General features: G+C 67.8%; 54 protein-coding genes (2 of these 54 running past the window's edge). 30 read left to right on the forward strand and 24 right to left on the reverse strand.

Annotation, left to right across the window (positions count from 1 at the left end; translation table 11 throughout):
- The 5 genes from K7W41_RS08995 to K7W41_RS09015 form a co-directional block, all read left to right on the forward strand.
- Positions 1-4,572: the 3' portion of a hypothetical protein gene (locus tag K7W41_RS08995; RefSeq protein WP_224607107.1), read on the forward strand. Its footprint begins 273 nt before the window's first position; only the last 4,572 of its 4,845 coding nucleotides appear in the window; its start codon lies beyond the left edge, outside the window; its stop codon occupies positions 4,570-4,572.
- Positions 4,572-7,232, forward strand: coding sequence for a DUF11 domain-containing protein (locus K7W41_RS09000; RefSeq protein WP_224607110.1), 2,661 nt, complete (start codon positions 4,572-4,574; stop codon positions 7,230-7,232). The genes K7W41_RS08995 and K7W41_RS09000 overlap by 1 nt, the downstream gene beginning before the upstream one ends.
- A 116-nt stretch (positions 7,233-7,348) precedes the next feature.
- Positions 7,349-9,634 (forward strand): uracil-DNA glycosylase, encoded by a 2,286-nt coding sequence (gene ung, locus K7W41_RS09005; protein ID WP_224607112.1) that lies wholly within the window; start codon positions 7,349-7,351, stop codon positions 9,632-9,634.
- Positions 9,631-10,680, forward strand: a complete 1,050-nt coding sequence (locus tag K7W41_RS09010) for a DNA topoisomerase IB (protein ID WP_224607115.1) — start codon at positions 9,631-9,633, stop codon at positions 10,678-10,680. The genes ung and K7W41_RS09010 overlap by 4 nt, the downstream gene beginning before the upstream one ends.
- A complete protein-coding gene (locus tag K7W41_RS09015; protein WP_224607118.1) occupies positions 10,677-11,090 on the forward strand; it encodes a DoxX family protein in 414 nt (137 codons plus the stop codon). Before K7W41_RS09010 ends, K7W41_RS09015 begins: the two co-directional genes overlap by 4 nt.
- Before the next feature lie 74 nt (positions 11,091-11,164).
- On the opposite strand, the gene K7W41_RS09020 is transcribed toward K7W41_RS09015, so the two are convergent.
- The 5 genes from K7W41_RS09020 to K7W41_RS09040 form a co-directional block, all read right to left on the reverse strand.
- Positions 11,165-11,377, reverse strand: coding sequence for a hypothetical protein (locus K7W41_RS09020; RefSeq protein ID WP_224607122.1), 213 nt, complete (start codon positions 11,375-11,377; stop codon positions 11,165-11,167).
- The gene (locus K7W41_RS09025; protein WP_224607125.1) at positions 11,374-12,570 is read right to left on the reverse strand and encodes a serine hydrolase; all 1,197 of its coding nucleotides are present in this window, start codon (positions 12,568-12,570) and stop codon (positions 11,374-11,376) included. The genes K7W41_RS09020 and K7W41_RS09025 overlap by 4 nt, the downstream gene beginning before the upstream one ends.
- 110 nt (positions 12,571-12,680) lie before the next feature.
- A complete protein-coding gene (locus K7W41_RS09030) occupies positions 12,681-13,328 on the reverse strand; it encodes a Crp/Fnr family transcriptional regulator (RefSeq protein ID WP_224607128.1) in 648 nt (215 codons plus the stop codon).
- 93 nt (positions 13,329-13,421) lie between these two features.
- Positions 13,422-13,655 carry an indolepyruvate ferredoxin oxidoreductase subunit alpha gene (locus K7W41_RS09035; protein ID WP_224607130.1) on the reverse strand — a complete coding sequence of 78 codons (234 nt, stop codon included), beginning with the start codon at positions 13,653-13,655 and terminating at the stop codon, positions 13,422-13,424.
- A 45-nt stretch (positions 13,656-13,700) separates the two neighbouring features.
- The gene (locus K7W41_RS09040; RefSeq protein WP_224607132.1) at positions 13,701-14,819 is read right to left on the reverse strand and encodes an alpha-hydroxy acid oxidase; all 1,119 of its coding nucleotides are present in this window, start codon (positions 14,817-14,819) and stop codon (positions 13,701-13,703) included.
- A 69-nt stretch (positions 14,820-14,888) separates the two neighbouring features.
- Here K7W41_RS09040 and K7W41_RS09045 point away from each other — a divergent pair, with 69 nt between their 5' ends.
- The 19 genes from K7W41_RS09045 to K7W41_RS09135 all read left to right on the forward strand — a co-directional run bounded on the left by K7W41_RS09045 (position 14,889) and on the right by K7W41_RS09135 (position 30,468).
- On the forward strand, positions 14,889-15,068 hold the full coding sequence (locus K7W41_RS09045) for a hypothetical protein (protein ID WP_221090233.1): 180 nt from the start codon (positions 14,889-14,891) through the stop codon (positions 15,066-15,068).
- A 70-nt stretch (positions 15,069-15,138) separates the two neighbouring features.
- Positions 15,139-15,633 (forward strand): DUF427 domain-containing protein, encoded by a 495-nt coding sequence (locus K7W41_RS09050; RefSeq protein ID WP_224607134.1) that lies wholly within the window; start codon positions 15,139-15,141, stop codon positions 15,631-15,633.
- Positions 15,634-15,659: 26 nt separating this feature from the next.
- Positions 15,660-16,145 carry a nucleotidyltransferase domain-containing protein gene (locus K7W41_RS09055; protein ID WP_224607136.1) on the forward strand — a complete coding sequence of 162 codons (486 nt, stop codon included), beginning with the start codon at positions 15,660-15,662 and terminating at the stop codon, positions 16,143-16,145.
- Positions 16,142-16,546 (forward strand): hypothetical protein, encoded by a 405-nt coding sequence (locus K7W41_RS09060; RefSeq protein ID WP_224607138.1) that lies wholly within the window; start codon positions 16,142-16,144, stop codon positions 16,544-16,546. The genes K7W41_RS09055 and K7W41_RS09060 overlap by 4 nt, the downstream gene beginning before the upstream one ends.
- A 10-nt stretch (positions 16,547-16,556) precedes the next feature.
- On the forward strand, positions 16,557-17,225 hold the full coding sequence (gene pth, locus K7W41_RS09065; RefSeq protein ID WP_224607140.1) for an aminoacyl-tRNA hydrolase: 669 nt from the start codon (positions 16,557-16,559) through the stop codon (positions 17,223-17,225).
- A complete protein-coding gene (locus K7W41_RS09070) occupies positions 17,200-18,306 on the forward strand; it encodes a M42 family metallopeptidase (protein ID WP_224607142.1) in 1,107 nt (368 codons plus the stop codon). Before pth ends, K7W41_RS09070 begins: the two co-directional genes overlap by 26 nt.
- 12 nt (positions 18,307-18,318) lie before the next feature.
- Entirely contained in the window at positions 18,319-18,813 is a 495-nt protein-coding gene (locus tag K7W41_RS09075) for a hypothetical protein (protein ID WP_224607144.1), read from the forward strand.
- Positions 18,814-18,904: 91 nt separating this feature from the next.
- Positions 18,905-19,462: a DUF4126 domain-containing protein gene (locus tag K7W41_RS09080; protein WP_221090238.1), complete on the forward strand. Its 558-nt coding sequence runs from the start codon at positions 18,905-18,907 to the stop codon at positions 19,460-19,462.
- 246 nt (positions 19,463-19,708) lie between these two features.
- Positions 19,709-20,080, forward strand: a complete 372-nt coding sequence (locus K7W41_RS09085) for a P-II family nitrogen regulator (RefSeq protein ID WP_221090239.1) — start codon at positions 19,709-19,711, stop codon at positions 20,078-20,080.
- A gap of 21 nt (positions 20,081-20,101) precedes the next feature.
- Positions 20,102-21,403 carry an ammonium transporter gene (locus tag K7W41_RS09090; protein ID WP_224607147.1) on the forward strand — a complete coding sequence of 434 codons (1,302 nt, stop codon included), beginning with the start codon at positions 20,102-20,104 and terminating at the stop codon, positions 21,401-21,403.
- A 439-nt stretch (positions 21,404-21,842) separates the two neighbouring features.
- Positions 21,843-22,160: a V-type ATPase subunit subunit G family protein gene (locus K7W41_RS09095; RefSeq protein ID WP_224607150.1), complete on the forward strand. Its 318-nt coding sequence runs from the start codon at positions 21,843-21,845 to the stop codon at positions 22,158-22,160.
- Complete coding sequence (locus K7W41_RS09100) at positions 22,157-24,202, forward strand: V-type ATP synthase subunit I (RefSeq protein ID WP_224607153.1); 2,046 nt, start codon at positions 22,157-22,159, stop codon at positions 24,200-24,202. Before K7W41_RS09095 ends, K7W41_RS09100 begins: the two co-directional genes overlap by 4 nt.
- A 16-nt stretch (positions 24,203-24,218) precedes the next feature.
- Positions 24,219-24,539 carry a V-type ATP synthase subunit K gene (locus K7W41_RS09105; RefSeq protein ID WP_224573293.1) on the forward strand — a complete coding sequence of 107 codons (321 nt, stop codon included), beginning with the start codon at positions 24,219-24,221 and terminating at the stop codon, positions 24,537-24,539.
- Positions 24,540-24,546: 7 nt separating this feature from the next.
- On the forward strand, positions 24,547-25,119 hold the full coding sequence (locus tag K7W41_RS09110) for a V-type ATP synthase subunit E (RefSeq protein ID WP_224607156.1): 573 nt from the start codon (positions 24,547-24,549) through the stop codon (positions 25,117-25,119).
- A 12-nt stretch (positions 25,120-25,131) separates the two neighbouring features.
- Positions 25,132-26,112 carry a V-type ATPase subunit gene (locus K7W41_RS09115; RefSeq protein WP_224607159.1) on the forward strand — a complete coding sequence of 327 codons (981 nt, stop codon included), beginning with the start codon at positions 25,132-25,134 and terminating at the stop codon, positions 26,110-26,112.
- Positions 26,105-26,431 (forward strand): V-type ATP synthase subunit F, encoded by a 327-nt coding sequence (locus tag K7W41_RS09120; protein WP_224607161.1) that lies wholly within the window; start codon positions 26,105-26,107, stop codon positions 26,429-26,431. Before K7W41_RS09115 ends, K7W41_RS09120 begins: the two co-directional genes overlap by 8 nt.
- Positions 26,432-26,545: 114 nt before the next feature.
- The gene (locus K7W41_RS09125) at positions 26,546-28,294 is read left to right on the forward strand and encodes a V-type ATP synthase subunit A (RefSeq protein ID WP_224607163.1); all 1,749 of its coding nucleotides are present in this window, start codon (positions 26,546-26,548) and stop codon (positions 28,292-28,294) included.
- The gene (locus K7W41_RS09130; RefSeq protein WP_224607165.1) at positions 28,291-29,700 is read left to right on the forward strand and encodes a V-type ATP synthase subunit B; all 1,410 of its coding nucleotides are present in this window, start codon (positions 28,291-28,293) and stop codon (positions 29,698-29,700) included. Before K7W41_RS09125 ends, K7W41_RS09130 begins: the two co-directional genes overlap by 4 nt.
- Positions 29,701-29,793: 93 nt before the next feature.
- On the forward strand, positions 29,794-30,468 hold the full coding sequence (locus K7W41_RS09135; protein WP_224607167.1) for a V-type ATP synthase subunit D: 675 nt from the start codon (positions 29,794-29,796) through the stop codon (positions 30,466-30,468).
- Positions 30,469-31,148: 680 nt separating this feature from the next.
- Here K7W41_RS09135 and K7W41_RS09140 read toward each other — a convergent pair.
- From K7W41_RS09140 to K7W41_RS09150, 3 genes are all read right to left on the reverse strand, one after another.
- Positions 31,149-31,862: an ABC transporter ATP-binding protein gene (locus K7W41_RS09140; RefSeq protein ID WP_224607169.1), complete on the reverse strand. Its 714-nt coding sequence runs from the start codon at positions 31,860-31,862 to the stop codon at positions 31,149-31,151.
- Positions 31,863-33,983, reverse strand: a complete 2,121-nt coding sequence (locus tag K7W41_RS09145; protein WP_224607170.1) for a hypothetical protein — start codon at positions 33,981-33,983, stop codon at positions 31,863-31,865.
- A 466-nt stretch (positions 33,984-34,449) separates the two neighbouring features.
- Positions 34,450-35,556 carry a TlpA family protein disulfide reductase gene (locus K7W41_RS09150; RefSeq protein ID WP_224607172.1) on the reverse strand — a complete coding sequence of 369 codons (1,107 nt, stop codon included), beginning with the start codon at positions 35,554-35,556 and terminating at the stop codon, positions 34,450-34,452.
- 198 nt (positions 35,557-35,754) lie between these two features.
- Here K7W41_RS09150 and K7W41_RS09155 point away from each other — a divergent pair, with 198 nt between their 5' ends.
- Positions 35,755-37,449: a hypothetical protein gene (locus tag K7W41_RS09155; RefSeq protein WP_224607174.1), complete on the forward strand. Its 1,695-nt coding sequence runs from the start codon at positions 35,755-35,757 to the stop codon at positions 37,447-37,449.
- Positions 37,450-37,483: 34 nt separating this feature from the next.
- On the opposite strand, the gene K7W41_RS09160 is transcribed toward K7W41_RS09155, so the two are convergent.
- From K7W41_RS09160 to K7W41_RS09175, 4 genes are all read right to left on the reverse strand, one after another.
- Entirely contained in the window at positions 37,484-38,047 is a 564-nt protein-coding gene (locus K7W41_RS09160) for an HD domain-containing protein (protein ID WP_224607176.1), read from the reverse strand.
- A 19-nt stretch (positions 38,048-38,066) separates the two neighbouring features.
- Positions 38,067-38,975, reverse strand: coding sequence for an ROK family protein (locus tag K7W41_RS09165; protein WP_224607177.1), 909 nt, complete (start codon positions 38,973-38,975; stop codon positions 38,067-38,069).
- Positions 38,976-39,147: 172 nt separating this feature from the next.
- The gene (locus K7W41_RS09170; protein WP_224607179.1) at positions 39,148-39,432 is read right to left on the reverse strand and encodes a hypothetical protein; all 285 of its coding nucleotides are present in this window, start codon (positions 39,430-39,432) and stop codon (positions 39,148-39,150) included.
- On the reverse strand, positions 39,429-39,875 hold the full coding sequence (locus K7W41_RS09175; RefSeq protein WP_224607181.1) for an acyl-CoA thioesterase: 447 nt from the start codon (positions 39,873-39,875) through the stop codon (positions 39,429-39,431). The genes K7W41_RS09170 and K7W41_RS09175 overlap by 4 nt, the downstream gene beginning before the upstream one ends.
- A 99-nt stretch (positions 39,876-39,974) precedes the next feature.
- On the opposite strand from K7W41_RS09175, the gene K7W41_RS09180 reads away from it, so the two are divergent.
- Positions 39,975-40,355 carry a cell division protein FtsB gene (locus tag K7W41_RS09180; RefSeq protein WP_224607183.1) on the forward strand — a complete coding sequence of 127 codons (381 nt, stop codon included), beginning with the start codon at positions 39,975-39,977 and terminating at the stop codon, positions 40,353-40,355.
- A 357-nt stretch (positions 40,356-40,712) separates the two neighbouring features.
- Here K7W41_RS09180 and K7W41_RS09185 read toward each other — a convergent pair whose 3' ends face one another.
- The 9 genes from K7W41_RS09185 to K7W41_RS09225 all read right to left on the reverse strand — a co-directional run bounded on the left by K7W41_RS09185 (position 40,713) and on the right by K7W41_RS09225 (position 51,614).
- Positions 40,713-42,017, reverse strand: a complete 1,305-nt coding sequence (locus K7W41_RS09185) for a thymidine phosphorylase (RefSeq protein WP_224607185.1) — start codon at positions 42,015-42,017, stop codon at positions 40,713-40,715.
- A 69-nt stretch (positions 42,018-42,086) separates the two neighbouring features.
- The gene (locus K7W41_RS09190; RefSeq protein WP_224607187.1) at positions 42,087-42,518 is read right to left on the reverse strand and encodes a DUF4279 domain-containing protein; all 432 of its coding nucleotides are present in this window, start codon (positions 42,516-42,518) and stop codon (positions 42,087-42,089) included.
- Entirely contained in the window at positions 42,515-42,970 is a 456-nt protein-coding gene (locus K7W41_RS09195; RefSeq protein WP_224607189.1) for a (4Fe-4S)-binding protein, read from the reverse strand. The genes K7W41_RS09190 and K7W41_RS09195 overlap by 4 nt, the downstream gene beginning before the upstream one ends.
- A complete protein-coding gene (locus K7W41_RS09200) occupies positions 42,967-46,107 on the reverse strand; it encodes a type I restriction endonuclease subunit R (protein ID WP_318010904.1) in 3,141 nt (1,046 codons plus the stop codon). The genes K7W41_RS09195 and K7W41_RS09200 overlap by 4 nt, the downstream gene beginning before the upstream one ends.
- On the reverse strand, positions 46,082-46,735 hold the full coding sequence (locus K7W41_RS09205; protein ID WP_224607194.1) for a hypothetical protein: 654 nt from the start codon (positions 46,733-46,735) through the stop codon (positions 46,082-46,084). The genes K7W41_RS09200 and K7W41_RS09205 overlap by 26 nt, the downstream gene beginning before the upstream one ends.
- Positions 46,735-47,958: a restriction endonuclease subunit S gene (locus tag K7W41_RS09210; protein WP_224607196.1), complete on the reverse strand. Its 1,224-nt coding sequence runs from the start codon at positions 47,956-47,958 to the stop codon at positions 46,735-46,737. The genes K7W41_RS09205 and K7W41_RS09210 overlap by 1 nt, the downstream gene beginning before the upstream one ends.
- A complete protein-coding gene (locus K7W41_RS09215) occupies positions 47,948-48,991 on the reverse strand; it encodes a PDDEXK nuclease domain-containing protein (protein ID WP_224607198.1) in 1,044 nt (347 codons plus the stop codon). The genes K7W41_RS09210 and K7W41_RS09215 overlap by 11 nt, the downstream gene beginning before the upstream one ends.
- A complete protein-coding gene (locus tag K7W41_RS09220) occupies positions 48,981-50,618 on the reverse strand; it encodes a type I restriction-modification system subunit M (RefSeq protein WP_224607200.1) in 1,638 nt (545 codons plus the stop codon). The genes K7W41_RS09215 and K7W41_RS09220 overlap by 11 nt, the downstream gene beginning before the upstream one ends.
- Positions 50,619-50,657: 39 nt before the next feature.
- Complete coding sequence (locus K7W41_RS09225) at positions 50,658-51,614, reverse strand: helix-turn-helix transcriptional regulator (RefSeq protein WP_224607202.1); 957 nt, start codon at positions 51,612-51,614, stop codon at positions 50,658-50,660.
- Positions 51,615-51,701: 87 nt separating this feature from the next.
- On the opposite strand from K7W41_RS09225, the gene K7W41_RS09230 reads away from it, so the two are divergent.
- From K7W41_RS09230 to K7W41_RS09245, 4 genes are all read left to right on the forward strand, one after another.
- A complete protein-coding gene (locus K7W41_RS09230) occupies positions 51,702-52,184 on the forward strand; it encodes a DinB family protein (RefSeq protein ID WP_224607204.1) in 483 nt (160 codons plus the stop codon).
- Positions 52,184-52,666 carry a DinB family protein gene (locus tag K7W41_RS09235; RefSeq protein WP_224607206.1) on the forward strand — a complete coding sequence of 161 codons (483 nt, stop codon included), beginning with the start codon at positions 52,184-52,186 and terminating at the stop codon, positions 52,664-52,666. The genes K7W41_RS09230 and K7W41_RS09235 overlap by 1 nt, the downstream gene beginning before the upstream one ends.
- Before the next feature lie 4 nt (positions 52,667-52,670).
- Complete coding sequence (locus K7W41_RS09240; RefSeq protein WP_224607209.1) at positions 52,671-53,192, forward strand: DinB family protein; 522 nt, start codon at positions 52,671-52,673, stop codon at positions 53,190-53,192.
- A 134-nt stretch (positions 53,193-53,326) separates the two neighbouring features.
- Positions 53,327-53,707, forward strand: coding sequence for an ACT domain-containing protein (locus K7W41_RS09245; protein ID WP_224607214.1), 381 nt, complete (start codon positions 53,327-53,329; stop codon positions 53,705-53,707).
- Positions 53,708-53,988: 281 nt separating this feature from the next.
- Here the strand turns inward: K7W41_RS09245 and K7W41_RS09250 are convergent, their stop codons facing one another.
- The 3 genes from K7W41_RS09250 to K7W41_RS09260 form a co-directional block, all read right to left on the reverse strand.
- Entirely contained in the window at positions 53,989-54,135 is a 147-nt protein-coding gene (locus K7W41_RS09250) for a hypothetical protein (protein ID WP_224607216.1), read from the reverse strand.
- A gap of 163 nt (positions 54,136-54,298) precedes the next feature.
- Positions 54,299-56,170 carry an ATP-dependent zinc metalloprotease FtsH gene (gene ftsH, locus K7W41_RS09255; RefSeq protein ID WP_224607219.1) on the reverse strand — a complete coding sequence of 624 codons (1,872 nt, stop codon included), beginning with the start codon at positions 56,168-56,170 and terminating at the stop codon, positions 54,299-54,301.
- A 112-nt stretch (positions 56,171-56,282) separates the two neighbouring features.
- Positions 56,283-56,680, reverse strand: partial view of an ATP-dependent metallopeptidase FtsH/Yme1/Tma family protein gene (locus K7W41_RS09260; protein WP_224607221.1) — the 3' portion only. Its footprint extends 52 nt past the window's final position; the window shows 398 of its 450 coding nt (coding positions 53-450); the start codon falls outside the window, past its right edge — the gene reads right to left on this strand; its stop codon occupies positions 56,283-56,285.

A 56,680-nucleotide genomic window follows, 5' to 3' on the forward strand; every position in this document is an offset into this window, starting at 1 on the left:
ACGCTGGTGAACGCCGCCGGCGAGGTCGTCAAGCAGCAGGACTTCGGCGTGGGCGCCCAGGACTGGCAGACCTTCCTGAACAGCGACCTGCCCGCCGGCACCTACACCCTGAAGGTGCGCACCCAGGGCAACGGCAAGAACACCTTCGCCTTCCGCCTGACCTCGGTGAGCGCGGCGGTGGAAGCCGACCACCTGAACGTCACCATCCGCTCCAACGACTGGGTGCCGGCGCTGAACGTGTACAACCCCGGCGGCCCCATGGGCATCCGCCTGTACGACGGCGACGGCGAGAGCGAGCTGCAGGGCGAGCTGCGCGACGCCCAGGGCAACGCCTACCCGGTCAAGATCAGCGGCGAGCTGCAGTGGACCGATGTGGCCGTGCCCGAAACGCCCGGCAACTACACCCTGTACCTGCGCCAGCCCCAGAAGACCTACCAGTGGTCGAACTCGGTGGGCTTTGAGCTGAGCACTGGGCCCATCAAGATCGTCACGGCCGACACCACCGGGCGCCTGGAGATTCAGGCCGAACTGGTGCTGCCCGATGAAACGCTGCCCACCCAGGCCACCGTGACCGTGGGCGAGCAGGCGTACAACGTGAACGGCGCCGCTGGCCCCTTCACCCTGCCCGCCAAGGAGTACCCGGTGCGCGCCGAGCCGGTCACGGGCGCCGAGGTGACGGTCAATGCCCCCAGCGCCACCGTGGTCAAGGGCCAGACGGCGCGCGTGGCCGTGCAGGTCAAACCCAGCGTGGACCTAAGCTTCACCGCCGACAAGCCCGAAGTGTGCGTGGGTGACGTGGTGACCTTCACCGCCCGCGCCCAGACCGCCTTTGAGCGCCAGACCCTGCCCGCGAACCTGCGCGTGACCCTGCCCGCTGGCTTCACGGCCAACGGGGAAACCAGCGCCACCGCCCGCGTGGACGCGGCCAACCCCGGCGTCCTGACCTTTGAGGCCAAGGCCGAAACGGCGGGCGTCGGCGAGGCCCGCGCCACCCTGGCCCCCTGGAACCAGACCCAGACCCTGGGCGTGCGCGTGCTGCCCACCGCCACCCAGATCGAGCTGCGCCGCGCTGAGCTGAGCCCCACCCTGGCCGGCGAAACGGTGACGGTCACGCTGAGGCTGAAAAACACCTCCGGGGTGAGTGCCCCCTACACCCTGAACGACGACCCCGGCGCTGCCCTGGAGGCCCTGGACCCCACCACCTTCAGCGGCGAGCTGGCCCCCGGCGAGGAAAAGGTGCTGACCTACCGCGCCCGCGTGAAGGGCGACGGCGGCAGCGAAGGCCAGCTGAAGGCCACCCTGAGCAGCAGCTGCGAGAGCCAGCAGGTGGTGGGCGGCGTGCTGCGGGTGCAGACCCCGCCTGCCCCGGCCCCCACCCCGGTGGTCACCCAGACCCGCCAGAGCACGGTGCGCATTCCCTTCGACGTGCCCAGCACCCGGGGCGCCAATCAGGTGATCGTGGCGCACCAGCCCCCGGCGGGCAGCACCTACGTGCCCGGCAGCAGCCAGCTCAGTGGCCGCCCCCTGGCCGACCCGCAGGTGGGCCCCAGCGGCAAGTTCTACTGGACCACCCCCGGCGCCCCGCGCGGCGTGCTGACCTACACGGTTACCCACGAGGGCGCCCTGCCCGCGCTGGCCAGCCCCACCCTGGTGGGCAAGTCGGCGGGTGGCCTGACCGTGCTGGTGGGCGAGGGCAACCTCGACGACCTGGGGGGCCTGCGCCCCGCCGTGGACACCCAGGCCGCCGCCACCGAGAACGCGGGCGCCCTGAAACTGCCGCTGGACGGCACGGTGTTCCGCGAGCGTGACCGCATCACCGTGGCGCTGGAAAGCCCCGCCGACAGCACGGCGCTGCCGCTGGTGAACGGCGTGCCGGTGGACCCCGCCACCCTGGGCCGCAAGAGCGTGGACGCCGAGCGCGGCACCCAGCGCCAGGAGTTCTATGGCATAGGGCTGCGCACCGGCGAAAACACCATCACTTTCGGGGACCAGACGGTGCGCGTGTTCCTGGCCGGCACCCCGGTCAACGCCGAACTGAAGGCCGAGCAACTGGTGGCCGACGGCGTGACCCCGCTGCGCATCGGAATTCGCCTGCTGGACGCTTCCGGCCTGGCCACCGCCAGCAGCAACGTGACGGTGCAGACCAGCCTGGAACCGGCCCAGGGCGACGCCCAGCCCAGCGTGGCCAGCTATCAGGTGAAACTGGTGAACGGCGAGGGCGTGCTGGAACTGGAACCCCAGAGCGTGCCCGGCCGCTTCGACGTGAGCGTGCGCCTGGGCGACCGGGTGATCACCAAGGCCTTTGAAGCGCTGCCCAGCACCACCCGCGTGGGTATTGGCATGGTCAGCGCCGGCGTGCTGCTGGGGAGTGGCGGCGTGGCGGCCGGCGAGGCGCGCGGCGCCGCGTACCTGGAAACCCCGATTGGCGAGGGCAAGCTGTACGTGGCCGCCAACGGCGCCGTGGTGGCCGACCGCACCGCCGCCGGGCAGACCACCGTGCGCCAGGACACCGCCCACGCCCTGCCCACCACCAGCACCCTGGAGCGCTACCCCAACTACGGCGACAGCAGCACCGAAACCATGCCGCTGCAGGGCATTGACCCGGTGGCCGCCCGCTACGAGCACCCCGCTTTCAGCGTGAGCTACCGCCAGGCCCCGGTGCCGGTGGACGTGTTCAGCGTTGGGATCAACGCCACCACCCTCAGCGGCTTTACCCGCAGCAATCCGCAGGTGTCGGGCTTCGTGGCGGCGCTGCCGGGCGACCTCGTGCGCCGGACCATCGCCCCCAACGGCCTGCGCACCCTGCCGCTGGGCCAGAGCAACTTGCAGCGCGACAGCGAAAGCGTGGAACTCGTCAGCATCAACCCGCTCACCGGCGCCGAGGAACTCGTGCGGCCCCTGGTGCGCCTGCAGGACTACACCCTGGACGCGGCGGCGGGCGTGCTGTACTTCCAGCGCCCGCTGGACCTGGTGGACGCCCAGGGCCGGGAACTGCGCGTGCGCCTCAGCTACCGCCTGAATGACCCCCTGGGCGCGCGCAAGCTGGCCTGGGGCGTGCAGGTGGGGGCCCGCGTGGGCGAGAACGCCCGCATTGGCGCCGCCGCCGTGAACGTGGACGGCGTGACCAGCATCGGCGTGCGGGCCCGCTACGCCACCGACACGGCCCGCGCCGACCTGCTGGCCGCCTACGCGGGCGGGGGCGTGCTGGTGAACGGCAGCGCCAGCCTGACCGGCGAGCGCTTCAGCGTGAACGCCTCGGCCCACTACCAGGACAGCAGCTACCGGGGCCTGAACGCCGCCGCGCCCGGCCTGGGCGTGAGCGCTGACGCCACCTATGAGGTCACCGACCGCTTCGCCGTGAACGCCCGCGCGGCTTACACCCGCACCCCGGGCCCTGGCGGCGCGCCCGACACCACCACCGGCCACGCCGATCTGCGCGGGCTGTACTCGTTCTCGCCCTTCACGCTGGGCGCGGGCGTGCGCGTGGGCCTGGGTGCCGAACAGGGCGTGGCCGGCATTCTGAGCGCCGGCTACACCCAGGGCGCCCTAAGCGTGACCGCCGAGCACGTGCAGCCCCTGAGCGGCAACCTGGACCCCACCACCACCCTCAAGGCCAATGTGCCCCTGGGCGAGAACCTCGCCCTGACGGCCCGGGACGAGATCAACTGGGAAGACGGCCACCGCGCCAGCCTGGGCCTGCAGGCCAAGATGGGCATGACCAACGTGGCCGTGAACTACGACCTGCCCGGCGCCGACGGCTGGGGCAACCGCGCCCGCTTTGGCGTGGACACCCAGCTGCCCCTGAATGACACCACGTCCGTGAGCCTGAACGGCAGCTACATCCTGGATCTGGACGGCGACGCCCAGAACGAGGGCGGCTGGAACGCGGGCGTGGGCCTGCGCTACAAGACCGAGCGCCTGAGCGCCGCCGTGGCCGCCGACGCCGCCAACACCGCCGGCCAGTTCAGCGTGGGCCTGAAGGCCGGCGCGAGCTACAGCGTGAACGACCAGCTGACCCTGGCTGCCGACGCCCAGCAGATCTTCGGCGCGGGGGCCGGGCGCCACTACGCGGCCTCGGCGGCGCTGCGCGCGGGGCCCTGGCAGGGGCTGGCGTACGTGCGCTACAAGGACGGCGCGCTGGCCGGCGGCACCCCCGAACTGATCGGGGAAGTGAACGCCGAGTACCACACCCCCGGGTACGCCCTGCGCGGCGGCTTGGCCGGCCGCAGCCTGCTGGCCCAGCCCGGCAGCGCCACCTACCAGGCCTCGCTGAGCGGCACCTACTACGTCACTGACCGCCTGGGCCTGGGGCTGGCCGGGCGCGCCCTGTTCCAGCCGGCCACCAACTCCACCCTGAGCAGCGTGGGCCTGGAAGCCAGTTACCGCGCCCTGCCGGGCACCTGGGTCACGCTGGGCTACAACCCCGTGGGCTTCAGCGGCATTGGCACCAATATCTACACCCGCCAGGGCCTGTACCTGCGCCTGGACCTGATGCTGGACGACAACCAGCCCAATGGCGTGAACCTCGCCGCCCCGGCCGAGGCCGCGCCCACCACCGAGGAGGGCCGCTGATGCCCCTGCACACCTGGACCCGCGCCCTGCGGAGCGCCTTGGCCCTGGGCCTGCTGGGCAGCAGCGCCGCCCTGGCCCAGGTCACGGCGACCACGACCACCCCTGCCCCGGGCACCTGCACCGCCAGCGCGCCCTTCGTGCAGAGCTTCCCCACCCGCGCCGCGCTGGCCGAGGTGCAAAACCACCGCTATATCAACGACGGGGACAGCGACGACAACGACGACGCAGCCACCGTGACGAGCACCGACGGCACGTATACCCTGTGGGACGACATCAACCGCTCCGGCACGGGCTACGCGCTGTACATGAACATCGCCAACTTTGAGGGCAAGAACGGCGGCACCCTGAGCACCCCGGGCCTGCTGTACGAGCAGCGCATCAACGTGCCCGCCGGCGCCGAGCTGAGCTACGAGAACTGGGTGCGCAGCCACTCGAACACCGCCACCCAGCTGCGCTACGTGTTCCGCAACGCGGCCACCGGCGCGGTGCTGCGCCAGACCGACGGCGCCCTGGTGACGACCGCCTACACCCTGCAGACGGTGCCCACCTTCACCAGCCCCGGCACCCAGGTCACGCTGCAGATCTACACCCTCAAAGACGGCACCAGCGCCGACACCAACGTGCTGAAGCTCGATGACCTGAAGCTGACCTGCCCGGTGCCGGCCCGCCCGACCCTGGCGATCACCAAGAGCAACAACGGCCCCTGGGTGGCCGGCCAGAGTGGCGCCAGCTACACCCTGGGCGTGCAGAACACCGGCAATGCCCCCACCAGTGGCACGGTCACCGTGAAGGACCTGCTGCCCACCGGGGTCAGTGCCCCGGCCTCGTTCAGCCCGGCCAGCGGCTGGACCTGCGCGACCAGCGGCCAGAACGTGACCTGCACGAGCACCGCTGTCCTGGCGGCGGGCGCCAGTGTCAGCCTGCCTTTCCCGGTGACGCTGGCCGGCACCCTGTCCGGCTCTATTACCAACAAGGCCAGTGTGGGCGGCGGCGGCGACCCCGATCCCATTCCGGACCCGGGCACCTGCACCACGACCGGCGGGCAGTGCGCGGTGTCCACCACCACGGTGACCCCGCCCACGGCGCAGCCCACCTGCCAGCAGGTGTACGCCCTGGCTGCTCCGGGCAGCAGCACCGACGGCACCGAAATCCGGCTGCTGGACGTGAGCACCAACACCATGGGCACCCTGATCGCCACCCTGCCGAGTGGCGGCACCTCGGCCACGCTGGCCATCTCGGCGGATGCCAAGCGCTTCTTCACCGCCACCGATGACGGGCGCCTGCGCGTGTACGACACCGTGACCAAGACGTGGTTCAGCGGCGGCGTGTTCAGCGGGATTTCCGGGCGCTTGGTGCGCATGGCGGTCACCAGCGCGGGCATTGGCTACGCCATGGATTCGGGCGCGAACTTCTGGCGCTTTGAGACCAGCGGCGCCTACGCGGTCACCCTGCTGGGCAAGGTCACCTCCACCAGCAGCGGCGCCCCCAGCTTCCTCGACAACGGCGACTTCTTTGCCGACAACACCGGCAAGCTGTACATGGTGAGCGCCGCCACGGGTGCGGGCAGCATTGACCTGTGGCTGATCACCCCGGGCGCCAGCGTGACCGCCGAGTACCTGGGCCGCCTGAGCAACCCGTCCGAGGGCTCGCAGTTCAACGGCATTGCCGCCAGCCCCAGCGGCATCTACGCCCGCGACAACCAGGGCCGACTGGTAAAGATTGATCTGGTGAACGTGACCTACACCAGCGTGGGCACCAGCGCGCCCGGCTCCACCGACCTCGCCAGCTGCTTCTTCCCGTCGTACGCCCCCAACCTGAACGTGGTCAAGAGCGTGCGCAAGGTCGCGGGCAGCAGCGGCGACAAGGTGCAGCCCGGCGACACCCTGGAGTACACGGTGACGGTGCGCAACAGCGGCACCGTCCCGGCGGGCGGCGTGACCTTCAGTGACGCCCTGCCGGCCGGCACGGCCTACGTGGCCGGAAGCGCCCGCGTGAACGGCTTTGCCACCACCGTGACCGGCGGAGCCGCCACCAACCTGGGCGGCGCGGCCTACCCCTTCGCCCAGCCCGTGGGCATCTGCAGCCAGAGTGGCGCGGCCTGCACCACCCAGGTCCTGAAGATTGACTCCACCCCGAACACGCTGGACAACGAGGCAGTGGTGACCTTCCGCGTCACCGTGAACAGCCCCTTCACCCTGAACCCGGCCGAGGTGCGCAACGTGGCCCTGGTGCGCTACACCGAAGGCCCCCAGAGCGGCGTGCCCTCCAACGAAGTGGTCACGCCCGTGTATCAGGTGCGCCTGAGCGTCAGCAAGACCGTGCAGAACATCACCCGGGGCGGCCCGGTGGGCACCAGCTCCAGCGGCAACCCCGGCGACGTGCTGGAATACTGCATCGCCACCCGCAACGACGGCAACCTGAACGCCACCAACATCCTCTTCTCGGACAGCGTGCCCGCCAACACCGCCTTCCGCGTGGGGGCCTACGGCGCCGGGCAGGACATCCGCGTCAGCAGCCCCGCCGGCACCGTGTTCTACACGGCCGCCGCCGACGGCGATCCCGGCCTGCTCAGCGGCGGCAAGGTGAGCGTGAACGGCGGCAGCTTCGTGCTGGCCCCGGCCCAGACCGTCACCTTCTGCTTCCGGGCCACCATCCAGTAACCCCAGCCCCTCACAGATCCGGGCCGCCTGCACCTTGGGCGGCCCGGATTTATTTCTTCTGAAGTCCGGGCGAACGCCCACCGTCTGCCCAGCGGGGCTGGGCCACACTGGCGGCTGTGTTTGGGCCGGTGCAACTGGTGTGGTTCAAAAAAGACCTGCGCGTGCGCGACCACGCCCCGCTGTCCCAAGCGGCGGCGCGCGGCCCGGTGCTGCCCGTGTACATCTACGAGCCCGAGCAGTTGCACCACGCGGAATTTGACGGCCACCACCTGCAGTACCTGAATGGCTGTCTGGCCGAACTGGACCTGCGCCTGCGCGCCCTGGGCACGCCGCTGGTGGTGCGGGTGGGCGAGGCCGTGGCGGTGCTGGACGAACTGCGCGAGGCCCACGGCGTGGGGGCGGTGTGGGCCCACGAGGAAACCGGCAACGGCGTGAGCTTTGCCCGTGACCGCCGCGTGCGCGCCTGGGCGCGGGCCCGGGGGCTGCCCCTGCACGAACTGCCGCAGAACGGCGTGGTGCGGCGCCTGAAAAACCGCGACGGCTGGGCCGCCACCTGGGAAGAGCGCCTGGGCGCCCCGCAGGTGCCCGTGCCCCCGACCCTGCGCGGCACCGACGCCGAGCCGGGCGGCCTGCGCGACCACGCCGACCTGCGGGTGCCCCCCAGCGCCAAGGCCATTCCCCCGGCCGGGCAGGCCTATGCCCACGAGACCCTGCAGTCCTTCCTGACGGTGCGCGGCGTGAACTACATGCGCGAGATGAGCAGCCCCCTGAGCGCCGAGACCAGCTGCTCGCGCCTCAGTGCGCCGCTGGCCTACGGCACGATTTCGCTGCGCGAGGTGCTGCAGGCCACCCGGCAGCGGCTGGCGGACGTGAAGGGCGACCCCGGGGCTGACCCGCGCTGGGTGCGCTCGCTGCGGTCGTACGAGTCGCGACTGCACTGGCACTGCCATTTCATGCAGCGGCTGGAATCCGAGCCGGACATGGAGTTTCGCAACCTCAACCGCGCGCTGGACGGCCTGCGCGAGAACGACTGGAACGAGGAGCATTTTGAACGCTGGTGCGCGGGCCAGACCGGCTTTCCGCTGGTGGACGCCTGCATGCGGATGCTGCGCGCCACCGGCTGGCTGAACTTTCGCATGCGGGCCATGCTGGTGTCGTTCGCCACGCAACACCTGTGGTTGCACTGGCGCCGCCCCGGGTTGTTCCTGGCCCGGCAGTGGCTGGACAACGAACCCGGCATCCACTGGTCGCAGATGCAGATGCAGGGCAGCACCGTGGGGATTAACCGCGTGCGCATCTACTCGCCCACCCGGCAGGCGCGCGAGCAGGACCCACAGGGCGAATTCATCCGCCGCTGGGTGCCGGAACTGGCGGACGTGCCCGGTGACTTTCTGCACGCGCCCTGGGAGTGGACCGGGGCCACGCGCCTGGCCTACCCGCCGCCCATCGTGGATGAGCACGCAGCCGGACGCCGCGCGCGGGCGCGGATTTACGCCGCGCGCACCTCGCCCGCCTTTGAGGTGGAAGCCCGGCGCATCTACGACCGCCACGGCAGCCGCAAAAAGGCGGTGGTCCGAGCCGAAAGAAAAGCGCAGGGCCTGCCCGAAAAACGCCCCGGCAAAACGCGGCAGACTGCGCAGCAAAGGAGTCACCCCATGTCCGACCAACCTGACCTCTTTGGCCTGAAGCCCACGCCCGACACCCCCAAAGCCATCCTGCCGGCGGGGCTCCCCGAATCCTGGCAGCAGGCGCTGGGCGCCGAGTTTGCCGCGCCGTACTTTCATGAATTGAAAGACTTTCTGGTGCAGGAGCGCCGCGAGCACAACATCTTTCCCCCCGCCCCCGATGTCTTTAACGCCCTGCGCTTCACCCCGCTGGAAAACGTGAAGGTGCTGATTCTGGGCCAGGACCCCTACCACCGCCCCGGGCAGGCGCACGGCCTGAGTTTCTCGGTGCGCCCCGGGGTGACCATTCCGCCGTCCCTGCGCAACATCTACAAGGAACTCAAAGAGGACATCCCCGGCTTTACCCCGCCGCGCCACGGCTACCTGAAGCACTGGGCCGACCAGGGCATTCTGCTGCTGAACGCGGTGCTGACCGTGCGCGAGGGGCAGGCCAACAGCCACGCCAACAAGGGCTGGGAGCACTTCACCGACGCCGTGATCAGGGCCGTGAACGCCAGGGAGGAGCGGGTGGTGTTCGTGCTGTGGGGCGCCTACGCCCGCAAGAAAAAGAAGCTGATCACGGGCCCGCAGCATGTGGTGATTGAGTCCGCCCACCCCAGCCCCCTCAGCGAGGCCAAGTTCTTCGGTTCGCGGCCCTTTTCGCAGGTGAACGCGGCCCTGGAAGAGGCCGGGCGCGGCGCCATTGACTGGCACCTGCCCCAGAAGGCCGAAGAATGAGCCGCACCGACCTGCTGCAAGAGGAATACCTGCGCCGCGAGGGCAGCGACCCCAAGGCCTTCCGCTACTTCTGGCCCGACGGCACCCCCTACGAGGATGAGGAGGGCATCGCCCGGATCGCCAAGCTGGCGGTGCCGCCGGCCTACGAGGGCGTGTTCGTCTCTCCCTATCCCGACGCGGAGTTGCAGGCGTTTGGCCGCGACGCCGCCGGGCGGCTGCAGTACCGCTACCACCCGGACTTCGTGCAGGCGGGCGCGCTGAAAAAGTGGCAGCGCCTGACCCGCTTTGCCGGCGCCCTGGGCACCCTGAAAACAGTGACGGGCGCCGACCTGCGCGCCCAGGGCCTGCCCCCGCGCAAAGTGGCGGCCCTGATGACCCGGCTGCTGCACGTGGCCCGTTTCCGGGTGGGCAGCGACGACTACGCGCGCAAGCACAAAACTTACGGCCTGAGCACCCTGCGCCAGCGCCACGTGCAGGTGCAGGGCAACACCGTGACCTTCCATTTCAAGGGCAAGCACGGCATCACCCAGCACAAGGCCACCACGGACCGCACGCTGGCGGCCAATATCTCGCGCCTGCTGGAATTGCCTGGGCCCTGGCTGTTTCAGACGGTGGACGCGGGGGGCGCGCGGCGGCGCATCCGCTCCGGCGAACTGAACGCCTACCTGCGCGAAGTCATTGGCCCCTTTACCGCCAAGGATTTCCGCACCTGGGGCGGCACGCTGCTGGCCGCCGAATTCCTGGCCGAAGCCGGGGTGGCCGACACGGAGCGGCAGGCCCGCAGGACGCTGGTGGAGTGCGTGAAATACGTGGCCAGCGACCTGGGCAACACGCCCGCTGTGACGCGCAGCAGCTACATCTGCCCCGTGATTTTTGACCGTTACCTGGACGGCAAGGTGCTGGACGACTACGAGCCCCGCGCGGCCCGGGGCGAAGCCGACCTGGACGGCCTGACCCGCAGCGAGGCCGCGCTGAAGCGCCTGCTGGAAAGCGAAAAGACGCTGCGGGTGCCCCGCTCACGCCGCCAGCCGAAAGAGGCTGCGTGACGCACAGGGGCTGGCCGCGCGCCTTCGCCCGCACGCTGCTGGGGCTGGCGCTGATCGGCGCGGGCACCAGTCACCTCACCACCCTGCGCCAGGACTTTCAGGCCCAGGTGCCGGCCTGGCTCCCACTGGATAAGGACTTCGTGGTGCTGGCGTCCGGCGTGGTGGAAATCGGGCTGGGCGCCGCTCTGCTGGCCCTGCCCCGCCAGCGGGTCACGGTGGGGTGGGTGGTGGCGGCCTTCTTCGTGGCTATTTTCCCCGGCAACATCTCGCAGTACCTCACCCGCACCGATGCGTTCGGGCTGAACACGGATCAGGCGCGGCTGACCCGCCTGTTCTTTCAGCCGCTGCTGGTGCTGTGGGCCCTGTGGTCCACCGGCGCATGGCCAGGGCCGCGCGCCGGGGGGCGCTGACCAAACAGGCGAGAAGCTGGCTGGTGCCGGCCCATGCTGGGGTGCGCATGGACCCTGGCAGCGCCCACGGCCCCTCAGCGCGTGGAGCGCAGCCGCTGCGCCGTGTCCCACACGTAGCGGGCGATCTGCGGCAACTGCCGCTCTATGTCCGGGCTGTCCAGTACATCCGAGCCGTGGTTGAAATAGGCGTAGGTGAAGGTTTCGCCGCCCGGCAGCTGCAGCACGCCGCTGAGGGTCACCAGCCGCCAGCCGCTGCCCGCCTTGCTGCCCCAATACCGGTACGTCACGCCCCCGGCGCGCAGCAACTCTGGGCCAGCAGGCGGCGAAACAGATTGGCACTCTGGGCACTGAGGCCGCCGCGCAGGTGCAGCCGCGCCACCAGCGAGGCCCACTCGCGCGGGGTGCTGCGGTTGTGCAGGGCCACGTCCAGCTGCGGGCTGTAGGCCGGGCTGCGAAAATAGGCTTCCAGATCACTCTGCACCCGCTCCGGGCTCAGGCGCAGGCTGGCCTGCACGGCCTGGGCGGCGGCCTCCGCCTGCGCGGCTTCAGGCAGGGTCAGCAGCGTCTGGGCCCAGGACAGGGTGTCGGGGCCGTAGACCTCGGGGATCAGGCCCGCCTGGGCGCCCCACATGGCCTTGGTGGTCACCTGCACGCGCGTGGCGCAGGTGCCAAACCCGCGCGCCGCCGCCTGCAGCCGCTCCGGGCCCACCGCCAGCTGCACGATGTCCGAAGCCGTGTTCTCGCTGCTGACCACCATCTGGGTGGCGAGGTCCAGCAGGGTGCGGTTTCCGGGGCGGTAGAACTCAATGGAGCGGTTGCTGGTCGTGACCGCCAAGCGGGTGTTCAGGTTCAGGCGCCCGGCGTCCACATCGCGCAGCGCGGCCCACAGGGTCAGCTGCTTGAAGGTGCTGGCCAGCGGAAACAGGGCGTCCGGCTGGTGAGAAACCACCCGGATGGGCGCCAGCGTCTTGGGGTCCAGCTGCGCCATGTAAAAGCCCACCTGCCCGGTGGCAAAGGCCGGGGGCACGTAGGGCACGCTCTGGCCGCCCTGGCCCAGCGCACACGGCCCGGCCTGCGGCGGCTCGTACTCGGTCCAGGTGTCGGCGGGGTACAGGTCCAGCACCAGCCGCCGCCCCGCCGCGCCCGGCGCCGGGGCCAGCTGGGTCACGTTCAGGCGCAGCGCCTTGCCCTGCAGGCTGGTCAGGGTGACGGTCTGGGGGGCCACCACGGCCTGCACGGTGTCGCCGGGCACCTCAAAGGTGAAGGTGCTGGCGGGCAATGCCGCGCCACTCAGCCGCACCCGCACCTCGCCGGGCTGGCGCTGGATGGTCCAGCCCGCGCGGCCGGGCAGGTCGTACACCAGGCGCTGGTACTGCTCGTGCCAGCCCATGCGGGGCAGCGGTGCGCTCTGGGCGCTGGCGGGCCCTGGGGCCCAGAGGGTCAGCCCCAGCAGCGCAGGCAGAAGAAAAGGCAGGCGCACGGGCCGCATGATAGGGGGCCGGGTCCCGTCTGCTCTGCGGGGTTGCGCGGCCTTGGTGCCTTCGCAGCCAAAGGGGTGGCGCGGTTGCGTGTGGGGGGTCGGGGTCTGTCTTAAACGCGCTCGGCCAGCCCGGCCCGGTCCACCCCAGTCACGGTGCGCCCCTGCCACTGGATCAGCCCCAGGCGGTACAGCTCGCCCAGCTTGCGGCTGACGATCTCCGGCACGGTGCCCAGCAGCGCGGCCAGTTCGCTGTTGGTGGGCAGCGGGTGGGGCAGGGCGCAGGCCAGCAGGTAGGCGCACAGACGCTCGCCCACCCCGCTCAGCACCAGCGCTTCCAGGCGGCGCTGGCTGTCCGCCGCGCGCCGGGCCAGGTGACGAAGGGCCGAGGCCGCCAGCGCCGGGTCACGGGTCACCTCACGCGTCAGGGCCAGGGCGGGCAGGGTCAGCAGGGTGGTGGGCGTCAGTGCCTGTGCGTGCGCGGTCTGCCCCTGGCCGCCCAGCGCCGCCGCCAGTTCCACCGGCTGGTGCGCGCCGTCCAGCCGCAGGGTGAGTTCGCGCCCGCCCGCGCCCACCACGTACACCCGCACGCTGCCGTCGGCCACGATGAAGAGGGTGTCCACGGGATCGCCCACACGAAACAGGGGCTGGCCCCGGGCCAGGGTCAGCGGCGCGGCCTGCCCCGCCAGCGCGGCCAGGGTGCCTGGGGCCGCCCCCGAAAACGGCGGGGTGCGGCGCAGCAGGCTCAGGGCGTCGGGCACGAAGGCATGCTGGCACAGGGCGCTGGCGCGAAAAAGTGCGGGTCGGTCAACGGCGGCAGCATGGGCGCGCCAGGGCAGAACGGGCCGTCACGCTCAGCGGAAAAAGGCGCGGTTGAATTCGGCGGCGTCCCGGTGGGCTTCGGGCAGGTCCGAGGCGAAGAAGATGGCGCCGACAGGGCACGCGACCGCGCAGGCCCCGCAGTGCACGCATTCGTCCGGGTCAATTACGAACTGCTCGCCAGCGTCGTGAATGCAGGCCACCGGGCACACCTGGACGCAGGCCCCGTCGCGAACCCCGGCACAAAGGGACGTAATGACATAGCTCATGCGCCCCAGCCTGCCGCGCCCGGGCGGCCCCGGCCATGACTTTGGTCAAGGCCCCCAGGGGCCCACGGCGCGCACCGCGTCTGGGCCCAGGGCGGCCACGTTGGGCTTGCCACACAGGGCCAGGGCCAGCCGGAATTCTTCGTGCAGCAGGTCCAGGGTGCGGGCCACGCCGGCCTCGCCCCCGGCGGCCAGCCCCCACAGCGCTGCCCGGCCCAGAAATACGGCGCGGGCGCCCAGGGCCACGGCTTTCAGCACATCGGTGCCCCGGGTCACGCCGCCGTCCAGGTAGACCTCGGTGCGCCCGGCCACCGCGTCCACAATTTCGGGCAGGGCGTCCAGGCTGCTGACGGCGGTGTCCAGCTGGCGCCCCCCGTGGTTGCTGACCCAGACGTGCGCGCCGTGGTCGGCGGCCAGCGCGGCGTCTTCAGCGGTCAGAATGCCTTTCAGGACAATGGGCAGCCGGGTCTGGGCGCGCAGCCAGTCCAGGTCGTTCCAGGTAAAGGTCTTGTCCACCAGATGGGCAAAATAGTTCGCCAGTTGCGACCCGGTGTCGGTTTCCACCCCGGCCAGCCATTCGCGGGGGCCCACGTTGGGCGCGTGCAGGTGGGGCGGCAGGGCAAAGCGGTGGCGCTCATTGGCCTCGCGGCGGCCCAAGTACGGCGCGTCCACCGTAAAGACCAGCGCCCGCGCGCCGCTGGCCTCGGCCCGCTGGATCATGCCCTGGCTCAGCGCCCGGTCGCGGCACAGGTACAGCTGAAACCACAGCCGCCCGCCCGCTGCCTGCCCCACCTCTTCTATGGGCGTGTTGGAAAAGGTGCTCAGGGTCATCACGCTCTGCGCGTGGGCAGCGGCGCGGGCCGTTGCACGTTCGGCCTCGGCGTGGGCCAGCCCGTGAAAGGCGCTGGGGGCAATGCCAATGGGGCTGCGCAGCGGCAACCCCAGCACCTGGGTGGAGGGGTCCACCGTTTCCACATCCACCAGCACGCGCGGGCGCAGCTGCAGGCGGGCGTAGGCCGCGCGGTTCTCGCGCAGGGTGTGCTCGTCGTTGGCGCCGCTGGCGTAGTATTCCAGCGCATTCTGGTCCAGCGCCGCGCGCCCCAGGGTCTCCAGGTCGGCCAGATTGATCGCGGTGTCCAGGCTGAGGGGTGCGTCGGCGTGGGTCATGGGTCAGCGTACCGCGCGGGCTTTTCGGGCAGGGCCACGCCTCTCCAGGCCCCAGTGTTACCCTGGTTCATGTCCACCTTCCTCATCCTGGCTTTGCTGATGCTTGTCCCGGTCTGGCTGCTGCGGCGGTGGACCAAGGTCCGCCCGGAGCTGGAGCAGAAGGGAAGGTCGGTAGACCCGCTGACCGGCGCACTGTATGCCGGGGGCCAGAGGCAGGCGCGCGAAGGCCTGAACGACCGCCTGGGCTGAGCGCGGGCCACCCGTTACGATGGTAAGCGGCCTGACGGCGACCCCGGGCCCGTGGCTCCATCCTCCCCCCATGCCGCCGCGCCCCCTTCCCGCTGGCCCTGGTCAGGAAAGCGTCTGGGCCTATCCGCGCCCGCCCCGGCTGGAACGCACGCTGCGCCGCCTGCAGGTGTGGCTGGGCGGCATGCTAGTGGCCGACACCACCCAGGGCTTTCGCGTGCTGGAAACCAGCCACCCGCCCACCTATTACCTGCCGCGCGCGGCTTTTGTGGCCGGGGTGCTCTCGCCCGCGCCGGGCCGCAGCGTGTGCGAATGGAAGGGCGAGGCCTCGTACTGGACCCTGAGCATGGGAGGCCGCTGTGAAGTCGCTGCGGGATGGAGTTACGAGCGCCCCACGCCCGCTTTTGCGCCGCTGGCCGGGGCCGTGGCGGTGTACGCGGGGCGCATGGACGAGTGCCGGGTGGACGGCGTGCGCGTGACCCCACAGCCCGGCGGCTTTTACGGCGGCTGGATCACGCCCGATGTGGTGGGGCCCTTCAAGGGCGAACCGGGCACTTGGGGCTGGTAGGAGAAGAGGGCCTGTAAGCTCGGCCGGTGCTGCATCCGGCCCTCCCCGAAGTCCTGAGCGTCCTCTCTGGCCTGCGCGTCTGGCTGATTGGCGGTCAGGCCATTGAACTGCTGTGCGGGGTCCCCCTGCGCGATCACGACGATCTTGACCTGCTGGTGGCCGAGGGCGACGGCCCAGCGGCCCTGGCGCGCCTGGCGGGCCTCGGGTTTGTCCCGGTTCACGGCTCGCTGGCCGGGGGCAATCTCTTCGTGCGCCGTGGCGAGGTGTTGGTGGACCTTGTGCCCATTCGCCCAGAGGTGAAGCCGCCGCAGACCGTGGGCGAACTGGCCGGGCTGGCGTGGCCGGCAGGTTTCCTCGACCCCCATGTAGTTTGGCTGGGCGAGCAGGCTGTCCTGACCCTGACGCCCGCCATGCACCGCGCCATGAAAACCATTGTGGCGGCCCATTATGGGGGCGACCTGCGACCCAAGGACCGGGTGGACCTCGCCGCCCTTGCTACCCTGGCCCCATGACAGACGCTGCAGTTCGCGCAAAACTCTCGGCCCTGGCTCCGGCGCTGCGGCACTTTCATTCCGCGCTGCTGGACGTGGCCAAGGGCGAATACGAATTCATGCACGGGCCGGTGAAAGGCCCCTTCGAGCTGTACTCCCTGGTGATGAACCACCCGCAATTTCAGTGGCTGCGGCCCCTGTCGGGCCTGATGGCCACGCTGGACGAGGTGCTGGACGCCAAGGACCAGACCCTCACCGAGCGGAACATCACGGACGTGCGACAGGCCCTGGGCCTGCTGTTTGCCGACACTGACACCCGCTTTGCTGACTTCCGGGCCGGGTACGCCCGCGCCCGCAGTGACCACCGCGTGCGCGAGACAGAAAGCAAGTGGCGCGAGCTGCTCTCCGGCCACGAGGCCTGAGGCGCCTGTCTTGAAGCTGGTGGTGGGCCTGGGCAACCCAGGCGCCGGGTACGCCCAGACCCGGCACAACGTGGGCTGGCTGGTGGTGGACGAACTGGCGCGCCGCGCCGGGGCGACATGGCGCAAAGAAGGCAAGGACGCCGAGGTGGCCGAGGTCCGGCTGGGCCCGGCCCCCGGTGAAAAGGTGCTGCTGGTCAAGCCGCAGACCTTCATGAACGCCTCGGGCAAGGCGGTGGTGCCGCTGCTGTCGTTCTACAAGCTGGACCCGGCCGCGCTGCTGGTGGTGCAGGACGACCTCGACAGCCCCTTTGGCCTGCTGAAATTCCGCATGGGCGGGCGCCACGGCGGCCAGAACGGGGTGCGCGACATCATCCGCCTGCTGGGCCACGACGGCTTTCCCCGCCTGAAAATCGGGATCAACCGTCCGCCGAGTGGCTGGGCAGTGAGCGACTGGGTGCTCAGCAAATGGCAGGCCGAGGAAGCAGCGACCGTGGCCGAACTGGTGCGCCTGGGGGCCAACGCGGTGGAGGTGTGGGCCGTGGCCGGGCTGTCCGAAGCACAGGGACAGTTCAACGGCACCGACCTGCGCCCGAAGCCGCCTGCCCCCCCAGCGGCGGCCCCAGAGCCGACAGGGCCGGCGCATACTGAGGGCCGTGCCGAAACCCAAGAAGAAGGCTGAACTGCCCGCCCTTCCCGCCCCCCAGGCCACCACGCCGGAGCTGCGGCTGGACCTGCTGCTGCAGTTGTCCAACCTGCCGGGCGTGCCCGGGCAGGAAGACGCCGTGCGCGATTTTGTGCTGCAAGAATTGCAGGGCCTCGCCGACGAGGTGCGGGTGGACGCCCTGGGCAACGTGATTGCCCGCCGCGCCGCCCGCAAGAGCAAGAAAGGCGAGCAAGTCGAGCGCGTGATGATCGCCGCCCACATGGACGAGATTGGCTTTCTGGTGCGCTTTGTTGATGCCCAGGGCTACCTGCGCGTGCAGGCGCTGGGCGGCTTTGATCCCCGCAATCTGTTCGCCCGCAACGTCACGGTGCACACCCGGGGCGGGCCCCTGAGCGGCATCCTGACCCCCGGCGGCAAGCCCGTGCACATCGCCGGCCCCGAGGAGCGTAACCGGGTCCCCGAGGTCCGCGAGTTCTTTATTGACCTGGGCCTGGGCGCCGAGGACGTCAAGGCCCAGGTGCGGGTGGGCGACATGGTCACCCTGGACCAGACGGCCCGGCGCGTGGGCAATCTGGTGTGCGGCAAGGCGATGGATGACCGCGCCAGTGTGTTCCTGCTGCTCGAAACCCTGCGGGCTCTGAAAGACACCGCGCCGAAACACGAGGTCATCGCGGTGTTCAGCACCCAGGAAGAGGTGGGCCTGCGCGGCGCCGTCACAGCGGCCTATGGCGTGCAGCCCACTGTGGGCATCGGCCTGGACGTGACCCTGGCCGTGGACACCCCCGGCGCCGCCCCCGAAGACGCCGTGACCCGCCTGGGCGAGGGCATTGGCATCAAGGTCTTTGACTCCACCATGATCTCGCACCGCGCCCTGGTGGACGAGTTCTGGGATCTGGCGCAGGCGGGCGGCATTCCCGCCCAGCTGGAAGTGCTGCCCCTGGGCGGCACCGACGGCGCGGCCATTCAGCGCAGCAGAGAGGGCGTGCCCAGCCTCACCCTCAGCCTGCCCACGCGGTATATCCATACGGTGGTGGAAGCCGTGCAGGTGGACGACCTGCGCGCGGGCCTGAACCTGCTGCTGGCCTACCTGCGCTAAGGCGGGACCAGTATGGGCCCGGAATCCGACCAAACCACAGCCTGTATCTCTGTCTTTCAGTATCTCGAGCCACTGGACGCGTTCGTGCCCGCGCCGTTGTATCGGGCTGTCGCGCAGGACCTGGGACTCGTGGAGTGGAACGCCGTGGTGTGGATCGGCCGGTTCTTCCTGCTGGACAACGACTTTGGGGAACACTGGTTTGACGGCGCAGACCTCCCGGACGAGTTGCGGGAAGTGGCGCGGGGCATGGGCATTGATCCCGATGAGGTCCTGATCCTGCGGCCCGAGGTCTTTCAGAATGGCCGGGATGGACCGCAGCATACTGACGCGGCCCGCAAGCGCTTCTGGACGGACGTGCTTTGCTCGCTCTGTCTGAGCCTTGACACCCTCGCTGACGAAGCACGGCTGATCAACGAGATCAATCGGGTGCGTTTTCCTGAGGACTTTCGGCCAGATCTGGAGGAACGGCTCAATCACTGGCGGGCCCGTCTGCTGGCTCCGCGCTGAGCCGCGTTCGTTGGGCCGCACACAACCCACAAGGTTCCCGCAACGGGCCGGCCCTGGCAACGGGGCTGGCCCGGCGCGCGTAATGGGCGGTATGGAACTGCTCTCGGGGCTGCTGTCCTCGCTGGGCCTGTCGGGGGCGGCGGGCCTGAACGCCTATATTCCGCTGCTGCTGGTGGGGCTGCTGGACCGCTTTGGGGTCCTGAATCTGAATGCGCCCTACGACCTGCTCTCGAACCCCTGGGTGCTGCTGGGCATTGGGGTGCTGGGCGCGCTGGACTTTGTGGGCGACAAGATTCCCGGCGTGGATCACGCGCTGCACCTGCTGGGCGGCGTGGTGAACACGGCGGCGGGCGCCATTCTGTTTGCCGCCCAGACCGGCGTGGCCGACATTCCCCCGGCTCTCAGCCTCGCGCTGGGCGTGCTGGTGGCGGGCGGGGTCCACGCCACCCGCACCGCCGCGCGCCCCGTGGCCACCGCCACCACGGCTGGCCTGGGCAATCCGGTGGTCAGCGGCCTGGAGGACGCCACCAGCCTCCTCATGAGTGTGCTGGCGGTGTTCGTGCCCCTGCTGGCGGTGCTGCTGCTGGCCGCGCTGGTGGTGGTGGCCTACCGCTTCTGGACCCGCTGGCGAACACGCCGCTTGATCTGAACCAGCCAGAGGCGAGAAAGGGGAGGGGAGAGGTCCAAGGGGCCTCTCCTTTCCTGTGGGCTGCGGAGGCACCAGCGCGCACAGCTAGGGGCACCCATCGGCCTTTCCCTCTTCCTATTTCTGCAATCCGTTCTAGAAATTTTGTACAAATGTCCAGACTAATCCTGACATCTTGCGCAAATATTTCTAAGCTGGGGGTATGCAGGGATGCGAACGCTGCAAATTGGCATGGGAAAAGGAGACGCCATGAAATTGGTCACGGCAGTCGTGCGCCCAGAACGGGTGCAGCAGGTCAAAGAGGCGCTGTTTCAGGCGGGCATCAGCGGGATCACGCTCTCGCGGGTCAGCGGCCACGGCGGCGAACAGGAGATCGTGGAGCACTACCGGGGCACCCGCGTCATGGTGGAGTTCCGCGACAAGGTGGAAATCCGCATGGCCCTCAGCGAGCCCTTCGTGCAGGTGGCCATTGACGCGATCTGCAAGGGCGCGCGCACCGGCGAGGTGGGCGACGGCAAGATCTTCGTGCAGCCGCTGGAACAGGTGTACCGCATCCGCACCGGCGAGCGGGACAACGCCGCCCTGACCCCCGTCACCGAAACCAAGCTCACGCCCGTTTAAAGGGCATTAGGAGGACATGCCATGCTCAAGACCCTCTTGCCCTTGACCGTGCTGCTGGGCACCAGCGCCCTGGCCCAGACTGGGGCCCCCAAGCTGGACACCGGCGACACCGCCTGGATGCTGGTGGCCTCGGCCTTGGTGCTGCTGATGACCCCGGGTCTGGCCTTTTTTTACGGCGGCCTCAGCCGCACCCAAAGCGTGCTGAACACCATGATGATGAGCGTGGTGTCCATTGGCCTCGTGGCCGTGCTGTGGCTGCTGCTGGGCTACTCGCTGGCCTTTGGTGAGGGCGGCAACGCCCTGGTGGGCTCGCTGGTGCACGTGGGCCTGGATGGTCTGGCCGGCGGCCTCACCGGCACCATTCCCACCTATGTCTTTGCGGCTTTTCAGGCCATGTTCGCCATCATCGCCGTGGCCCTGATCAGCGGGGCGGTCATTGAGCGCATGCGTTTTGGCGCCTTTGTGATGTTCGGGGCGCTGTGGAGCCTGCTGATTTACGCGCCGCTGGCCCACTGGGTCTGGAGCGCCGACGGCTGGCTGTTCAAGCTGGGCGCGCTGGATTTCGCAGGTGGCACCGTGATTCACATTGCGGCCGGGGTCAGTGGCCTGGTGGCCGCCGCCGTGCTGGGCGCCCGCCTGGGCTTCCCCCGCACCGCCCATGTACCGCACAACGTGCCGTTCGTGCTGCTGGGCGCTGGCCTGCTGTGGTTCGGCTGGATGGGCTTTAATGCCGGTTCGGCGCTGGCTGCCAACCAGACGGCCGCCCTGGCCTTCATCACCACCCTGATCGCCCCCGCCGCCGCCATGCTGACCTGGCTGGGCCTGGAAAGCGTGCGCACTGGCAAGCCCACCGCCGTGGGCGCCGCCACCGGCCTGGTGGTGGGTCTGGTGGCCATTACCCCCGCCTGCGCGTTTGTCAGCCCTGCCGCCTCGGTCCTGGTGGGCGCGCTGGGCGCCGCCGCCAGCTTTGCCACCGTGCAGTTCAAGACCCGCCTGAAGGCCGACGACGCCCTGGACGTCTTTGCCTGCCACGGGGTGGCCGGCATCGTGGGCGCGCTGCTCACCGGGGCCCTGGCCTGGACCACCGGCAGCGGCAAGCCCGTGGGCGAGCAGCTGGTCATTCAACTCGTGGGCGTGCTGGCGTCGGTGGCCTACACCGCGCTGGGTTCGTACGTGCTGCTGCGCATCGTGGGGCTGTTCATGCCGCTGCGGGTGCCCGTCAGCCAGGAAGTCGCCGGCATGGACGTCAGTGCCCACAGCGAGCAGGGCTACGCCGACAACGAAACCGGCCTGGGCGCCCCCGTCTTCGTGGGCGGCGACTGAGGGAAGGCGGGCAGCGCGGCCGGCTCACCCCAGTCGCGCCCCCACCTGCTGACCGTCGAGAGGTCGAGCCGTCCAGGGGTCGAGCCACCTGCTTCATCTGTCTCCACCCTCTCGACCCTTCGACGCCTCGACAACTCGACGCCTCGACCTGCCTTTCCCGCCTCCCGCGCCCCGCCCCCCGCCTCCCCTTACCCCCCCACGTCCGCTGGCGCCCTGACCGCATCCCCAGGGCGCCAGCCCTGTGCTCTGATTCGGCGTTCAGGGACGCTTGACCTGTCGGGGGGCTTCGGGGGCTGTGTTACGATAGGCCCTGAGTCTGACACAACGGTTACCAGGGTCGGGCCACCGAAAAACTCACCGCACCCCCGCCACACCCCATGACGTTCATGGGGCGCTTGACCGGGGTGCTTGAGTCACGAAGGGAAAGGAGGAGTGAGTTTTGGACGTCTCAAGTCGAGTCTTAAGTGAACTGGCCAGCCGTGAGGCGGCGCTGGACGCGCAGATTGAAGCCGCTCGCGCGCAGGCGCAGCAGGCCGTCGCCGCGGCCGAGGCACAGGCGGCAAGCATCCTGCGAGACGCAGACGCTCAGGTCAAGGCCATGCAGGCCGAGCACGAGCAGAAGCTGTCCGCCGAGATGCAGGCGATCCGCGACACGGCGCGCGCCCAGGCCCAGTCCGACGCCGCGCAGACCCGCGCGCGCGCTGAGAGCAAGCTGGCGCAGGCGGTGGACACGATCATGAGGGCGGTGCTTCCGTGATCAACCCCATGCAGCAGGTGGTGGTCGCCGGCCGTCAGAGTGACAGCCGCGCGGTCATGCAAGCCCTGCAACAGGCGGGCGTGCTGCATATCGTGCCCCTGGAAGCCCAGGGCTTTCAGAGTGGCCCCCTGTCCGGGCAGGCCGCCGAGGAACGGCGCGACACCGAGCGCCTGCTGGCGCGCGTCGAAAGCACCCTGGGTGAACTGGACGCCACGCGCGTGACCCGCGCCGCGCTGCCTGCCGAAAGCGAGTGGAGCGCCCTGATTGAGCAGGCCGCCGGGCCAGCCTCGGCCCTGATCGAGCGCGAAACCGACCTGCGCGCCGATCTGGACACCCAGCGCAGCTACGGCGAGGTCGTCTCGGCCCTGGCGCGCGCCGCCGGCGGCCTGGACCGCAGCCAGCGCGTGGCCCTGCTGCCGCTGACGGTGGAAAGCGCGGCCGAACTGCAAGCCGCCCAGAGCGCCCTGGAAGCCGAGCTGCCGGGCCGCTTTGCCATGGGCACCGAGCGGGTGGGCGAGCGCCTGACCGCCGTGGTCGTGGCGGTGCTGCGCGCCGAGCGTGACCGCGCCCGCGTGGCGCTGGGCAAGGCCCGCCTGGGCGAACTGCGCCTGCCGGGCCGCTTTGAGCGCCTGCCGCTGTCCGAAGTGGCCGCCGCCTTTGAGCAGGTGGCGCGCACCGCGCCGCAGGCCCTGGAACAGGTGGAGGCCGAGAAGCGCACCCTGGCCGCCCAGCATGGGTCCACGCTGGCGGCCATCCGCGACGCGCTGGCCGACCGCGTGGGCATTGACGACGCCCGCGCCCAGACCGCGCGCGGCAAGTACGGCTTCGTGCTGCAGGGCTTCGTGCCCGCCGACCGCGTGGCCGACCTGCAGGCGGCCCTGGCCCCCTACAAGCAGAGCGCCACCTTCGAGCTGCACCCCGTGGACCCGCACCACGGCGACGGGGTGCCGGTGCAGCTGAAAAACAGCAGCTACACCGAGAACTTCGAGTTCATGCTCAATATCTCGGACCCGCCCAAGTACGGCACCTTTGACCCCTCGTGGGTGGTGGCGTGGTTCTTCCCGCTGTTCTTCGGCTTTATCGTCGCGGACATCGGCTTTGGCCTGGTGTTCCTGATCGCCGCGCTGTGGGGCCTGGGCAAGGCCCGCCGGGGCCAGAGTCTGCCGATTGGCCTGCTGGGCATTACCCTGGACCCCGCGACCCTCAAGCGCGTGGGTGTGGTGCTGCGCACCATGAGCCTCTGGGCGATTGCCTGGGGCGTGGCCACCGGCGAATTCTTCGGCAACATCCTGGAAAAGCTGCACGTGTTCTTCTACGACCCCGCGCTGATTCAGCGGGTCTGGGGCGTGCAGTTCAGCGCCAACACCCTGGAGCACCTGAAAGAAGAGGGCCACCTCAAGGGCCTGATTCCCATCATCTTCCCGCGCGTGCTGTCGGAATTCTCCAACACCATCATGCTGATCTGCATTGCGGTGGGCGTGATCTTCATGCTCTGGAGCTGGGCGCTGAAGGCGCAGCTGACCTGGAAGCACAAGCACATGCACCACTTCTGGGAAGCGGTGGGCATGCTGGGCGGCCTGGTCGGCCTGATTCTGCTGGCCTATGTCTCCAAGGCGGGCCAGAACTTCGGCGCGCTGGGCAACTTCGGCAACCCGCTGGTGCTGGTCATGCTGCTGGGCTTCGTGGTCTTTGTTATCGGCCTGATCGCCTCCAAGACCCCGCTGATGCTTATTGAGCTGCTGTCCAACGGTGGCAACATCATCTCCTTTACCCGTCTGTTCGCTGTGGGCGTGGCCGCCGCCATTCTGGCCAACCTCGCCACCGATGTCGGCTGGGGCCTGGGCGGCGTGCTGCCGGTCATCGGGCCGCTGCTGGGCATCGTGGTCGGCCTGATCGTTCACACCTTCCTGTTCGTCCTGACCATCCTGGGCCACATCATGCAGCCCATCCGTCTGGTCTGGGTCGAGTACCTCAATCCCACCGGCTTCTACCAGGAAACCGGCGTTCGCTACTCGCCCTTCGCCCCCGCTGCCCGTAAGTAAATTCCGGAGGAATCACATGAAAAACACCGCATTTGCCGCCGCCAAGTACCTGCCCGCCCTGACCGCCATGACCCTCTTCGGTTCCGCCTTTGCCCAGGAAGCGGCGGCTGGCGGCGACGCCGGCGCCACCGCAGCGGGCCTCAAGGCCATCGGCGCGGGCCTCGCGCTGGGTCTGGGCGCCGTGGGCACCGGTCTGGCACAGGGCCCCATCGGCGCGGCGGCGGCTGGCGTCGTGGCCGAGCGTCCCGAGAAGTTCGGTCAGATGGCCATCTGGTTCTTCATCCCCGAAACCCTGGTGATCTTCGGCTTCGTGGGCTTCTTCCTGCTGCGCGGTTAAGGTCACCATGAGCCTAGGCGACATTCTCGAAACCGAAATTCAGGGCGAAGTCGCGCGCATTCGCGCCGAGGGGCAGGCCCGTGCGGAGCAGATCGTGGCCCAGGCGCAAGAACGCGCCCGCACCCTGATCGACAGCCGCCAGCGCGCCCTGCAGGCCGACTACGCCGCCGGGCTGACCCGCGCGCGCAGCGCGGCCGATCTGGACGCCAACGCCCAGCGCCTGTCGGCGGGCGACACCCTGCAGGTGCAGGCCTTCCAGGCCGCCGAACAGACCCTGCACGAGGTCACGACCGTTCCGGAATACACCCAGATTCTGGTGCGCCTGATTGACGAGGGCCTGCAGGCCCTGCCGAACGCCGAAGTGGTGGAAGCCGCCAGCGCCGAGCACGGCGCCGTGCATCAGGCGCTGGCCCAGCTGGGCCGCACCCTGCAGGTGCGCGCCAACGAACAGGTCAAGACGGGCGTGCGTCTGGTGGGCCCAGGCGGCAAGACCAGCGTGCAGAACACCCTGCTGGGTCGTCTGCAGGCCGGCCGCGCCGACCTCAGCGCCCAGGTGTCGCGCCTGCTTGCCGAAAGCTAAGGGGGGCTACGCGTGAACAACCCCTACGGGTACATCAACGGCCGCGTGCGCATGATGCGCACCGCCCTGGTCGAGGCGCGGGCACTGGACGAAGCCGCCAGCACCGTGAACTACCAGGAATTCCTGCGGCAGATCAGTGAAACGCCGCTGCGCGAGGACCTGGGCGACGCCACCGCCCAGGGCGCGGGCCTGGGCCAGCTGGACGAGGCCCTGAGCCGCAACTACCTGCGGTCCGTGGCGCACCTGCGCTCGATTGCCACCGGGCAACCCGCCCGCGAAATCGAGGCCCTGCTGCTGCGCTACGACCTGCAAAACGTCAAGACGCTGGTGCGCGGCGTGCTCACGGGCCGCCCGGCCGACGACATTGTGGCGGGCCTGATTCCGGCAGGCACCATGCCCTGGCCTGTGCTGCAAGGCGCGGCCCAGAGCGCGGACGTGCCCAGCCTGGCCCAGACCCTCTCGGTGGCGGGCGGCAAGATTGGTCAGATTCTGCGCGCGGCGGTGGCGGGCGGGGCCAGCAGCCTGCTGGACCTGGAAGTGGCCCTGGACCAGGGGTACTACCGCGCGGTGCTGGCCGGCGTGCGCGGCACCAACGTGCGGCGCTACTTCACCCGCGAAATTGACATTCGCAACCTGCTGATCGCCCGGCAGCTGCGCGGCAGCGCCCCCAACGCCCGGTACTTCATTCCGGGCGGGCGGGACGTCACCGAAAGCGACTTCCTGCGCATTGCGGGCGGCGACAACAGCGTGGGCAGCCCCGAGCTGCAGGCGATTGCCGAAGCCGCCGACCTGGGCACGGCCGAAGCCATTGCCCGGCGCACCCTGGACCAGGCCAGCCGCAACGTGGCGATGGCCGACGCCCTGGGCCCCGGCGTGGCGCTGGACTACCTGCGCCGCAAGGAGCAAGAAATTGCCCGCATGCGCCTGATTGGCCGCGCCAAGTACTACGGCCTGAGCAAGGAAGAGCTGGCCAAGGAGCTGCAAGGTGAGTAAAGTCGTCGTGCTGACCGACCACGAAACCGCCACGGGCTTTCGCCTGGCCGGCGCCGAGGTGGTGGACACCACCCCCGAGGCGGCCCAGCGCGAGCTGGAACGCCTGATCACGGAAGGCGACTACGGTCTGGTGGCCGTGGACACCGGCCTGATTCCCGATCCGCAGGCCGCCACGGCCCGCGTGATGCGTGGCCGCGACCTGCCGATCCTGCTGCCCATTCCCAGCCTCAAAGACGCTTTTAACCCGAACACTGTGGACGCCAAGGCCTACATGGGCAAACTGGTGCGCGACACGATTGGGTTCGATATCAAACTGTGAGGCGTTGATGGTTGATGGAAGAAGGTTAATGGTAAAAAACAGGCTCCAGCAAAGGCTTTCGTCTGTTCCATTGACCGCCAACCATCAACCATCACCCTCTCCGAAGGAGACACAATGACGCAACAGCAAAAGGGCGTCGTGCAGAGCATCGCCGGGCCGGCTGTGATTGCAGACGGCATGTACGGTGCCAAGATGTACGACATCGTGCGCGTGGGCAAGGAGCGCCTCGTGGGCGAGATCATTCGCCTCGACGGCAACACCGCCTTCGTGCAGGTGTACGAAGACACCTCGGGCCTCACCGTGGGCGAGCCGGTGGAAACCACGGGCCTGCCCCTCAGCGTGGAACTGGGGCCGGGGATGCTCAACGGCATCTACGACGGCATTCAGCGCCCGCTCGACAAGATCCGCGAAGCCTCGGGCGACTTTATCGCGCGCGGCATCGAAGTGAGCAGCCTCAACCGCACCCAGAAGTGGGCCTTTACGCCCAGCGTGCAGGCCGGCGACAGCGTCCAGGGCGGCACCATCCTGGGCACGGTGCCCGAGTTCTCCTTTACCCACAAGATCCTGACGCCCCCCGACAAGGCGGGCAAGCTGCGCATGGTCGTGCCGGCCGGTGAATACACCATCGACGACACCATCGCGGAACTGGAAGACGGCACCAAGCTGCGCCTGGCCCACTACTGGCCGGTGCGCGCGCCCCGTCCCGTCACCAAGAAGCTGGACCCCAGCCTGCCGTTCCTCACCGGGATGCGCATTCTGGATGTGCTGTTCCCCCTGGTCATGGGCGGCGCCGCCGCGATCCCGGGCCCCTTCGGTTCGGGCAAGACCGTGACCCAGCAGTCGGTGGCCAAGTACGGCAACGCCGACATCGTGGTGTACGTGGGCTGCGGCGAGCGCGGCAACGAGATGACCGACGTGCTGGTGGAATTCCCCGAACTGGAAGACCCCAAGACCGGCGGGCCCCTCATGCACCGCACCATCCTGATCGCCAACACCTCGAACATGCCCGTGGCCGCCCGTGAAGCGAGCGTGTACACCGGCATCACGCTGGCCGAGTACTTCCGCGACCAGGGCTACTCCGTGTCCCTGATGGCCGACTCCACCAGCCGCTGGGCCGAGGCGCTGCGCGAGATTTCTTCCCGCCTGGAAGAAATGCCCGCCGAAGAAGGCTACCCGCCCTACCTGGGCGCCAAGCTGGCGGCCTTCTACGAGCGCGCCGGGGCCGTCAAGACCCTGGCCGGCGAAGACGGCGCGGTGTCCGTGATCGGCGCCGTGAGCCCGGCGGGCGGTGACATGTCCGAGCCCGTGACCCAGGCCACCCTGCGTATCACCGGCGCCTTCTGGCGTCTGGATGCCGGCCTCGCGCGCCGCCGCCACTTCCCGGCGATCAACTGGAACGGCTCCTACAGCCTGTTCACGCCGATCCTGGACAAGTGGTACCGCGAGAACGTGGGCCAGGACTTCCCCGAACTGCGCCAGCGCATCGGCAACCTGCTGCAGCAGGAAGCCTCCCTCCAGGAAGTGGTGCAGCTGGTGGGCCCCGACGCCCTGCAGGACAACGAACGTCTGATCATCGAGACGGGCCGCATGCTGAGGCAGGACTTCCTGCAGCAGAACGGCTTTGACCCGGTGGACGCCTCGGCCTCCATGCCCAAGAACTACGGCCTGATGAAGATGTTCCTGAAGTTCTACGACGAGGCCGACGCCGCCCTGAAAAACGGCGCGACCATCGACGAGATCATCCAGAACCCTGTCATCGAGAAGCTGGCCCGCGCCCGCTACACCCCGGAAAGCGAGTTCATCGCCTACGGTGAGGGCGTGATGGACGAGCTGCACACCACCTTCAAGGGAGTGAAAGCGTGACCCTTCTTCAGAAGGAATACAACGACGTCGCGTACATCTCCGGTCCGCTGCTGTTCGTGAACGCGGCCTCGGACCTCGCGTACGGCGCCATCGTGAACATCAAGGACGCCTCCGGGCGCACGCGCGGCGGTCAGGTTATCTCGGTGACCGACCAGAACGCCGTGATTCAGGTGTTCGAAGAGACCCGTGGCCTGGACCTCGCCACCGCCAGCGTGAGCCTCGTGGAAGACGTGGCCCGCCTGGGCGTGAGCAAGGAAATGATCGGCCGCCGCTTTGATGGCCTGGGCCGCCCCATTGACGGCCTGCCCGCCGTGGTGGCCGAAAAGCGCCTGAGCATCAACGGTCAGGCGATGAACCCCGCCGCGCGCGCCAAGCCCGAAGAGTTCATTCAGACTGGCATCTCCACCATTGACGTGCAGACCAGCCTGATTCGTGGCCAGAAGCTGCCGATCTTCTCGGGCTCGGGTCTGCCGCACAACGAACTGGCCGCCCAGATCGCCCGCCAGGCCAAGGTGCCCGGCCACGAAGGCGACTTCGCCGTGGTGTTCGCCGCGATGGGCCTGACCCAGCGCGAAGTGAGCTTCTTCACCCAGGAGTTCGAGCGCACGGGCGCGCTGGCCCGCTCGGTGCTGTTCCTGAACAAGGCCGACGACCCCGCCGTGGAGCGTCTGCTGACCCCCCGCATGGCCCTGACCACCGCCGAGTACCTGGCGTTCGAGCACGGCTACCACGTGCTGGTGATCCTGACCGACCTGACGAACTACTGCGAGGCGCTGCGTGAAATCGGCGGCGCGCGTGAAGAGATCCCTGGCCGCCGTGGCTTCCCCGGCTACATGTACACCGACCTCGCGTCGCTGTACGAGCGCGCCGGCGTGGTGGACGGCAAGCCCGGCTCGGTCACCCAGGTGCCGATCCTCTCGATGCCCGACGACGACATCACCCACCCCATCCCCGACCTGACCGGTTACATCACCGAAGGCCAGATCGTGGTGGACCGCACCCTGAACTCCAAGGGTGTGTTCCCCCCGATCAACCCGCTGCCTTCCCTCAGCCGTCTGCAGGGCAACGGCATCGGCAAGGGCAAGACCCGCGCCGACCACAAGAACATCTCCGACCAGCTGTTCGCGGCCTACGCCAACGGCCTGGACCTGCGCAAGCTGGTGGCCATCACCGGTGAAGACGCGCTGACCGAGACCGACAAGCTGTACCTGCGCTTTGCCGATGACTTTGAAACCTACTTCATCGGCCAGGGCGACCAGGACCGCAGCATCGAAGACAGCCTGACCGTGGCCTGGGGCATTCTCTCCAAGCTGCCCCAGAGCCAGCTGACCCGTATCTCCAAAGACGCCATCGACAAGTACTACGGCACCAAGATGGACGAGATGTGGAAGGGCAACCGCATGTAAAACGTTGATGGATGATGGTTGAAAGGAGATAGAGAATATCCATCAACTTTTGACCATCACCCATCACCATTCACCGACGAAGGAGGTGAATTTATGGCAGGACAGATTAGCCCCACCCGCAGCGCGCTGCTGGCCAGCAAGGCCAGCCTGAAAACGGCCTCCGGCGGCGCCGACCTGCTCAAGCGCAAGCGCGACGCCCTGATCGGCGAGTTCTTTGCGCTGGTCAAGGACGCGCTCGCCGCCCGCGAGCAGCTGAGCGGTGTCAGCAAGGGCGCCTACACCAGCCTGTTCGGAGCCAAGGCCTGGGACAGCCCGGAAGCCGTGGAGAGCCTCAGCCTGGCGGGCAGCGGCGACTACGCCGTGAACATGCAGATTGAGAACCTGTACGGCGTGAAGGTGCCCCGCATCAGCGTGCCCGAGCGGGCGCAGGCCGCTGGCTTCAGCCCCATCAACGTGGGCGCGCGGACCATTCAGGCCGCCACCGACTTTGGCGGCGTGATGGAAGCCATCGTGAAGGTGGCCGCCACCGAAACGAAGCTGCGGCGCATCGGCGAGGAGATCAAAAAGACCTCGCGCCGCGTGAACGCACTGGAGCAGGTGGTCATTCCCGGGATCGAGGACGACATCCGCTTTATTCGCAGTGTGCTGGACCAGCGCGAGCGCGAAGCCAGCTACACCCAGAAAAAGATCAAGGCGAAGATCGAGGCGAAAGCCGAGCAGCAGCGCCAGAATGTTCAGGCCGGCAACCACGGCACCGCCGCCGACTGAAACCCAGCAAGATGAAAAGCGCCGCCCAGCACCATGGGCGGCGTTTTTTCGCGTGGCGGAGAGGGCTTCCGGCCCACTGCATTATGGATATGGATGACGCGAGGGTCTCGCCCTGGTAGCGCGCTGATCATAGCGGTCTTCCGTGGCGTTGAGGGGGTGCTTTTCTTCTCTCAACACCACGCCAGGCGCTCTCATAAGGATTCCGGCTCATCAGTTCTTCCCCAACGGATGAACCCGACCAGAGGGACTCGCAGAGCGGCGCAGCAGAGAAGGAAAAACGGGGACGGAGAGGCGTGGAGGTGCCGCAGCGACGCGGAGGGGCTGGAACGGATCAGCCGGAAGCCGTATCACCGCGCCGGTGTCCGTTCAACCTGTGAGCGAATCAGGAGGGCGCCGACTGGGTCACGCCTTGCCCGGTCACCGTTTTTCCCTGCTCGCGCTGCGCCGGGTGAACAGTGCCCGCACCTGTTCACCCGGAATCTGGATCAGCCAGTGGTACGGACAGTGTTCAAGCGTGGCGAGGGGGCCATGGAAGAAAGGTCGTCTGGCACGCCCCACTCGTTGCCCCCCACCCGACCTCTGCTGCGCAGCTCTACGAGTCCCCCACGAGGGGGGAGGGGAAAAACAGCGTGTTTGTCAGGCTCTCCTCTGTGAAATGCTGAAACTGTCCGAACCATTGATCAAACCAGCGCCTCCCCCACGGCGACAGGGGCCGCCACGGGCGCCTGGGCCAGCGGCTGCACCTGTCCGCCCTGCAGCGTGACCTGGTGCGAGGCGGCGCGGGCCGCTGCCGCGTCGTGGGTCACCATCACCAGGGTGCCGCCGTCCGCATGAAAAGCGGAGAGCAGCGCCAGAATTCGCTCGCGGTTCGCGGGGTCCAGGTTGCCGGTGGGCTCGTCGGCCAGCAACACCTGCGGACGCGGCGCCAGGGCGCGCGCCAGGGCCACGCGCTGCGCCTCCCCGCCCGAGAGCTCGGGTGGAAAATGCTGCAGCCGCTCCGCGAGCCCCACCTGTTCCAGCAGGTCGCAGGCGCGGGCGGCCCGGTCCCGGGCAGGCCAGCCCGCAATCTCCAGGGCCAGGGCCACATTGGCCTGCACACTCAGGTCGGGCACCAGCCGGAAGTTCTGAAACAAAAACCCCAGGGTGCGGGCGCGCAGCGCACTCTGGGCGCGGTCGCCCAGCTGGGAAGTGTCCTGTCCGTTCAGCAGGTAGGTGCCGCGCGTGGGCCGGTCCAGCAGCCCCAGAATGTTCAGCAGGGTTGATTTCCCAGAGCCCGAGGGCGCGCAGATCGCCGTGAAACTGCCGGCCTCGAAGGTCCAGCTGCAGCCGCTGAGAATGGGGATGTCGCGCTGGCCCAGCCGGTAGGCGTAGGTCACGTCATGAAGGGTCAACATTCAGGCCACCTCCCGGAACAGCCGGTCAATCGGAATCTTTGCCAAGCGGCGGCGGTGGGCCAGCAGCAGCGCGCCGCAGCCCACCAGCAGCGCCGCCAGGGTGCCCAGTGCCAGGGCCGCCCCCAGGGCCGCTTGGTCCCGCCGCAGCGCCAGCGCCAGCAGCGCCGTCGCCACACCGGTGCCCAGCACCACCCGCAGCAGGTCGGTGCCCAGCCGGCGCAGCACCCCCGCCGCCGGCAGGCCCAGCAGCCGCCAGATGCTGACCTCCTCGGCCCGCTGCGTGAGCACCAGCTGCAGCGCGGCGTGGTAGCTGAAGCCCGCCAGCACCCAGCCCACCCCCAGCGCCCCCAGCAGCCACAGCACCGAGGCGCGCGTGCCCGCCGCCACCTGCGCCGCATAGGCGGCGGGCTGGTACAGCTCCAGATCATCCAGCTCGGCCCTGTGGGCCTGGACCTGCGCGCGCTGGGCATCGCTCAGGCGCGGCATCACCAGGGCGCTGGCCCCCAGCGGCGACAAAAAGACCGATTGGCCTCGGTTCAGGGTATCGAGCCCGGGCGCGCCCACCGGCACATACACGGCCATGTCGTAAAAGCGGTAGCCGCCAAAGAGGGTCACGCTCTCGTGTGAGGGCAGGTCCACAATGCCCACCACCTCAAAGCCCGCGTCCAGACGGCGCCCCACGCCAAAGTCCGCGCCCACCTGCTGCAGCGCGGTGAAGGCGGCGCGGCTTAGCACCACCTCGCGCTGTCCGGGCCGGGGCAGCCGCCCCTGCACCGCGCGCACCCCCAGCGCCGCCGCGTCGCGGGGGTCAAACTGCCCCACCCCTGCAAAAGCCGCCTCCTGGGCCTGCGCAAAGCTGGGCGGCCACAGGTACAGGTCGCTCCACCCCACCGCGAGGCAGGGCACCTGGGCCGGGCAGCGCGTGGGGGCGGGCACCTGCGCCGCGTTCGGCAGGGTGATCGCCACCAGGGTGTTGGCGCCAATGTCGCGCACCACCGCGGCCTGCTGCTGCCACAACTGCAGCGCCCGCGTGCCCAGCAGCGGCACCCCCAGCACCAGGGCGCCGGTCAGCAGGGCAGGTGCCGCCCACAGCGTGACCCCGGAGCGGCGCAGGCGGGCGCGGCCCAGCGGCACCCGCTGCAGGCGCAGCCCCAGCAGCACACTGCCCAGGACGGCTGTCAGCAGCACCAGCCCCCACAGCGGCGCTGCCTGTGCCCAGGGCACTGGCAACTGGCCCAGGGCCCCCTGCGCCCCCGCCAGCAGTGCGGCGCCCAGCACCCCCCAGCCCCAGGCGTTCAGGCTCAGGCGCAGCCAGCGGCCAAAAAAAGCCTGCTGTGAGCGGCCCAGCATGCGCTCGATGCGCAGGCGTTCGCGCTGGGCAAACCAGACCCCGGCGAGGTGAATCAGCAGGCCCGCCAGCAGCAGCAGCAGCAGCCACGTCACGGTCAGGCGCTGCAGCCGCACGCGGGCGTCGTCCACGTAGCGGGTGGCGCGCCCCAGATACTCGGGGAGGGGCAGCGCCGCGTACGCGGTGCCAAACGCCTGGGCGGCCTGGGCGGTCCACCACTCGGTTTGCCCCAGGCGTGCAGGCACCACCAGCGTGGGCAGCGCCTGGGGGCGCAGGGTGCGCAGCTCCACCACCTGCACCACCGCCGCGTCGCCCAACACGGCCGGCAGCCAGCGCAGACTGACCACGCCCTGCACCCGCTGCGCGCCGCGCAGCACTTGGCCCACCCGGTAGGGCCCACCTTCCAGGGCCAGCACGCCCTGGCCCGTGCCCGAACCGGCCACCAGTGGGGTCACCCCCCAGCGCAGCAGCGACGCGGACAGGCGCAGGGTGGGCTGCTCGCCGGCCAGGACCTGCGGCGCGGCCCAGAAGCCCAGGTTCCCGGCCGCGTCCAGCCGGGCCAGCGCGGCGCGCGCCGCTTGCCGCTGCGCGCGGGTGGCGGGCGGGACCATGCCCTGCGGCGAGAGCACCACCAGCCCAGTGGGGAAGTCAGGTTGGCGCTCCAGTGCCAATTGCGCCCGGAGCGGCGAAGCCAGCAGGTTGGTGATCAGCAGCAGCAGGCCGCCGATCAAGAGGTGGCTCAGCCAGAAGAGCACAGAGGATTGATGTCGCATAGAGGAGGCTCCTTTGACTTACCAGATACAAGAAGCCCGGAATAGCCCCTCTCTATGGCGCAGCTCTCTCATTTCGATCTTGGCGGGTATCTGCAAAAGAACACCTGAAAGATTTCAAACCGGGACAACAGAGATAGCTGAAGCAGGAATACACCGAAAAGGTGTATTCCCTGACTTTTAGAGCGTGATCAGCAGGTGCCGCAATCGCCGTTAAATAGGTCTTCGGTCGAAGTTTTGCAGCTGCCATCGGGATTACTGCTGTAGTAGGTCACTTTTTTCCAGGGATATTTGGACAGCCAGAGAAACCCACACCGAGAACACGACGACTGGACAACGTAGCCAGAGCACGCAGCGCTGGCAAGAGGTGCGAAGGCGACAGAAAGAGCAGCGACGGTAACAAAGCGGCGAACAGTATTTTTCATAAAAATCCTTTGTCAGCGTGAACACACGCACGTGACCTGGTTGTTTAGTCCTTCAACTTGGAGAGCAGTTGATCGGCGGTACGGAACTGAAGGTCATAGTACTCAGCATTCTTGGTCTTAAGCGCAAGGAACGGCGTATTGCCAATAAGTTTACCGTGGTCGAGCAAATAGAGGCTGGGAAAGGTTCTGACGTTCCAAGCCCGGAAGAGTTGCGAACGTTCCAGGGCGTTTGTTTTTGCATCCTGAACGTTGACCGAGCCATCGGGCGCCCGTTCAACTTGGAGCTTGGGTTGATCGGCCTGCACAAACATCACGCCGTATCCTGCCGCCTTCCAACGACGTATATACGGGGCCGCAGCTTCTTTCCAGGGAACACAGACATCACAGCTTGGACTGGAGAAAAACAGCAGGCTTGTTGGCCGTTTGAGTTCTGTCACGAGCATGGGGGGAAGGTTGATTGATTTTGCTCGGCCCAGCAATGATTCGCCTGGCGTCAGAGGCTGCTCTGGATTAGGGCGAACAGCGCCCGCGCCGCCTTGCACATAGGCATTGACAGCCCGCACGACGTCTTCAGTGCCCAGACCAATGGTGTTGCTGCTGTAGAGAATTTTCTGCTGATCATCGAGGAGGAACGCGTAGCCAGCGCGGTGAATTCCTGCCTGGTCGAGCAGTGGCTGGGGGTCTGGTGTATCAGGCTGCGTGGTGTCGAGAAGCGCCACGGACCGGTCAAACTCCTGAAGCTGTCGGTCGGCAGCAGGGGTGTTGAACTCGTTGACCGGGTGATACACCACATGAACGAGCTGAATCCGGCCCTTGAGCACACCATGCAGCGCTTTCACTTGCGGAGCAAACTCAGTGCCGAAGGTCAGGAGCATGGGCCGAGTCCAGTCCGGCGCCTTGAAGCCCGGGCTCACGGGAAAGTTCAGGCGTGCTAACTGCTGGCCTTCATGCCGTGGAACGGTTTGCCTGGATTGCTCGAAATCTGCTGCGAGCTGACTGGTCGCAATGGCTATGGACTTTGAGTCGTCGCCACGCTGCGCGGGAGGCCGCGTCAGCAGGTAGGCGCCGGTGGCCGCACCCACCAGCAGGGCGCCGGCCACCAGGGGCAACAGCAGGCGAGGTTTGGATGTTCTTGGACTGGCGGTCAGCATAGTGCAGTTTGCTCCAGAAAGGCCCGGCAAAGTGGCGTGTGGGGAGCCGCTGGCGTGGTTACCATGACTGCAGGCGCCGGAAGACGCGGCTTCACACACGGTCCCGAGTCCCCTTTCTCCTCTGCCGATGCCCAACTTATGACCGAAAGCCCTACCAGCATGACCAGCAGTGATCGCGCGCTCCGCATGTCGCCTCCTGTGGACGGACTTCGCTTCCGTCTTTCTGAAGACCACGTTAAGGAGGGGGCGCTGACAGACCGTTTAAAGGCGGTGCGGGCCGCGTTTAAACGGCACTTCCCCGAGGTGCAGCTGCTCAGCGCCCTGGAAGAGTGCCTGGCCCTGGGCGACGCGGCCCTGGTGCGCGACCTGATGGCCAGCGCCAGCGCGCCCACCGCCGAGGACCTGCGGGTGCTGGGCATTGCCCACCGGCTGCTGGGCGACGTCATTGCCTCGGAGCAGACGCTTGAGCGCGCCATTGCCCAGGGTGCGGCTGCCGCGCGCATTGATCTGGCCCGGACCTACAGCCTGACCGAACGAAAAGAGGACGCCTGGCAAGAATTGCAGCTGCTGGACATCGCGGCGTTGCCGGCCCAGGACCAGGCCTACGCCTACCGCCTGCGCGCCGAACTGCGCAGCGATCTCGATTCCTTTGAGGCGGCCCTGCCCGACGCGCGGCTGGCCTGCCGCATTGCCAATGGCCTGCCGCAGCGCGCCGTGGTGCTGCCCTGGTGTCAGATCACCCTGGCTGTCACCTATGAGCAGTTGGGCGAGGATCACCGCGCGCTGCATCTGCTGGAGCAGCTGGGCGAGCTGCCGGTGTACGGTTACCCCTACCATCTGGTCAACAGCGCGCGGGTGCTGCTGCAACTGGGCCGCCTTGAAGACGCCCGGGCCCTGATCCTGTACCTGCGCACGCAGGTGCACACGGCCCAGGCCCGGCGCACGTGGCAGCGGCTGCAGGCCGATCTGCTGTGGCTTCAGGGCGACCTGAGCGCCGCCCTGGCCGTCAACCAGCAGGCCGCACAGGACGCGGAGCGCGACTTTAATGCGCTGCAGGCCGTCAAGGCGTACCTGCGCGTGGCGCTGCTCGCCGCGCACCTGGGCGCGCCAGACACGGCCCTGCGGGCGCTGGCCCGGGCCGAGGTGCTCGCCGGTTCCCGGGGGATGCGCTCACTGGTGCTGGGCTACGGCGCGTCGGTTCGGCTGCGCCTGGGGCACCTGACGCCAGAAGCGGCCCTGCAGACCCTGCACGCCGCGCGCGACCAGCTGGCCCAGCGGGCCGAGCGGCCCGATGAACGCGACATGCAGCTGCATGCCTGCGAAGCGGCGCGTCACCTGGGCCCCGAGGCCCTGGCGCGCGAGCTGGAGCACCTGCGTGCCCTGATGCGTGCCGCCGGGCACCCCGCCATGCTGGCGCGCAGCTGGCACCTGCTGCCGGACCTGGCGGCCCAGCTGCGCCCAGGTGACCCCGCCCTGCTGGGGCCCGCCGTACAGCCCCCAGCGCTGCGCCTGCTGACCCTGAACCGGGCCGACCTGATGCGCGGCGACAGGGTGGTGCGCCTGGGGGTGCGGCGGGGTGTGGAGGTGCTGGCCTACCTGCTGCACTTTGGGCCGCGTTCCCTGGAACTGATTCTGCGGGATGTGTTTGGTGATCTGGACCGCACCAAAGGGCGCAATCAGTTTCACCAGTTGCGCCTCCGGCTGCGCGAGCTGGCCCCAGAGCTTAGCCTGGAGTACGGCGGCGGCCTGTACCACCTGCGGGGTCAGGAGGCCCTGTGGTGGGACGTCACCGGGACAGCGCAGCCGAACATGGCTCATTTTCTCCCTGCGTGCGGCTCTGACTGGGCACAGGAACTGGCCCTGGCTGTTCCGGAGGCAGGGGGCGGGCACTGACGGGGACGCGGCCAGGCGCCCGCCCATTGCGCCCTCACAGCCGGGCGAGGGCCCCGGCCAGATTCGCCCGTGCCTGTTCTTCCAACCCCGCGAATTCCGGGGTGGTGTAGATGCGACTGCGGTTCAGGAACCCCTGCAGCACCTTGCGCCGCCCCATGCGGTACAGCGGCCCGGGCACATGGCGGTACTCCTGGCGAATGGCCGCGTCATAGGCGGCGAATTTGGCCGGGCTGGCGCCCAGAATGCCCAGATCGGCGTCTACCAGCAGGGCCTCCTCGCGCGTGGCCGGCAAGGCCCGGTGCTGGGTGGCCAGAATGAGGGCGCGCACCTGGGCCACCAGATCAGTAGGCGCGCCCTGACCGGCCAACCACGCCCCAAAGACCTCCGCGCTGCGGGCCTCGTTGTCCCTCGCGCGCGGGTCATAGATCAGGTCGTGCCCCCAGACCGCCAGCGCCAGGGCAGGGGAGAGCACGCCCCGCGAACCCAGGGCGCCCAGCACCGCCTCCACATGGGCGGCGTTGTGGTAGGCGCGGTGGGCTTCAGCATAAAAGGGCCGGGCGTAAGCTTCGGCAGCGCCGAGCAGGGCGTCGGGGTTCACGGGGCCTCCTGGCAGGCGCTTACCCGTGCCGCGCCGCCAGGGCCGCGCCGATCACACCGGCATTGCCGCCCAGTTGCGCGCGGCGGATGGTGACCGGCGCAAAGCCCTGGGCGTACTCATCCGCGGCGGCCTGCACGCCGTGGAAGAAGTAGTCGCCCACGCTGGCCACGCCGCCCCCCAGCACAAACACTTCGGGGTCCAGAATCTTCTGCAGGTCGGCCAGGGCCATGCCGATGTGCCGCAGCGCCTGGGCCACCACGCGCCGGGCGCCAGGGTGGCCCTGCTGGGCCAGGGCAAAGGCCTCGGCGGTGGTGACCTCGCGGTTCAGGGCGTAACTGGCGTCGCGGGCGATGGCGGTGCCGCTGGCCACCGCTTCCAGCGCGCCGTCCAGCCCGGTGCCGCTCACCGGGCCGCCGGGCAGCGCGGTCACGTGGCCGATCTCGCCCGCAATACCGTGCCGCCCGCGCCAGATGCGACCGTTCAGCACGATGCCCGACCCAATACCGGTGCTGACCGTCACGTAGATGCTGCTCTCGGCGCCCCGGGCGGCGCCCAGGTGGGCCTCGGCCAGGGCGGCGGCCTTGGCGTCGTTTTCCAGCACCACGCGCTGGCCCAGGCGGTCACGCAGGCCGTCCACCAGCGGCACATCGGTAAAGCCGTAGATGTTCGGCGCGAACTTCACGCGGGTGCGGTCGGCGTTCAGGGGGCCGGGAATGCCCACGCCGATCAGGCGGGCTTCGGGGTGGTGTTCCTGCAGGCGCTGAACCTCGCCGGCAATGGCGTCCAGCACGGCCTTCCAGCCGGTTTCGGGGGTGGGCACCACATGGGGGTCATGCAGCTCGTCGCCGCGCAGCACGCCGCTGGCGATCTTGGTGCCGCCGACATCAATACCAATGCTGATCTGCTCTGGGGAGAACGGTGAACTCATGGAGGCTCCGGGCTGGGGAGAAGCGCCGCGTGGCGCGGCGAACAGGCGGGAAGGGGGCAGGCGAAAAAAACTTCTCCGAACTTTAGCTGAAGCGCTTTCCGGGCGCTCAGGGCTCCTCTGGATAGGGGCGGGGGAGCCCAGGTGGCGGCCGGGGGACCAGCGGAGTGCTGGCCTAGCCCTCGTCGGCGCCGTCGCCCTCGTCGTTCAGGCCCAGCAGGACCAGGGCTTCAGGGAGCTGCACCTCGGGCACGTACAGGCCCACATCGCCCATGTAGCCGCCGGTTTCGATTTCAATGACCGGGCTGCCCATGGACCACTGAAACGGGGTGCGCACCACACTCACCACCCCGCCGGCGGACAGGGTGCGCCGCCAGCCCTCGGCCAGCAGGCGGGGCAGGGTGTCCAGGCGCACCCAGGGGTCGCCCTGGTACAACACCCGGTCTTCAAAATGGGTCATGCCCGGACCAGCCAGGGGGCAACCTGGGCTTTCAGGTCCTCGGGCAGCGGTTCGGGGCGGCCCTGGTCGTCCACCCGCACCACCACGGAGCGCGAAAAGGCGCAGGGCACGCCATCGGCCAGAATGCGCGACACGCTGGTCCAGCTGGTGCGGCCGGTGCGCTCCACCAGCGTCTCGATCAGCACCTGCTGCCCGGGGCGGATGTCGCGCACGTAGTCCAGTTCCAGCCGTGCCAGCACCGAGCGCCCAGCCAGTTCAATGCCCAACTCGGCGGCCAGGGCGAGGCGGGCCACCTCCAGAAACTCGGCGTAGCGGGCGTTGTTCACGTGGCCCATGGCGTCCAGATCGCCGTACCGCAGCTGAATCTGGGTGCGGTGGGCGTCTTGCCAGTTCAGCGCGGGCACGCGCGGCGAGGCAGCGCCCTGTTCAGTGTTCCCCATCATGCGGCCCAGTGTACCGGTGGGCGCACCGGCTGTTTGGACCGCTGGGCGCCACGCTTCCAGGCTCATGCAGCCCAGGCCCCATGCACTATTCTGCCGGGCGTGACCGACGCGCCCCCACCCCCGCGCCCGGCGCGGCGCGCCTGGTGGCGGCGCGTGCAGCGCCTGCCCCTGAGCATGATGGTGGCCAGTGTGCTTGCGGCCCTGGGCATCGTGCAAATGAGCTTTCAACTGGGGCACATGGTGTACCGCAGCGTGACGTGGTCGGCCGAAACCCGCCAGACCCTGGCGCGCGTCGCGGCGCTGGAACAGGACCGGCAGGTGCTGCAAGACGCCATCCGCGCCGCCAACGATCCGGCGTACTTAGAACAGCTGGCCCGCTGCGAGGGCTACGTGGGCAAGACCGAAAAAGTCATTGTGTCCAGTACCGCCCCGCCCCCCCGCTTCCCCGGCGACAACTGCAAGGCGCTGCGGGTGCCGTAAAGGGGTTTTGGGCCATGAGCCATGGGCTTTGAGCGCTGGGGGGAGGTGGGGCCGTTCTTCCCCGGCGCCGGCAGAGCCACACGGGCGCACCTGACAATGGTGCGGACACTTTCAGCAGTCCACAAAGGACAGCCTGACCAACACGCTGTTTCTCTCCTCCCCCTCGTGGGGGACTCGTAGAGCTGCGCAGCAGAGGTCGGGAGTGGGGCGTGCCAGACGACCTTTCTTCCATGGACCACTCGCCACGCTTGCACACTGTCCGCACCATTGACCTGCCCTGAAAGCGCGGAGGACCGGGCCACCCTCCCCGGTCCTCCCTCATGGCTCATGGCCCACAGCTCATGGCTTACGGCCTCCTCAATTCACGCGGTCCAGAATCAGCGGCTCGGCTTCGGGGGCGGCCTCGCTGATCTCCAGGCCGGCGCTCAGCAACTGCTGGGCGGTGTCCAGGCCGCGCCCGTCTCGGTGGTAGATGCGCAGCACGGCCTCGCCCGCCGCCACCGCCTCGCCGGGTTTTTTCAGCAGTTCCACACCCACGCCGTGGTCAATGGCCTCACCCTTGCGCTCGCGGCCGCCGCCCAGGGCCAGCACCGCGCGGCCCACGCCCAGGGCGTCCACCCGGGCCACGAAGCCGGCTGTGGGGGCGGTCACGTCCGCGCGGCCAGGGGCCACGTCGAACTTCGCCGGGTCGTCCACATAGCTGGCGTCGCCGCCCTGCGCGGCCACGAAGGCACGGAACCGCTCAAGCGCGCTGCCGTCCTGCAGGGTCTGGCGGGCGCGGGCTTCGGCCTGGGCCTCATCCTCGCCGTGGGCGGCCAGGGCTTCCACCGCCAGGGCCACACACAGTTCGGTGAGGTCGTGGGGCCCCTGGCCGCGCAGGGTGTCCAGGGCTTCTTGCACTTCCAGGCTGTTGCCCGCCATGTGGCCCAGGGGCGTGTCCATGTCGGTGAGGACCGCGCGCACCTGCCGCCCGGCGCGGGTGCCAATGTCCACCATGGCGCGCGCCAGCCCCCGGCCGTCGTCCAGTGTGCGCATGAACGCCCCGGCGCCCACCTTCACGTCCAGCACCACCGTGTGCGCCCCGGAGGCCAGCTTCTTGCTCATGATGGAGCTGGCAATGAGGGGCAGGCAGTCCACGGTGGCGGTCACGTCGCGCAGGGCGTACAGCTTGCCGTCGGCGGGGGCGAGGTCCTTGCTCTGGCCCACCAGGGCGAGACCAATCTCGCGCGCCTGGCGCAGGAAGGGCTCTTCTTCCAGCTCGGGGCTCCAGCCGGGAATGCTTTCCAGCTTGTCAATGGTGCCGCCGGTGTGGGCCAAGCCGCGCCCGCTCATCTTGGCCACGGTCAGGCCCAGGGCGGCCAGCATGGGGGTCAGGATCAGGCTGGTCTTGTCGCCCACGCCGCCGGTGGAGTGCTTGTCCACCGTGCGTTCCAGCGTGCCCAGGTTCATCAGGTCGCCGCTCTCGGCCATCACCATCGTCAGGTCGGCGGTTTCCTGTTCGGCCATGCCGCGCAGAAACACGGCCATCAGCCACGCGCTCATCTGGTAGTCGGGCACCTCGCCCCGGGTGTAGCCCAGGACCAGCTGTTCCAGTTCGGCGCGCGTGTGCGTCTGGCCGTCGCGCTTCTTGCGAATGAGGTCGGGGATGTTGTGTGCGGTCATAGCGCAGTTTACGTCCAGGGGACGGAAAGGGGGCCGGGGTCGGCTTCAGGGGGCAGACGAAGCGTCAAGTTATGGATCAGCGTAAAGGTCAATGTCCAGTGCCGCACCAATGGCGCCCAGGCGGGCCATTTGCTGGCCATTCAGGTGAAGAGCTGGGCTAGAGGTGGTCGCAGGGTCCCATTTCGCCACCACAACCAGTTCCAGATTCAGCCCCAGGTCGGTCACGGCCTGCCCCAGCACGTTGAGTTGCCCCTCTGTTTCGGCCAGCACTTCTTCGACCAGCGGCTCCAGATAAAATGCTGGCTGTTCTGGCAGGCCAAAGGCCCAATGGTCGCAGACGGGCACCGTGCGGCCAGCAAAGCGGGGGTCCACGGCGCTACGTTCGCCCCGCCGCCACGACCGGGTCGGCGTCAGGCCCACGCGCACCGTGAATTCATCTGGGTCAAAGTCGCCCATCACCGACAGATAGACGTGCATCAGTGGCGTGGGTTCTGCGGTCATCCCTCTCCACTGGTCCAGCCCACCTTCGCGTGGGTGCCGTCGCAGTAGGGCTTGTTCTCGCTCTGGCCGCAGCGGCACAGCGCCGCGCGCACGTCGCGCACCTCGCCGCCGGGGGTGTGGAGGGTCAGGTTGCCGCGAAGCACCAGGGGGCCGTCGGGCAACGGGGTAATGGTGGTGGGCTGCTGGGGCGCCTCGGGGCTTTCGCCGTCCAGAGCGTAGTGCAGCGCGCCAGTGGGGCAGGTGCGGACCACGGCGGCGATGGCCTGGGGGTCGGCGTTCTTCACCTGAATCCAGGGCCGCTCTTGGGGCCGGAACACCTCGGGCAGGCCGCGCACGCAGTTGGCCACATGCACGCAGCGCTGGGCGTCGTAGTAGACGGTGACGCCGTGGCCCGGATACGCCTTGCCCTGGGCCAGATCGGCGGTGGTGGGAAGCGGGCCGTCGGGGGTCATGGGCTAGTGTAGCGGTCGGAATTGGCAGACTGGGCCATGAGTTCGGCCTGTTTCAGCACCAAGGCGCTGGCATCGTCGGTCTTCTCAGGCGGATAGCCGTAGCGTTTGAGCACCTTCTTGACCATCAGGCGCAGCTTGGCCCGGGACTGTTCCCGCAGCGCCCAGTCAATCGTGACGTTGCGCCGCACCGTGGCTGCAATTTCCCGGGCGATCTCGTACAGCACGGCGTCGCCCATGACCTGCACTGCGCTGTCACTGACCCCAAGCGCATCGTAAAAGGCGATTTCATCCTGAGACAGTCCCAGATTCTCACCGCGCGCCTGTGCCTCTCTGTACTCGCGGGCCATGTCCAGCAATTCTTCGATGACCTGCGCCGCTTCAATGCTGCGGTTCTGGTAGCGGGCAATGGCTTCTTCCAGCTTGTCGCTGAATTTCTGAGATTCCACGGCGTTGCGGCGCGAGCGGGTGCGGATTTCATCTTTGAGCAGGCGTTCGAGCAGTTCCACCGCCAGATTCCGCTGCGGCAGGTGACGCACTTCTTCCAGAAAGCCGTCCGACAGAATGGAGAGATCGGGCCGCTTGAGGCCGGCCGCCTGGAACACGTCCACCACGCCGTCGGGCGCTACCGCCCGTTCCACCAGTTGCTGCACGGCGTGGTTGACGTCGTGGCGGGCCTGGCGGCGCTCCACCGTTTCCCCCTTACTCAAGGCCGCCCGCACCGTTTGCAGGTAGACGATTTCCTCGCGCAGTTCCAGGGCGTCGGGGTGCGGCACGGCCAGGGCGTACGCCTGCCCCAGCGCCAGAACTTCACGAATGAAGCGCTCCTTGACGGCCTGCCGCTTGCCGATCACGAAGTCCTGACCGTCGGCAATCAGCCGCACGCGTTCGGCAGGGCTGGCGGCGGCAAAGTCGCTGTAATCGAAGCCATGCAGGATGCCGCGGACCACGTCCAGCTTCTCCTGCATGATGTCCAGGGCTGCTTCAAAGTTGCGGGTGGGCTCGCCCTGTCCCGCCGATTCCGTATAGATGCGCAGGGCTTCTTTCAGGCTGCTGGCCAGCCCCAGGTAGTCCACCACCAGCCCGCCCTGCTTGCCGCCGAACACGCGGTTCACGCGGGCAATCGCCTGCATCAGGTTATGGCCCTGCATCGGTTTGTCGAGGTACATGGTGTGCAGACTGGGCACATCAAACCCGGTCAGCCACATGTCGCGCACGATCACCAGTTGCAGGGGGCTGTCCGCCTTGCGGAAGTGATCGGCAATGGCCGCGTTGCGAGGCTTGCTGCGGATGTGCCGCTGCCACTCGCGCTCCTGGGTGGCGTCGCCGGTCATGACCACCTTGACCACGCCCTCCAAGTCGCCGTCACCCTGCCAGTGTGGGCGCAGGCGGATGATCTCGTCGTACAGAGCCACGCAGATGCGCCGCGACATGCCCACGATCATGCCTTTGCCCGGCATGACCTCCTGCCGCGCTTCAAAGTGCGCCACCAGATCGGCCGCCACCAGGCGGATGCGCTCTGGGGCGCCCACCAGCGCTTCCAGGGCCGCCCATTTGCTTTTTAACTTCTCGCGGCTGGCCACTTCCTCGTGCTCGGTGATGGTGTCGAATTCGGTGTCCAGCGTGTCCCACACCGTGTTCTCGGGCTTGATGCGGATGAGGCGCGCCTCGTAGTAGATGGGCACGGTGGCGCCGTCCTCTACCGCACGCTGTACGTCGTACACATCAATGTATTCACCGAAAATCTTACGGGTGTCGGCGTCTTTCAGGGCAATAGGCGTGCCGGTAAAGCCTAGGAAGGTGGCGTTCGGCAGGGCGTCGCGGATGTGCTTGGCAAAGCCGTAGGAGATTTCGCCGGTTTTCGCGTTGGTTTTTGCGTCCAGGCCGTACTGGCTGCGGTGCGCTTCGTCGGCAATGACCACCACGTTGGCGCGCTCCGACAGGGTGGGGAAGGTGTCGCCCCTATCCTCGGGCATGAACTTCTGAATGGTCGTAAAGATCACGCCGCCTGCCGCCCGGCTGCCCAGTTCCTCGCGCAGCTTGGCGCGGCTGTCGGCCTGCACGGGCACTTGCCGCAGCAGGTCGGCGCAGCGGCTGAAGGTGCCGAACAGCTGGTCGTCCAGGTCGTTGCGGTCGGTCAGGACCACCAGGGTGGGGTTCTGCAACTGGGGCTGCACCACCAGCTTGCCCGCAAAGAACACCATGCTCAGGCTCTTGCCGCTGCCCTGGGTGTGCCACACCACCCCGCCCTTGCGGCTGCCGCCTTCTGCGGAGGCCTCCACCGTTTTCTGCACGGCCCGCAGCACCGCATGGTACTGGTGGTACGCCGCCACCTTCTTCGTGACCTGCGGGCCGTCCAGTTCAAAGACAATGAAATGCCGCAGCAGGTCCAGCAGCACAGCCGGGGCCAGCGCGCCCTTCAGCAGCGTTTCCAGGCTTTCGGGCAGCACCTCGCGCCCTGTGATCGTCTTCCACGGCTGGAAACGCTCGAATGGCGCTCCCAGCACCCCCAGCCGCGCGTGTGTGCCGTCCGAGATCACCAGCAGGGCGTTATAAGCCATCAGGCGGGGCAACTGGTCCTGATAGGTCTGAAGCTGCGCAAATGCCTTTTCAATGGTGGCCTGTTCGTCGCGCGTGTTCTTGAATTCCAGCACCACCAGTGGCAGGCCGTTCACAAACAGCACCACGTCCGGGCGGCGGTTCACCGGCCCGTCCACCACCGTGAACTGGTTAACCGCCAGGAACGAGTTACGAGACGGCTGGGCGAAGTCAATAACCTGCAAGTGCTCGGCCCGCGTGCCGCCCAGCCCGTCGGGCAGTTCCACGCGCACGCCGCCCACGATCAGGGCGTGCAGTTCGCGGTTGGCGTGGGGCAGATTAGGCGGCAGTTCCGGGTTGGCCAGCAGCCGCACCGCTTCGGCCACCGCCGGGGCGGAAGCGGCAGGGTTGAGCTGATGCAGGGCCGCGCGCAAGCGGTCTACCAATAGGACTTCAGAGAAGGAGTCCCGTTCGGCTCTAGACTCACCCGGCGCAATATCCGCTCCAGACTCGTACGAGAAGCCAAGCTGACTCAGCCACTCCAAGGCGGCAAGTTCAACGGTGGATTCGTTATAACTACTCATTTTCCAGGCCCTGACCATTCCGCCGCGCCTGAATGGCTAGCGCCAAGTCTCTATAGGCAATTCGGTCAAACGAGAAAAGGAGGTCGCTGGCATAAAAAGAAGTATCTCCGAAGGATATGACGCCAAATTCATCATCAAGCAACATATCGTACTCATCACTTTTGTTCGGTAAGTCGTGGTGCGGGTCAAGTTGCGAGATGCGTGCGTCTACCTCGGACTGAACATCCTGAATGTCATACAACATTCCAAAGACCCACATAGCAGCACTTCTAACGCCGCTCAAGACCTCATTTGTTGGAACCGCTGCTTGCCCATCATGATATTGCCCATTTCTTATAGAATGATAGTATGTCATGTGCTGTTTGTCGTGTAGAATTGGGATATTTCTCCCGCGACACTCATGCTCTATAAAGTCTAGCTTTGTATGAAAATAATTGTCCATCCATTGTGATTTCTGGGCTCTGGTGTATTGCCGTCCACCGCGCAGGATGTCGTTCAAAGAAAGGTAATTCATAACCGATACTTCGATAGAATTGTCGTAACTAATTAGCGCCATTCGGCGATCAAAATCCCCCGCAGCCCGATAGTGGGTCTCTGCATGAACGAGAAGCTCGAACGGTCCATATACCCATGCTGGAACAGGCATTATTGGATTCCCTCCCACCCACTCACATCCACTTCCCCCGAGAGCAGCCGAGGCAGCAGCGTATCGCGGATGGAGGAGAGGTGGGCGGATTCGCGAATGTTGTATTTCATGTGTCCGAGAATGGGGATAGTCAGTCTGCCAAACGCAACAGCAACGTCACTAGGAGGCAGCATCATCGGGGCAGTGATGATGTCAGCAGGGCGCACGCGCTGGTGACTATTTGAGGTTCCAGACGCTTGTTCCGCCAGGGATTTTGAGAAGGACTCATCTTTCAGAGCCGTAAGGAGCAGCGGATAGAATTCGCTCTGGCGGGCAATCAGCGGGATAAATTCTGTTGAGCACACTTTGAAGTCTGCATCTGCCACCTTGTCGGTATCCCAGATACGTGGCGTAGCTGGGTTCAGTTTGGAAACCAGAACAGCGCCCTCTGGAATAAGGAACTTATTACTCTTGATCGCTGAACCGCGCTCAAGGGTTGGTCGGTTTTCAGCGTCGAATGCAGGAATGCTGAAGTGCGCAAATCTGGCGTCGGGCTGAATGCTTGGGTCAATTTGCTCCTTCGTCTGTTGAGCAATGTCGCCAACTGTTCCAACCCTCCACCCCCTCGGGACTTCCCGCCCGTCCACCTCTTCCATTTCGTCTGGAAACAGGGTCGCCGTTTCCGCGTCCATGCCCTCCGGCTGCTCGCCCCGCATCTTGGCCCGTACCGGGTCAAAGTCCACAAACCAGCTTTTGAACAGGGCGCGGGCCATCTGCTCCAGCGTGCGGTTCATCTGCCGGTTGAGTTCGATCTTGTCGTCAAAGGCGGAGAGAATGGCGGCGATTTGGCGCTGAGTGTCAGGATGAGGAATGGATACCCTGGCCTGATGAGCATGATTCCTGTTTACTCCGGGAACGCTACTTTTATCATTGAACTGGTGAAAATCGATGGTTTTTAGGAGATAGTAGACAAACTTAGGGTGGTTGCCCTTAAAGTCTTTCACATAGAGAGTAGTATTGAGTGGCCAGTAATCACCTTCAATGTAGAAGACTTCGCCGATAGTGCCGTATCGTCCTGTAACTACGCCAGGACCAGAAGCGGCAGCGCTATTGTGATAATCGGAAATACCCGATGAAGAGACTATGGGCACACTGCCTGATGAACGTTTTTGACTAGGGAGATCATGACCCCTTTGTAGAGTCAAAACGTCACCCAATGTCATTTCCCGCCACTCACTCCCCATAATTCCCACTCCCTAACCCTTCCAATACCCTTTCCAGTTCCTCGATGCTGGGCAGTTGGCCCCTCAACTCCGGCGGCAGGCTCCCGGCCAGTTCATACGTGCTGACCCCCAGGGGCCTATCCACACCGCGCAGGGCGTATTCCGCCACCACGCGGTTGTGCGTGCGGCACAGCAGCAGGCCGATGCTGGGGGCGTCGTCGGGGTGGCGCAGCAGGTCGTCGGCGGCGGCCAGGTAAAAGTTCATCTTGCCCACGTATTCGGGCTTAAATTCTCCGATCTTGAGTTCAATGACCACGTAGCAGCGCAGCCGCAGGTGGTAAAACAGCAGGTCCAGGTAAAAGTCCTCGCCGCCGACTTCCAGGTGGTACTGGCTGCCCACAAAGGCAAAGCCCACACCCAGCTCCAGCATGAAGTCGCGCAGATGGCCCAGCAGCCCGCGTTCCAGATCGCGCTCGTGCGCCTCGGCCCCCAGGCTCAGGAAGTCGAAGGTGTACGGGTCTTTCAGCAGTTGCCGCGCCAGTTCGGACTGTGGGGCGGGCAGGGCGCGGTCAAAGTTGGTGACGGCCTGCCCTTGCCGCAGGTGCAGGCGCGTGCCGATCTGGTGGACCAGCACGTTCCGGCTCCAGCCATGTTGAATGGCCGCGCGGGCGTACCACTCGCGCTGTTGCGGATCGCTGAGTTTGTCGAGCAGGACGACGTTGTGGAACCAGGGCAATTGTGCAGCAACCTGCTGCACAAACGCCGCGTCCGGCCAGGCAGCGGCAAAGGCCCGCATGTACTTCAGATTGCGGGCGCTGAACCCCTTCATCTCGGGAAACTCGCGCCGCAGGTCCTCCGAGAGCCGGTCAATGACCTTCGCGCCCCACCCGGCCTGCCCCTGACGATAAAGGATGGCCTGCCCGAGTCTCCAGTACAGCACCACCAGCTCCCGGTTGACGGCGAGCGCTGCTCGCGTCTGCGCGCTGTGAATGTGCGCCTTCAGATCACCCAGCAACTCGGCGTAGTCGGCGGGCAGGGCCAGCTCAGCCCCCATAGCCCAGCCGTTCCAGATTCGCTTTAATCACAGCCTGCAAGCGGTCGCTTTCCTCAAACTGCGTGTGCAATTCCTTGCTCAGTCGCGCCATCTTTTCCCCAAATGGCTCGGCGTCCTCTGCCTTGGCGGCGCTGCCCACATAGCGCCCCGGCGTCAGCACCCAGCCGTGTTTCTCAATGTCGTCGATGGTGGCGGCCTTGCAGAAGCCGGGAACGTCCTCGTATTCACCGTCTCCGTCGCCGCGCCAGTTGTGGTAGGCGGCCACAATGCGGGCGCGGTCCTCGCTGCTCAGGTCGCGCTCCACCCGGCTTTTCATGTAGCCCAGTTCACGGGCGTCAATAAACAGCGTCTGGCCGCTGCGGTCGCGCAGGGGGCGGCCTTCCTGCCCTTTGCCGTTTTCCTTGTTGTTCGCCAGAATCCACAGACACACGGGAATCTGCGTGGTGTAGAACAGCTGCCCCGGCATGGCCACAATGCAGTCCACCTTGTCGTGGGCAATCATGTTGCGCCGAATCTCGCCTTCGCCGCTCTGGTTGCTGCTTAAAGACCCGTTGGCCAGCACCACCCCGGCGGTGCCGTGCGGGGCGAGGTGGTACAGGATGTGTTGCAGCCACGCATAGTTGGCGTTGCTGGCCGGCGGAGTGCCGTAGCGCCAGCGGGGGTCGCCGCTCATGGGGCCGCCCCAGTTGCTCACGTTAAAGGGTGGGTTCGCCAGCACGTAGTCGGCGCGCAGGTCCGGGTGCAGGTCGTGGTGGAAGGTGTCGCCGTGGCGAATATCGGCCTCAATCCGGCGGATGGCGAGGTTCATGCGCGCCAGCTTCCAGGTGGTGTGGTTGCTTTCCTGCCCGTAAATGCTGATGTTCTCGCGGGGGGACTTGTTGACGTCGTAAGCGCCCTTGTGTTCCTCGACAAACTCCTCGCCCCTCACGAACATGCCGCCCGATCCGCACGCTGGGTCGTAGACGCGGCCCCTGAATGGGGCCAGCAGTTCCACCAGGGTCAGCACCACGCTGTCGGGGGTGTAGAACTCGCCGCCCAGCTTGCCCTCGGCGGCGGCAAAGCGCTTGAGCATGTACTGGTACACCTCGCCCAGCAGGTCGGTCTTTTTCTCGGGTTCGGTGGCCCCTTCAGCGCTGAACAGGTCACTGGGCGCGTCGCTCAGATTCTTCACCGTGCCGCCCTCGCCATAGCGGCTGATTTCGTCAATCAGGCCACTCAGCACGCGCGGCGGCAGGCTGGGCCGGGCGAAGTTTTGCTGCAGCATGCCCTTCAAAGGCTTGTTGTCGCGCTCAATGGCGGCAATCGCTCCGTCAATCAGTTGGCCAATATTGTCCTGCTTCGCGGCGGCCTTCAGCGTGTCCCAGCGCGCTTCGGGCGGCACCCAGAACACACCGCGCATGGTGTACTCGTCGCGGTCTTCGGGCAGCCCTTCAGGGTCAGCCGCGACCTCGTCCTGGGCCAACTTGAACGAATCGCTGACAAACTTCAGGAAGATCAGTGGCAGCACCACATGCTTGTACTCGGCGGCGTCAATGTGGCCGCGCAACTGGTCGGCGGTATTCCACAGCACCTCCTCCATTTTTGGGGGTGGGGTGCCAGCGTTTTTTCTGGGGCGTCCGCGTGTCATGTGCCGTCATGATAGACAGCCAGGACAGGCTTTTCCTCGTCATGCCCTGGGGCCGATATACGCCGCACATCTGGCGTGCAGGCGCACAAATTCGGCGTGCAGTTCGGGGGGGCTGTCAATGCGAAAGTCGCAGTCCAGGCCCAGCAGAAAGGCGGCAAACGAGTGCAGGTGCTCGCGCTGGCAGCGCAGGCGGGTGCCCTGCCCCTCGGGTTCCAGCTCGCTGCCCCACAGCGACACCCGGCCGCGCAGGTGTTCCGGCGGGGCGTCCAGCCACACGCTGATGTCAAAGGCGGTGGGCGGGGCCCGAAGCTGCGAGCGCAGGTAGGCGGCGGCGTCAAAGTCGGCGGGCGGGGTAAAGGTGGCGTCCAGCACGGTCAGCGCCTGCATGCGGTCCACCCGGAACGAGCGCTTCTGGCCGCGCAGGTGGCACCAGCCCACGGCGTACCAGCGGCTGTCAAAGTGCACCAGCCGGTACACGTCCACCTGCCGCTCGCTGGGCGGCGCCTCGTGCGCGGCGTAGGTCAGATGCACGGTGCGCGCCGCGCGCACGGCCCGCAGCAGGGTCGCCAGCACCTCCACCTCCACGCCCACCGCCCAGGGCGAGGCGTCCAGTTGCACGCTGCCTTCCAGCGCCCGCACGTCGTCACGCAGGGCCTGGGGCAGGCAGCGGGTCAGCTTGGCCCCGGCACTTTCGGCGGCGGGGGCCAGGGCGCCCAGGCCCAGCCCCTGCAGCGCGCGCAGGCCCAGGGCGGCGGCCAGGGCTTCTTCGGGGGTCAGCATCAGCGGGGGCAGCCGGAAGCCGGGCCGTAAGCGGTAGGCGCCGCCCACGCCCCGGCGGCCTTCCACCGGAATGCCCAGATCCTGCAGCCGGGTCACATAGCGCTGCACCGTGCGCGGGCTGACCTCCAGGCGGCGGGCCAGTTCCGCGCCGGTCACGCTCTCGCGGCCCTGCAAGAGTTCCAGCACTGTCAGCACGCGCATGGCCGGGTCGTACATGGGGCCCAGCGTACACCCCAAAGGCGACACACCCTGACGGGAATCACCATTACGCTAGAGGCAGATTCACCCCCAGGAGGTTCAAGCATGACCGCATCCGTTCTCTCGACCGCCACCGCCCTGTCTGTGCCCGACTTCCTCGCCCACTGGCAGGGGCACCGCGCCCTGACCCGCCGCGTCATTCAGGCTTTTCCCGAGGAGCAGCTGTTTACCTTCAGCGTGGGGGGCATGCGGCCCTTTGGCGTGCAGGCCACCGAAATTCATCTGGTGAGCGCCATGACGGTGGACGCCCTGCACAGCGGCCAGTGGCCCGCACCCGACTGGGCGGCTGGCCCCACCACGCAGGCCGAGCTGCTGCGCGAGTGGGACGCCCTAAGTGAGCGGCTCTCGCAGGTGGGCGCCAGCACCGACCCTGCCTTTTTCAGCGCGCGGCACGCCCTGCCCTGGGGCGAGATGCCCGGCTGGGTGGCGGCCATCTACGCCATTGACAACGAGATTCACCACCGCGCCCAGGGCTACGTGTTCCTGCGCGCCCTAGGCCTCGAGCCGCCGGCCTTTTACGAACGCTGATGCTGGGGCCGGCGCTGGCCGCCCACTGGCTGGGTCACCATCACCTGACCGCCCGCACCCTGCTGGCCTACCCCGACGAGGCGCTGTTCACCTTCTCACCCGCGCCGCCGCTGCGGGCCTTTGGCGCCATGGTGTGGGAGGTGCATGGCCAGACTGGGTACGTATTGGACGGTCTGCGCACAGGCACCTGGGGCGAGCCGAACTGGCCCGCGCTGCCCGCGCAGGACCCGGCGGCCCTGCGCGCTGCCTGGGCGGCGCAGACCGCCCGGCTCGCCCGTGAACTGCCTGCCGTGCCCGAGACGCGGTATCTGGACGTGCAGCGCACCGGCTGGGGCGAGCTGAGCGGCCTGGGTGCGGCGCTGGGCGCCATTGACAACCAGGTGCACCACCGTGCCCAGGGCTACGTGTACCTGCGGGCCCTTGGGCTTGGGCCGCCAGAATTCTGGGACCGTGACCCATCCGCTGACTTTCAAGGAGAATGAATGTATGGCCGACCTATCGCTGCCGCTGGAGACCTTTCGCCGCAACGCCCGCGTGAACGCGGCCCTCCTGGGGGCGCTGACGCCAGACGACTACGCCCTGAGTGACGGCCGGGGCGGCTGGACGGTCGAGCGGCACCTGCGCCACATGGCGGGCTTCCGGGTGGGCTGGCTGTGGAACCTGTCACGCGAACACGCCATGCCCCTGCTGGACCCCACGCAAAAAGACGCCGACGGGGACCCCCTGTGGCGCTGGCAGAACGCCCCCGCCGAAGACTTGGGCGCCGCCCTGAGTGCCGGCGACGAGGCCGCAGTGGACGCGGTGCAGGCCCACCTGGCCTCGGGCGAGCCGTTCGCCGATCCCTGGAACGAGGGCGGCTACCGGTCCAACCCGGCCCACTTTCTGATGCACACGGTGGTGCACGACAGCCACCACCGGGGCCAGATCATGGCGCTGCTGCGCCAGGGCGGCCACACCAAGGAAGAGATGGACGCCCTGGACAACCACTGGGGCATCTGGCGCGAGTAAGCCAGGCTTATGGGAGCAGCGGGCGGTGCCGGGCAAGGGCTGGAAGGGTGCAGCGGGCGGCTTTTCCCTCCGGCCTCTTCCTCTTCCCCTGACCGGGCACCCACGGGCCGCCTCTGGCCGCGCACAATGGGGCCATGACCCCTCAGACCCTCTCGGTGCTGCCCGGCCGCTACGCCGTGGTGCAGCTGCCGCCCGACGCACCCCTGCCCCCGCTGGCAGGGGCGTTCTGGTCGCTGACCCGCACCGCCGACGAACTGTCTCTGGTCTGCGCCGAAGCTGAAGTGCCGCCCGGGAGCACTGCGGCGGACGGCTGGGTGGCGTTCAAGCTGCACGGCCCGTTTCCTTTTCACCTGACCGGCATTCTGGCCAGCGTGCTGAACCCGCTGCGCGACGTCGAGGTGGGCATTTTTGCCCTCAGCACCTTTGACACGGACTACGTGCTGGTCAAGCAGGCACAGCAGCCTGAAGCCACAGCTGCCCTGCGCGCTGCCGGGCATACCGTGCTGGAAGCCTGAAGGTCAACCCGGACCAAGTCCGTGTAGCACGCACGTGACCCTGACGCCACCCAAACCTGTGGGCCTTATACCCCAGCGGCCGTCAGGTCCCTGCGCAGCAGGTGGTTCGTGTGGCCGGGCGGGTCATCCTGTTCCTCGGCGTACACCGCTCGTAAGAGGGTCGCGCCTGAAACGCCCAGGTGCCCAACTTGGCGCGGGTGCAGCCCAGGGCGGTGGCTTGCGTTTCCACGTGGCCGCGCAGGCACCCCAGCCCTGACCGCGCAGGGGTTCGTGCAGCCACATCAGGTCAAGTTCCAGCCGCCCAGCACCTCGCCCGCCTCCGAGAGCACGTAGCTTTCCAGCGGCACACGCATGCGGTGTTCAGGCGTCAGGCGCTGGCGCAGCATGGCGCTGGGCTCGTCGTTGTCGGCGACCAGGGCCGACGACACCACGGCCTCACGCCCTCGGCGTTGGCGCCGGAGTCCAGAGTGGAGGTGGTCATGGGGTCAGTCTGGCGGAGCGCATGGCATACGGCATCTGCCAGATTGCCCAGGGGCGCAGCAAAAACCCCGGCCACGCGGCCGGGGTTGGTAGAGGAGAAGCGAAATAGGGTTACGCCGTGGTCTGGGGCATGGGCTGCTGTTCGCCGCCCACGCGGCCCACTGCCTCGCGCACGACGTCACCGGTGATCAGTTCCTGGCTCAGCAGGGCGTCGGCCACCTCGTGCATGGCCTGGCGGTACTGGGTCACCAGTTCGCGGGCCCGCTCGTAAGCGCGGGTGAGGATGCGCTTGACGTCCTCGTCCACCAGCTGGCTAGTGTGCTCGCTGAAGGCCTTGGGCTTGGCCATGTCCTCGCCCAGGAACACGGGGCCACTGTCGGTGGTCAGGGCCATGTTCTTGAAATTGTCGCCCATGCCCCACTCCAGCACCATGCGCCGGGCGATGTTGGTGGCTTTGCGGAAATCGTCGGCGGCGCCGCTGGTCACGCTGCCCATGAACACTTCCTCGGCGGCGCGGCCCCCCAGGGCCACCACGAGCTGGTTTTCCAGGCGCTCCTTGCTCATCAGCACCTGTTCCTCGGGCAGGTAGAAGGCGGCGCCCAGCGCGCGGCCACGCGGAATGATGCTCACCTTCTGCAGCTTGTCGCTGCCTGGAATCACGGCGGCCGTCACGGCGTGCCCGGCCTCGTGGTAGGCAATCGCTTTCTTTTCCTGCTCGCTCACCGTCAGCGACCCGTTTTCCAGGCCCAGGGTGATCTTGTCCAGCGCGCGGTAAAAGTCGCTCATGTCAATCTGGGTCTTGCTCAGGCGGGCGGCTTCCAGCGCGGCCTCGTTGGTCACGTTCTTCAGGTCGGCGCCCGAGAAGTACGGGGTGCTCTTGGCAATCTCGTTGACGTCCACGCCGCCGGCCAGCGGCTTGTTGCGCAGGTGCACCTTCAGGATTGCCTCGCGCTCCCTGAGGTTGGGCAGGTCAATGGTCACCTGCCGGTCGAAGCGGCCCGGGCGCAGCAGCGCGGGGTCCAGCACGTCGGGGCGGTTGGTGGCGGCCAGCACGATCACGCTGCTCGTCTTGTCGAAACCGTCCATCTCCGAGAGGATCTGGTTCAGGGTCTGCTCGCGCTCGTCGTGCCCGCCGCCGATGCCGGCACCACGCTTGCGGCCAATCGAGTCAATCTCGTCAATGAACATGATGGCCGGGGCGCTCTTGCGGGCGTCCTCGAACAGGGTGCGCACGCGGCTGGCGCCCACGCCCACGAACATCTCCATGAATTCCGAGGCACTGACACTGAAAAAGGGCACGTCGGCCTCGCCGGCGATGGCGCGGGCCAGCAGCGTTTTACCGGTGCCGGGGGGGCCCACGAGCAGCACGCCCTTGGGAATCTCGGCGCCAATCTGGTGGTACTTGCCGGGGTTTTTCAGGAAGTCCACGACCTCCACCAGTTCGCGCTTGGCTTCCTCGTGGCCGGCCACGTCGGTGAACTTGGTGGGCACGCGGTTTTCCTTGCCGTACTTCTTGGCGCGGCTCTGGCCAAACTGCATCACGCCGTTCTGGCCGCCCTGGGCGCGCATGAAGAAGAAGTACATCATGGCAAACAGCAGGATGATCGGCAGGAAGTTCAGCAAAATCCCCAGCCACTGGCTGGGCCGCTCAAAGCGCAGCTGCACGTTCTGGCGCTCCAGCTCGCTGATCAGGCCGCTGTCGGGCGTGGCCTGACTGCTGGGCAGCAGCACATTGAAGCCCTCGACGGAGGTGGTACGCGGCGCCTGATTGGCCGGCCCCGGGAGCGTGATCTGGGTGGCTTCTTTCAGCGTGACCGAGGCGTTGTTTTCGCGCACGACGACCTGCGCCACCTTGCCCTCCCGCAGCAGGTCTTTGAATTGGTTGTAACTCACGCTGGTCCGTCCGCTGAGCGGCGCCTGCGAGAACATCAGGAACAGGGCCAGGACGAACAGGACGATCAGCCAGGGATTGAGCCGTTTCAAGAACAGTCCTCCGAATGGGGAAGGGGAATAGGGAATAAGGCGGACTTCGCCCGCTGAACTTGAGTCTACCAGACTCAAGGTGGGTGAGTGAGTGACCCCTTACACCTGCCCTTTAGCGTTGCGTCACCCGGCGTTCTCTCAGCCACACGAACAGCGCGCCCAGCAGCACCAACGGCAGTGCCATGAACAGCGCCAGCAGGATGATCGGCAGGAAGTTCAGCAGAATGCCCAGCCACTGGTTGGGTTGCTCAAAGCGCAGCGTCACGTTCTGGCGCTTCAGCTCGGACAGGAGCGCGCGGTCTGAGGTCAGGGGTTCAGGCCAGGCAAGGCGGTAAGGGCGGTCATCGGTGCGCAGGCTGACCTGCGCCGCCTTGCCGCGCACCACGACCGCCTGCACCTGCCCGGCGCTCAGGGACGAACGGAAGTCGGCGTCGCTGAGCGGCGTGCTCTGGAGGCCCGCCAGGGCCCGCCACCCCAGGAGCCCCAGGGCGGCAAAGACGCACAGGGCCA

The sequence above is a fragment of the Deinococcus multiflagellatus genome (genome assembly GCF_020166415.1).
GTDB classification, from domain to species: domain Bacteria; phylum Deinococcota; class Deinococci; order Deinococcales; family Deinococcaceae; genus Deinococcus; species Deinococcus multiflagellatus.

Excerpts from the sequence above, each read along its gene's own strand:
- K7W41_RS09140 (WP_224607169.1), bottom strand. The coding sequence starts at position 31,862 with ATGTTGACCCTTCATGACGTGACCTACGCCTACCGGCTGGGCCAGCGC.
- K7W41_RS09195 (WP_224607189.1), bottom strand. The coding sequence starts at position 42,970 with ATGACCCCCGACGGCCCGCTTCCCACCACCGCCGATCTGGCCCAGGGC.
- K7W41_RS09215 (WP_224607198.1), bottom strand. The coding sequence starts at position 48,991 with ATGGGGGCTGAGCTGGCCCTGCCCGCCGACTACGCCGAGTTGCTGGGT.
- K7W41_RS09060 (WP_224607138.1), top strand. The coding sequence starts at position 16,142 with ATGACAGACGCTGCAGTTCGCGCAAAACTCTCGGCCCTGGCTCCGGCG.
- K7W41_RS09175 (WP_224607181.1), bottom strand. The coding sequence starts at position 39,875 with ATGATGGGGAACACTGAACAGGGCGCTGCCTCGCCGCGCGTGCCCGCG.
- K7W41_RS09205 (WP_224607194.1), bottom strand. The coding sequence starts at position 46,735 with ATGCCTGTTCCAGCATGGGTATATGGACCGTTCGAGCTTCTCGTTCAT.
- K7W41_RS09135 (WP_224607167.1), top strand. The coding sequence starts at position 29,794 with ATGGCAGGACAGATTAGCCCCACCCGCAGCGCGCTGCTGGCCAGCAAG.
- K7W41_RS09080 (WP_221090238.1), top strand. The coding sequence starts at position 18,905 with ATGGAACTGCTCTCGGGGCTGCTGTCCTCGCTGGGCCTGTCGGGGGCG.
- K7W41_RS09075 (WP_224607144.1), top strand. The coding sequence starts at position 18,319 with ATGGGCCCGGAATCCGACCAAACCACAGCCTGTATCTCTGTCTTTCAG.
- K7W41_RS09045 (WP_221090233.1), top strand. The coding sequence starts at position 14,889 with ATGTCCACCTTCCTCATCCTGGCTTTGCTGATGCTTGTCCCGGTCTGG.
- K7W41_RS09185 (WP_224607185.1), bottom strand. The coding sequence starts at position 42,017 with ATGACCGCACACAACATCCCCGACCTCATTCGCAAGAAGCGCGACGGC.
- K7W41_RS09150 (WP_224607172.1), bottom strand. The coding sequence starts at position 35,556 with ATGCTGACCGCCAGTCCAAGAACATCCAAACCTCGCCTGCTGTTGCCC.
- K7W41_RS09145 (WP_224607170.1), bottom strand. The coding sequence starts at position 33,983 with ATGCGACATCAATCCTCTGTGCTCTTCTGGCTGAGCCACCTCTTGATC.
- K7W41_RS09085 (WP_221090239.1), top strand. The coding sequence starts at position 19,709 with ATGAAATTGGTCACGGCAGTCGTGCGCCCAGAACGGGTGCAGCAGGTC.
- K7W41_RS09190 (WP_224607187.1), bottom strand. The coding sequence starts at position 42,518 with ATGACCGCAGAACCCACGCCACTGATGCACGTCTATCTGTCGGTGATG.
- K7W41_RS09200 (WP_318010904.1), bottom strand. The coding sequence starts at position 46,107 with ATGGTCAGGGCCTGGAAAATGAGTAGTTATAACGAATCCACCGTTGAA.
- K7W41_RS09235 (WP_224607206.1), top strand. The coding sequence starts at position 52,184 with ATGCTGGGGCCGGCGCTGGCCGCCCACTGGCTGGGTCACCATCACCTG.
- K7W41_RS09170 (WP_224607179.1), bottom strand. The coding sequence starts at position 39,432 with ATGACCCATTTTGAAGACCGGGTGTTGTACCAGGGCGACCCCTGGGTG.
- K7W41_RS09220 (WP_224607200.1), bottom strand. The coding sequence starts at position 50,618 with ATGACACGCGGACGCCCCAGAAAAAACGCTGGCACCCCACCCCCAAAA.
- K7W41_RS09050 (WP_224607134.1), top strand. The coding sequence starts at position 15,139 with ATGCCGCCGCGCCCCCTTCCCGCTGGCCCTGGTCAGGAAAGCGTCTGG.
- K7W41_RS09010 (WP_224607115.1), top strand. The coding sequence starts at position 9,631 with ATGAGCCGCACCGACCTGCTGCAAGAGGAATACCTGCGCCGCGAGGGC.
- K7W41_RS09105 (WP_224573293.1), top strand. The coding sequence starts at position 24,219 with ATGAAAAACACCGCATTTGCCGCCGCCAAGTACCTGCCCGCCCTGACC.
- K7W41_RS09240 (WP_224607209.1), top strand. The coding sequence starts at position 52,671 with ATGGCCGACCTATCGCTGCCGCTGGAGACCTTTCGCCGCAACGCCCGC.
- K7W41_RS09110 (WP_224607156.1), top strand. The coding sequence starts at position 24,547 with ATGAGCCTAGGCGACATTCTCGAAACCGAAATTCAGGGCGAAGTCGCG.
- K7W41_RS09035 (WP_224607130.1), bottom strand. The coding sequence starts at position 13,655 with ATGAGCTATGTCATTACGTCCCTTTGTGCCGGGGTTCGCGACGGGGCC.
- K7W41_RS09230 (WP_224607204.1), top strand. The coding sequence starts at position 51,702 with ATGACCGCATCCGTTCTCTCGACCGCCACCGCCCTGTCTGTGCCCGAC.
- K7W41_RS09165 (WP_224607177.1), bottom strand. The coding sequence starts at position 38,975 with ATGAGTTCACCGTTCTCCCCAGAGCAGATCAGCATTGGTATTGATGTC.
- K7W41_RS09210 (WP_224607196.1), bottom strand. The coding sequence starts at position 47,958 with ATGGGGAGTGAGTGGCGGGAAATGACATTGGGTGACGTTTTGACTCTA.
- K7W41_RS09000 (WP_224607110.1), top strand. The coding sequence starts at position 4,572 with ATGCCCCTGCACACCTGGACCCGCGCCCTGCGGAGCGCCTTGGCCCTG.
- K7W41_RS09225 (WP_224607202.1), bottom strand. The coding sequence starts at position 51,614 with ATGTACGACCCGGCCATGCGCGTGCTGACAGTGCTGGAACTCTTGCAG.
- K7W41_RS09040 (WP_224607132.1), bottom strand. The coding sequence starts at position 14,819 with ATGACCCACGCCGACGCACCCCTCAGCCTGGACACCGCGATCAATCTG.
- K7W41_RS09090 (WP_224607147.1), top strand. The coding sequence starts at position 20,102 with ATGCTCAAGACCCTCTTGCCCTTGACCGTGCTGCTGGGCACCAGCGCC.
- K7W41_RS09125 (WP_224607163.1), top strand. The coding sequence starts at position 26,546 with ATGACGCAACAGCAAAAGGGCGTCGTGCAGAGCATCGCCGGGCCGGCT.
- K7W41_RS09245 (WP_224607214.1), top strand. The coding sequence starts at position 53,327 with ATGACCCCTCAGACCCTCTCGGTGCTGCCCGGCCGCTACGCCGTGGTG.